We start from the raw sequence: 56,221 nt of genomic DNA on the forward strand, positions 1-56,221 counted from the left end.
GCTGGGCGAGCGGGTCGGGGCGACGGTGGGCTACCGGATCCGGGGCGAGGCGAAGGTCTCGGCCGCGACGCGGATCGAGGTGGTGACCGAGGGCATCCTGACGCGGATGTTGCAGAACGATCCGGAGCTGGCGGGCATCGGCCTGGTGATCTTCGACGAGTTCCACGAGCGCAGCCTGAACGCCGACCTCGGCCTGGCGCTGTGCCTGGAGGTGCGCGGCGCGCTGCGCGAGGATCTGAAGCTGCTGGTCATGTCGGCGACGCTGGATGCGGGCCCGGTCGCGGCGCTGATGGGAGAGGCGCCGGTCGTGACCTCGGAAGGGCGGGCCTTCCCGGTCGCGACGCGCTGGCTGCCGCGTGCGCCGGATGCGTCGCTGCGGCTGGAGGCGGTGGTCGCGGGCGCGGTGCGGGCGGCGCTGGCGGAGACGGAAGGCGGCGTGCTGGTCTTCCTGCCGGGCGAGGGCGAGATCCGGCGGGTCGAGGCCCTGTTGCGCGACCTGCCCGGCGTGGCGCTGCGGCCGCTATACGGCGCGATGGACTTTGCGGCGCAGCGCGCGGCCCTGGCCCCGGCGGAAGGGCGCAAGGTGGTGCTGGCCACCGCGATCGCCGAGACCTCGCTGACCTTGCCGGACATCCGCGTGGTGGTGGATGCGGGCCGGGCGCGGCGGGCGCGGTTCGATCCGAACTCGGGCATGTCGCGGCTGGTCACGGAGCGGGTGACGAAGGCCGAGGCCGAGCAGCGCCGGGGCCGGGCCGGGCGGGTGGCCGAAGGGGTCTGCTACCGGCTGTGGACGAAGGGCGAGGAGGGCGGGCTGGCGAATTTCCCCCCCGCCGAGATCGAGGTGGCGGATCTGGCGGGGCTGGCGCTGGAGCTGGCGCTGTGGGGCGGGGCTGACCTGCCCTTCCTGACGCCGCCGCCGGCGGGACCGCTGGCCGAGGCGCGGGCGCTGCTCATGGGCCTGGGCGCGCTGGACGCGCAGGGCCGCATCACGGCGCATGGGCGGCAACTGGCCGGGCTGCCGCTGCATCCGCGGCTGGCGCATATGCTGGCCGTGGCGGGGCCGGAGGCGGCGACTTTGGCCGCGCTGCTGGCGGAACGCGATCCCCTGCGCGGCGCGGGGCCGGATCTGGCGCTGCGGCTGCAGGCGATTGCGCGGCCCGGCCCCGAGGCGGACTGGGGCGTGGTGGAGCGGATCCGGGCCGAGGCGAAGCGGCTGGCGGCGGCGGCGCGGGGGCTGGGTGCGGCAGACCCCCCTCCCCCATCCCCTTCCGACCAGGAGGGGAGCCGCAATTCGGGCGGCCATTCGCTGGCCGAGATGGCGGCGCTGGCCTATCCCGACCGGATCGGGCTGCGGCGGAAGGGCGAGGCGCCGCGCTGGGTGCTGTCGGGCGGCAAGGGCGCGGCGATGGCGGCCGGGCTGGCCCTCTCCGGGGCACGGCTGATCGTGGCGACCGACCTGGACGGCGATGCGCGCGAGGCGAGCGTGCGGCAGGCGGTGGCGATCTCCGAGGCGGAGGTCCGGGGGCTTTACGCCGGTCGCATCCGCTGGGAAACGGTCTGCGAATGGTCGAAGCGCGAGGGACGGGTCCTGACGCGGCGGCAGGAGCGGCTGGGGGCGCTGGTGCTGGACGACCGGCATTGGGAGGCGCCGCCCGAGGCGGTGGCGACGGCGGCGCTGGAGGGGCTGCGGCTCATCGGCCTGCCCTGGTCGCCCGCCGCGCGCCGGCTCAGGGCGCGGGCCCGGCTGGCGCGGGGCGAGGACTGGCCGGGGGTCGAGGACGCCGAGCTTCTGGCGACGGCGGAGGACTGGCTGCTGCCGCATCTGACCGGCGTCAGGACCGAGGCGGACCTTCGCGGCCTGGACCTGGTGCCGGCGCTGCAGGGCCTGCTCGGCTGGGACCGGCTGGCCGCGATGGAGCGTCTGGTCCCGGCCAGTTTCGAGACCCCGCTGGGGCGGAAGGTGCCGATCGACTATGACGGCGCGGTCCCGGCGATCGAGGTCCGCCTGCAGGAGATGTTCGGGGTGACGGCGCATCCGGTGGTGGGCGTCGAGCGCCTGCCCTTGCGGGTGACGCTGCTGTCCCCGGCGCGAGCCCCGGTGCAGGTGACGACCGACCTGCCGCGGTTCTGGGCGACCTCCTATGCCGATGTGCGCAAGGACATGCGCGGAGCCTATCCGCGCCACCCCTGGCCCGAGGATCCGACCGTGGCGGAACCGACGCTGCGGGCGAAACCGCGCGGCACGTGAGACAAATTTCTTGAGCAAGAAATTTGACAAATTCCTTGCTTAAGGAATTTGGCGCGCTTTCTTTCAACGCTGCAACAGCCGGTGATCGCCCGGACCTTCCCCCTGCCCCGCGTCCGGCCTATGACGGGCGCTAACAGTGCAGGGGCGGATCATGCGGACGGACAGGCAGGCGCGGCGGGCGCGGTGGGCGGTGGCGGCCATGTTCCTGGCGAACGGCTTCGTCATGGGGGCCTGGGCGCCGCAGATCCCGCTGCTGATGCCGCGCCATGGGGTGACGGAATCGGTCCTGGGCCTCTTGATCCTGGTCCTGGGCCTGGGCGCGGTCTCGGCGATGATCTTCGCGGGGCGGCTGATCTCGGCCCATGGCGGCCGGCGGGTGCTGGCCTGGTTCTCGCTGGCGCTGGTCCCGGTGCTGCCGATGGTGGTCTTTGCGCCGAACCTCTGGCTTCTGGCGCTGTCCATGGCGGTGTTCGGCGCGATTGCGGGCTGCATGGATGTGGCGATGAACGCCCAGGCGGTCGAGGTCGAGCGGCGGCTGCACAAGGCGATCATGTCCTCGAGCCACGGGTTCTGGAGCCTTGGCGGCTTCATCGGCGGTTCGGCCGGGAGCTATCTCATCGCCGTCCGGGGGTCGGAGGCGCAGTCGCTGGCGACGGTAGCGGTGGTGGCGCTGCTGGTCCTGGGGGCGATGCCCTTCCTGCTGCCCGACAGTCCCCGCATCCGGCTGGCCGAGGCGGTGGCGCGCGCCCCGGCGCAGCCGGCGCGGCTGTTCCCCAGGGATCTGCATGTCTGGCTTCTGGGGTTCCTCGCGCTGTTCTCGATGGTGCCGGAGGGCGCGGTGCTGGACTGGGCGGCGATCTATCTGCAGAAGGAGCTGGGGGCGGATGCCTTCGTCTCGGGCCTGGGCTTCGCCTTCTTCGCCGGGGCGATGGCGGCGATGCGTTTCCTGGGCGATACGGTGCGCAACCGCTTTGGCGCGGTGCGGACGCTGCGGCTGTCAGGGATGATCGGGGCGGCCGGCCTGATGGGCGGGGCGCTGGCGCCCCTGGACGGGATGGCGATCGCAAGCTTCGCGCTGGCGGGCCTCGGGGTGGCGAACATGGTGCCGATCCTGTTCTCGGCCGCGGGGAACCATCCGCGCCTGCCGGCGGCCAGCGCGATCTCGATCGTGACCATGGTGGGCTACTCGGGCATCCTGGTCGCGCCATCCTCGATCGGTTTCCTGGCCGAGCATCTGGGCTTTCGGCCGACCTACGCCGGGCTCTCGGTCCTGCTGCTGCTGGTGGCCTTCCTCGCCGCGCGGGCGGCGGATGCGGATGCGGCGCGGATCCCGCCCGAGGCGCGGGCCGCCTGAGACGGGGCGGCGGACGTCCCCGGCCGGGGGCGCCGGCAGGTCAGGGCGCGCCCATGTAGTCGCGCTTGCCAAGCTCGACCCCGTTCGCGCGCAGGATGTCGTAGGCGGTGGTCAGGTGGAAGAAGAACTGCGGCAGGGCGTAGAAGGACAGGAATTCGTCGCCCTTGAGCATCATGTCGCGGCCCCCGGCCTTGAAATGCACCTCGCGCGTGTCGGCATGGGCGAAGTCGGCGGGCTGGAAGCCGCCCATGTAGCCGCGCGCGGCGGCGATGCGGCCTTTCAGCTCGGCGAAGCTGGCCTCGTGGTCGGGGAAGGATTTCGGTTCCTGCCCCGCCAGCCGGGCCGTGCCGCGCGCGGCGAAGTCGCAGGCAAGCTGGACCTGGCGGGTCAGCGGGAACATGTCGGGAAAGAGCCGGGCGGCGAGGATGACCTCGGGCTTGATCCTGCGGGCCTCGCAATGCGCCTCGGCCTTGTCGAGGATCACGGCGAGGGTCGCGAGGAAACGGTCGAATACGGCGACGGAGCGGCGGTGCATGGCGGCCTCCTTTGCCGGAAAGGGTCCGGTGCCGCGCCCGCCTTGTCAAGCCGCAGCCTTGGCCGGGCGCCGGAATTCGCAGTCGAATTCCGGGCCGATTTCCGTTCGGAAATCGCGGGCCTAAAGTCCGAGGCACCAGCGCATGACGGCCTTTTGCGCATGCAGCCGGTTCTCGGCCTCGTCGAAGATCACCGAATGCGGACCGTCCATCACCGCGCTGGTCGCCTCGTCGTTGCGATGCGCGGGCAGGCAGTGCATGAACAGCGCATCGGGCCGGGCGCGGGACATCAGCTGCTCGTTCACCTGATAGGGGCGCAGCTGGTTGTGGCGGCGTTCCTTGGCCGATTCCGGGTCATGCATCGAGACCCAGGTGTCGGTCACCACCAGGTCGGCCCCTTCGACCGCGGTGAAGGGGTCGCGCTGGATGGTGACCTTCGAGCCCTTCTCGCGGGCGAAGGCGACGAACTTGTCCTCCGGGTCCAGCGTCTCGGGCCCGGTGAAGGTGAAGTCGAAGCCGAACTGCCCGGCGGCGTGCAGGAAGGAGGCGGCGACGTTGTTGCCGTCGCCGCACCAGACCACCTTCTTGCCCGCGATCGGGCCGCGATGTTCCTCATAGGTCATCACGTCGGCCATGATCTGGCAGGGATGGGTGCGGTTGGTCAGGCCGTTGATCACCGGGACGGTGGCGTGTTCGGCCATTTCCAGCAGCGTCGCCTCCTCGAAGGTGCGGATCATGATCAGGTCGACGTAGCGGCTGAGGACGCGCGCGGTGTCGGCGATGGTCTCGCCATGGCCGAGCTGCATCTCCTTGCCGGAGAGCACCATGGTCTCGCCGCCCATCTGGCGGACGCCGACGTCGAAGCTGACGCGGGTGCGGGTCGAGGGTTTCTCGAAGATCAGCGCGACCATGCGGCCCTGAAGCGGCGTCTCGTCGTCGGGTTGGCCCTTGGGGCGGCCGTTGCGGGCGGTCTTCATCGCCTGGGCGCTGTCGATCATGGAACGCAGGTCGGCCGGGCTGGTCTTGTGGATGTCGAGGAAGTGGTTCATGGCGTTTCGCTTTTTGGCTGGTAGCCGGGGGTTTCACACCCCCGGACCCCCGTGGAGTATTTGGAAAAAGAGCAAATCAGGCGGTCGGTTCAAGGGTTGCGGCGGCCTGGTCGAGGCGGGTGAGGGCCTCGGCGATGTCTTCGTCGGGGATGTTGAGCGCGGGCAGGAGGCGCAGCACGTTGTCGGCGGCGGCTACCGTCAGCACGCCGGCATCGTAGCCGGCCTTCACCACCTCCGCCGGGGCGGGCTTGCATTTCAGGCCGAGCATCAGACCCTCGCCCCGGACGGAGTCGAAGACGGCCGGGTGGCGCGCGACCAGGCTTTCCAGGCCCTGGCGCAGCAGGGCGCCCTTGCGGGCGACCTCGGCCAGGAAGGCGGGATCGGCGATGAGTTCGACGACCTTGGCCCCCACCGCGCAGCCCAGGGGGTTGCCGCCGTAGGTGGAGCCGTGGCTGCCCGCCGTCATGCCGGAGGCGGCGCGTTCGGTGGCGAGGACCGCGCCCAGGGGGAAGCCGCCGCCGATGCCCTTGGCGACCATCATGATGTCGGGCGTCACCCCCGCCCATTCATGCGCGAAGAGCCGCCCGGTGCGGCCCATGCCGCATTGCACCTCGTCGAAGATCAGGAGCGTGCCGGTCGCGTCGCAGAGGTCGCGCAGCAGCTTCAGCTCGGCGTCGGGGACGGGGCGGATGCCGCCCTCGCCCTGGATCGGCTCGATGATCACGGCGCAGGTCTCGTCGGTGATCGCCGCGCGCAGCCCTTCGCTGTCGCCCCATTTCAGGTGGACGAAGCCGGGCATCAGCGGGCCGAAGCCCTTGACCATCTTCTCGGAGCCTGCCGCCGCGATGGCGCCGGTCGAGCGGCCGTGGAAGGCACCCTCGAAGGCGACGATTCCGGTGCGCTCGGGGTGGCCGGCGTCGTGATGGAACTTGCGGGCCATCTTGATCGCGAGTTCGGCCGCCTCGGTGCCGGAGTTGGTGAAGAAGACGGTGTCGGCGAAGGTCCGGTCGGTCAGGAGTTGCGCCAGCCGTTCCTGTTCCGGGATCGTGTAGACGTTGGACACATGCCAGAGCTTCTGCGCCTGCTCGGTCAGGGCCCGGACCAGCGCCGGATGGGCATGGCCGAGCGCGTTCACCGCGATCCCCGAGCCGAGGTCGAGATATCGCCGCCCGTCCTCGGCGGTCAGCCAGCTGCCCTCGCCCTTCACGAAGGCGAGGGGGGCGCGGTTGTAGGTCGGCAGGACGGGTGGGATCATGGCAAAGGTCCTTGAACGGATATGGCCAATGGGTGCCCGAGGGCAGTGGCCGAGTCAACGGAGGGAAGGAATGCGCCGGGGGGCGCGGGGGAGGGAAGGAATGCGCCGGGATCGGCGCGGGGGACGGCGGAAGGCTGCGGGGCGTCAGACGCGGTTGCGTCGGCGCAGGGTGGCAGCGTATCGGGTCCGGGCGGTCATGGCGCCGGCATAGCGGGACGGATCCGCGCGGTAAAGCGGAATTTCACCGGGTTCTGGCCGGGAGGGGCGCCTTTCCCCGGCGGCGTCCGGGTTCAGCCGCCCTTGCGGCCCCTGCCCCGGCGCGGATAGTATGGGCCGGTCAATGACCAGCCGGAGAGCAAGATGTCCTGGACCGACGAGCGCGTCGAGACGCTCAAGCGCATGTGGGGCGAGGGCCAGTCGGCCAGCCAGATCGCCAAGGAGCTTGGCGGCGTGACCCGCAACGCGGTCATCGGCAAGGTGCACCGGCTGGGCCTGTCGAACCGCGTCGGCGGCAAGGAGGAGGAAGAGGAGGCGCAGGCCACCCCCGCCCCGGCCGCTGCCGCGCCCCGGCCGGAACCCGTGGCGCGGCCCGAGCCCGCCGCCCCCCGGGCCGAGGCGCCGCGCCCGGCCCCTGCCTCGCCCGCCGCCCCGGCCGCGCCGGTGTCGAATGTCACGCCGCTGCCGATCCGCAAGGCCATCGTCCCGGCCGGCCAGCCGCTGCCGCCGCAGCCGAGCCTGAACGAGATCAGCCCCGAGGCGCTGGCCTCGGTGCGCGAGGTCGAGAAGCGGGCGCGGAAACTGACGCTGATGGAACTGACCGAGCGGACCTGCAAATGGCCGATCGGCGATCCGGCGACGGACGACTTCTGGTTCTGCGGCCTGCCCAGCCTGCCCGGCAAGCCCTATTGCGAGGCCCATGTCGGCGTGGCCTTCCAGCCGATGAGCGCAAGGCGCGACCGGCGGCGCTGAGACATCAGTCGCCGCGCAGGATCTCCTCCAGCGCCTTGCGGGCCTGGTCTTCCAGCGCATCGGTCGCCCCGCGGATCGCGGCGTCGCCGGGGCTTTCCTGCGGGGCGATCTCGACGCCGAGTTCGTCCTTCAGGCGCCGCTCGAGTTCCGCCTTCGCCGCTGCTTCCGCCGCCTCGGCCGCGGCCTTCGCCCGTTCGGCGGCGGCCTTCGCCTCGGCCTCCATCTTCTCGCGGGCGATGCTTTCCAGGTCGAGCCGGAAGCGCGGGCTGGCCCAGGGGCCGGTGATCAGGAGCGGCACCATCACGCCGCCGGTCCCGTCCTCGGCCGCAAGCGCGGTCGGGCGGATGCGGTAATCCAGGGTGCGGGCGCCAAGGCCGATCTCGCCCGCGCCCGAGGCGGTGAGATAGGGGGCGACCAGTTTCAGGTCGCGGTTGGTCGCCACGCCGCCGGCCATGGTGAAGGTCCCGGCCAGGCCGTCGAAGATCGTCTTCTGCCCCTCGCCGACATAGCCGGTGTCCAGCGTGCGCAGCATGCCGCCGATGTCGAGGCCGCGAAGCTCGCCCTTGCCCAGTTCCAGCGCGCCCTCGCCTTCCAGGCTGGCCATGATCGCGGCGATGGAATTGCCGACGCCGAGGAACTTCAACTCCAGATTGCCGGTCGAGAGCAGGCGGTCATAGCCCGCGAGGTCGGACAGCAGCGGCTGGGTCTGGATCCCGGCCAGGGCCAGCCTGCCGCCGACCGAGAGGCCGCCGCGGCCGTTGACCACGAAATCGCCGGTGACCGAGCCGCCATAGGCCTCCATCTGCCGGATGTCGAACACCGCCCGCGCCCGGTCGACGGTGATCACCGCGCGGGTCGCGCCGAGGGTCAGGACGCCGAGGTCGATCGAGGGCGCGGAAAGCGCGATCTCGGCATCCATCGCGGCCAGGGCGCTGACGTCGATCGCGGCCTCGGGCCAGCCGGCGGCCTGCATCCCGCCCGCGTCGCCATCGCCCATGCCGCCCCCGGGGGCGATGCGGATCGGGGCGGCGGTCAGTTCGGCCGAAAGCTTGGGCCGCGCCTCGCCGGGGCGGAGGTCGAGGTCGCCGGTCAGGCGATTGTCATCGGCCAGGATCTCGGCCCCGCGCAGGAAGGCGGTGCCGGTGTCGTCCAGCGTCAGCTTGCCCGCGACGGTCAGCGCCTTCTGCCCGAGGCCGGGCGCGGGGGCGGCAAGCGCGGTGCCCAGAAGCCCGCCCAGCGCCGGCAGGTCGGCGAGGTCGGCCCGCAGCGCGCCTTCGGCGACCAGGGGGGCGATCCCGCCGCGCCCGTCGAAGTCGAGCCGCGAGCCGCCGGCCGCGAGGGCGAGCCGGAGCGGCACCACGCGCCCGATGGCGAAGGTCGAGAACACCCCGCCGGAAAGGTCGAGCGCCACCTTCTGCCCGCCGGACAACCCGGTCGCGGTGAGGGTGAAGGGCCCCGAGACCTCGGGGATCGAGAGCCGCCCCTCGACGGCATCCAGCGCGATCACCCGGCCCGACTGCCGGTCGTCGAAGCGGATGCTGCCGCCGGTGATCCGGCCCTCGTCCAGGGTGAAGGCGGGGGCGGCGGCGGGGACGGTGCCGTCGCCCTGCGCCTGGAACACCCAGTTCGCCTGGCCCTCGGGGCTGCGTTCCAGGTTCAGTTGCGGCCGCTCGGCGGAAAGGCCGAGGATGCGGACCTCGCCGCCGAGGAGGGCGCCGAAATTGACGTCGATCGACAGGCTTTCGGCGGTGAAGAGCGGCGCCTCGCCCTGCGCCCAGTCGGCGTTGGCGATGCTGACCGGGCCGGTCGTGACGCCGAGATTGGGCCAGAAGCGCGGCCGGACCTCGCCCTGCAGCACGAGCTTGCGCCCGGTGAGGCTTTCGAATTGCGCGGCGGCGGCGGCGGCCACGCGCTCGGACGGCACCATGGCCGTGAGGCCCAGCGCCAGAAGGACCAGAACCGCCAGTCCCAGTCCGACACGGATGATCCAGCGCATGCCCGCCCTCCGGATTTTCTTGCTTTGGTCCAGAATAGGCCCCGCCGCGCCGGATTGCCAAGCAGCGGCCGGGCGCGTGGCATCAAATGGCCGAGAGCGTCAGAACCCCAGCGCGCGGGCGGCCGCCTCGATCCAGTCGCGGGCGAAGGCGTCGAAACGGGCGTCGGGCTGGCGCTTCTCCAGCGTCGGGGCCAGCGGGTCCGGGGCGCTGACCGGGGCGCCGCTGAGTTCCTCCAGCACGGCATGGCCGCAGAAGGGGACATGGACCTCGGAATAGCCGCCCTCATGCACCAGAACCAGGCGGCCAGCGCAGAGCGCAGCGGCCGCCTGCATCAGCTGGCGGGTCATCAGGCGGAAGGTCTCGGCGGTGCAGAGCATCCGGCCCAGGGGATCGACGGCCGAGGCATCGAAGCCGCAGGCGACCACGATGACCTCGGGGCGGAAGCGGTGCAGGGCGGGCAGGACCACCCGCTCCATCGCGTGCAGATAGGCCTGGTGGCCGCAACCGGGCGGCAGCGGCAGGTTGAGGTTGGCGCCGGGGGCGTTCGGGCCGCCCCGCGCCTCGACCCCGCCAGTGTCGAGCGGGTAGTTGTGTTCCTGATGCAGGCTGATCGTCAGGACCTCCGGGTCGTCCCAGAAGATCGCCTCGGTCCCGTTGCCGTGATGGACGTCCCAGTCCACCACCGCGACCCGGCGCGCCAGCCCCTCGGCCTGGGCCGCGCGGATCGCCACGGCGATATTGTTCAGCAGGCAGAAGCCGTTGGGGAAATCCGTGGTGCAATGATGCCCCGGCGGGCGGGACAGCGCATAGGCATTGGACGCCTCGCCGGTCAGGACGGCGCGCAGGGCGGCGGTCGCGAGGCCGGCCGAAAGCGCGGCGATCTGATAGCCGCCCTTGCCGAAGGGGGTGCGCAGGCCAAGCTCGCCCCCGCCCGCGTCGGAGAGCGCCCGGAAGGCCGCGAGATAGCTTTCGGGATGGACGCGGAGGAGGTCGGCCTCGGTCGCGGGATCGGCGCTGCGGCTGGCGAGATGGCGGGCAAGGCCGGTGACCTCGACCAGGTTCTTCAGCCGGCGCTTGGTCTCGGGGTTCTCGGGCAGGCCGCCGGCCAGGGGCTGCACGAGGCCCCCGACCGGAAGGGTGAAGGCGTAGTTGCCGCCGCTGTGCCAGAAGCAGCGTTCGTCGGTGAAGAAGGCGGTGGTCATGGTCGGTCTCCCTTTGCGGGCAGCCTATGGGGCATCGCAGCCGCTGACCAGAGGGGCGCGCGGGTGCGGCCGGGGCCAAAATCCTTCGAAGGATTTTGCAAAAGTTTTCGAAAACTTTTGCCCTTGCCCCGAGGCTGCGTCCGGTGGATCACCGCCCTATGTCCGAGCTTTCGCATCTGGCCCTGCCCGGCGCGACCTTCGCCGTCCGCGTCACCCCCAACGCCCGCCGCGCCGGGCTGGAACTGGCCGGCGAGGTCATCCGCATCGCGGTGACCGAGGTGCCCGAGGCCGGCCGCGCGACCGAGGCCGCCCGGGTGGCGCTGGCGCGCGCCCTTGGCGTGGCGAAGTCGCGGCTGACGCTCTTGCGGGGGGCCACGGCGCGGGACAAGCTGTTCCGGCTGGACTAGTCCGGCTTCCGCTCCAGCCGGTAGCTGCCCTCGGGCAGGTTCAGCGCGGCGGCGAGGTCGCGGACCTGGCTGAGCGACAGGGTGATCCGCAGCACCTCCTCGGTGCGGGGGTCAAGCTGTTCCAGGGTCACGCAATCCTCGAAGGCGGCGATGGTCACATCCTCGATCAGCGGCAGTTCCTCGCCATCGTCGACGAGGGTGATCACGGTGGCGTCGAATTCGTGCTCGATGGTGAACATGGCTGGAAGGCTAGCGCCATGGGCCCCGTCCGGCAAGGCATGACAGCTGCGTGAGGCGGGCTTTCCCCCGCCGGGCGATTTGCTACCCTGCCGCCGTCCCCGCCCCCCCGTCCCCGACCGAGGTTTTCCGATGCGCCTGTCCCTGATTGCCGCCCTGCTGGTTTCGCTGGGCGGCTGCGTGCCGACCTATTCGCCGCCCCCCGCCGTCGCGATGGCCGCGCCCCCTGCCCCGCGTCTTGCCGCCGAGGATGCGGCGCGGAGCTTCCTGACGGTGGTGGCGCGGGTCGAGCCGGTGGCCGAGGCGCAGTGCCGGGCGCGCGGCGTGGCGGGGAATTGCGACTTCCGCATCGTGGTGGACGACCGGCCGGGCCAGCCGCCGAATGCCTTCCAGACGCTCGACCGCTTCGGCCGGCCGGTGATCGGCTTCACGCTGGCGCTGATCGGCGATGCGCGCAACGCGGACGAACTGGCCTTCGTCCTGGGCCATGAGGCGGCGCATCATGTCGCGGGCCATATCCCGCGCCGCAAGGACCAGGCGCTTTCCGGCGCGCTTCTGGCCGGGGTGCTGGCCCAGGCCAGCGGGCTGACGCCGGACGAGGTGCGCGCGGCGCAGGACCTGGGGGCCGAGGTCGCGGCGCGGGGCTATTCCCGCGACTTCGAGCTGGAGGCCGATGCGATGGGGGCCGAGATTGCGCTTCTCGCCGGCTACGATCCGCTGCGCGGCACCGGCTTCTTCGACCGGCTGCCCGATCCCGGCGACCGCTTCCTCGGCTCGCATCCGCCGAACGCCGAGCGCAAGGCGATGGTGCTGGCGACGGTGCGCCGCTTGCGCGGCAATTGATCTGCGTCAAGGCAGGGCCGGGTCTTCCGGCGCATCCTGCTGCCAGATGGAGGGGGCGGGGATGATCGGGTATCCGGAAGCACCGAAAGCCTGGTGGCTGACAAGGGGAATGGCGCGCATCTCGGGCGTGAACCTGCCGCGCGCGGTGGTCGAGGGCTGGCTGCAGCGCGACGAGCTGGAGGACCTGGTCACCCGCTGCGCCGCCTGCCGCCGGAGCGCCGATTGCGAGGCCTGGCTGGCCTGTTCGGGGAATGCGAGTTCGATGCCCGGCTTCTGCCCGAACAAGGCCCGGATCGAGGCCCTCGTCTCATGAATTTCCTGCGCGTTTTCCCGGGCTTCTTCCCTTGGCCCCGCGCATGACCTGCGGCGCCTGACCACCTCCCGGTCGGGCGCCGCCCTTTCGCTTTGGGGCTGCATCCCGCCGCGCGCCGTGGCAGTATCGCCCGATGATCGTCCTGGAAGACATCCTGCGCGACCGCGGCTCGCGCTATGCGGCCTCGGCCGGCCCGGTGCGGGGCCGCGCCGGGATCGAGGCCTTTCTCACCAGCCTGCGGCAGAGGCGCAAGTTCGCCAAGGCGACCCATCACAGTTGGGCCGCGGTCCTGTCGGACGAGGGGCCGCTGAAGGGCGACGACGGCGAGGCGGGCGCCGGGGCGGTGATCCTGAAGATGCTGGAGCGCGAGGGCCTGGTCGATCACATCGTCGTGGTCACGCGCTGGTACGGCGGGGTGCATCTTGGCGGCGACCGCTTCGCCCATGTCGTGACCTCGACCCGCGCGGCGCTGGCGGCGCTGCGGGACCGTTCAATTCAAGAATTGGAATAATTCTCTTTGGCGCGGGCGGCCAAGGGTCTACCCTGTCGCCGCGGGCGGGAAGACCCGCATTTTCCAAAGGGACGGACATGAACATCTCGCGCGGATTTCTTCTGACGGGTGCGGTCTATCTTCTGATCGGCATTCTCTTCGGCTCTTACATGGGGGCCAGCGGCAACCACGAGCTTGCGCCGGTGCATGCACATATCAACCTGCTGGGCTTCACCCTGATGACGGTCTTCGGGCTGGGCTACCGGCTGATCCCGGCGCTGGCCGAGGGGCTGCTGCCCCGGCTGCATTTCTGGCTGCACCAGCTGGGGGGCCTCGGCCTATTGGCCGGGCTGTTCCTGATGATGAGCGGCAGCGTCCCGGCCGAGACGATCGGGCCGATGTTTCCGATCTTCGAGGGCGCGATCCTGGTGGGCGTGCTTCTGTGGCTGACCAACCTGCTGCGCCGGGCCTGACCGGAACCGGACGCCCGGCCCGCCGGGCGTCCGGGATCCAGCGTCCTGCCGCGATCCTTCCACGGTTATTCCATTGAACTGCCTGTCTTTCGCTTTAACATCGCCGGGATGTGAGGAACCCGTGGAGCGGATCGCCCAATGCCAGAGCTTCATCCCATCCTGCTGTGCGGCGGCTCCGGCACGCGGCTCTGGCCGCTGTCGCGCAAGAGCTTTCCCAAGCAGTTCGTGCCGCTGACCGGCGAGACGACGCTGTTCCAGGCGGCGGCGGCGCGGATGGCGGGGGTGCCGGGGGTCGCGGCGCCGGTCGTGGTCACCAATTCCGACTTCCGCTTCATCGTGACCGAGCAGCTGGCCCATGCCGGGGTCGACCCCGGCGCGGTGCTGATCGAGCCTTCGCCGCGCAACACCGCGCCGGCGATCCTGGCCGCGGCGCTGCATCTGCTGGCCCGCGACCCCGGGGCGCTGATGCTGGTCATGCCGACCGACCACGAGATCCCGGACCGCGAGGCCTTTCGCGCCGCCGTGGCCGCCGGGATGCCGCAGGCAGAGGCGGGCCGGATCGTCACCTTCGGCATCCGGCCCGACCGGCCCGAGACCGGCTATGGCTGGCTTGAACTCTCGGCCCGGCCCGAGAGCGGCCGGGCGCAGCCGCTGGTCCGCTTCGTCGAGAAGCCCTGCGCCGAACGCGCCGCCGCGATGCTGGCCGAGGGGCGCTATCTGTGGAACGCGGGCATCTTCCTGATGGCGGCCGCCACGCTGAAGGCCGCCTTCGAGGCGCATGCGCCCGAGCTTCTGGCCCCGGTGGCCGAAGCCGTGCAGGAGGCGCGGGCGGACCTGGGCTTCCTGCGCCTGGCCGCCGGCCCCTGGGAGAAGGCGCGCGACATCTCGGTCGATTTCGCGGTGATGGAACGGGCGGACAACCTGGACGTGGTGCCCTTCGACGGCGCCTGGTCCGACCTTGGCGACTGGAACGCGGTCTGGCGCGCGGCCGAGGTGGAGGGCCTGGCCACGCATGGCGCGGTCACCACGATGGATTGCTCGGGCAGCCTGATCTGGTCCGAGACCGAGGCCATGCATGTCATGGGGATCGGGCTGAGCGATACCGTGGTCGTCGCCATGCCCGATGCGGTGCTGGTCGCCGACCGCTCGCGCACGCAGGAGGTGAAGGAGGCGGTCGCGGCGCTGAAGCAAAGGGGCGCGCGCCAGGCCGAGATCTTTCCGCGCGACCATCGCCCCTGGGGCTGGTTCGAGACGCTGGCGCTTGGCGACCGTTTCCAGGTGAAGCGGATCGTCGTCCATCCCGGCGCGGCGCTGAGCCTGCAAAGCCATGTCCACCGGGCCGAGCATTGGGTCGTCGTCTCGGGCACCGCCAGGGTCACGATCGACGGCGAGGCGCGGCTGCTGACCGAGAACCAGTCGGTCTATGTGCCGCTGGGCGCCGTGCACCGGATGGAGAACCCCGGCCGCGTCCCGGTGGTGCTGATCGAGATCCAGACCGGCAGCTATTTGGGCGAGGATGACATCATCCGCTACGAGGACGTCTACGCCCGCGGCCAGGGCGCGAAGGGCTAGTCCAGCCGCCGGGTCGCCCCGTCGCCGAACTCCAGCACCTCGACGCCCGTCAGGCGGGCCGTGCCAAGCGGCCCGGTCACGCGCCAGACGTCACCCTCGGGCGTGACCTCGTACTCGGCTTCCGGGCCGGGCAGGATATAGCGATCCTCGCCCGCGCCGCCCGAGATGCCGTCCGCGCCGGGGCTGGCGGGGAAGCTGTCGTCGCCGCCGCGGCCGGCCAGGAAATCCTCCTCGTCGGTGCCCTCCATCCGGTCGTCGCCTTCGGTGCCGGCCAGGGTCACGCCCTGCAGATACTGCGGCCCGCCGCCCTCGCCCCACCAGGAGCCGCCCTCGGCCTGGCGCGCAAGGACGAAATCCGCCCTTGCGGTATGGTCGCCGGGATAGGCCAGAAGGCCCCAGGAGCCCCAGCGCGACGGCACGCCCATCTCGACATATTGCATGAACGGCCCCTGCCCGATCCCGCGCCAGCCGTCCCAGAGCTGGGCATAGAGCGCGCCCATCTCGGGGCTGCGCACGAAATCCGCCAGAAAGGCGCTTTGCCGCGCGGCCTCCTCCTCGGTCAGGCCCTCGACGGCGAAACTGTGGTGGACATGCTGGCCACCCTCGTAGAGCACCAGCCGCAGGCCGTGGCTTGCGGCCAGGTCGCGCTGCTGGCCAAGCCAGTCGAGGACGCCGGGGATCGAATCCTCGACCGCGCCGGCCTGCGAGATGCCCTGGAAGACCCAGGACCAGGCGCTGGCCCCCATCGTCTCGGCGCGGGTGATCAGCTCGGGGCGCAGCGCGGGATCGCTGACCAGGGCGCCGCCGAAATAGCTGGTCGCGGCCAGTTCCTCGAAGACCTGGTCCGGCGGCACGAAGGTCTGGGGCTCGCGCGCGGCCCAGTCCGGCGCGGTCACGAGAATGTCGCTGAGCCAGGGATTTGCGGCCTGGGTGGCCAGGACATTGACCAGCCGGGCCCCGGCCTCGTCGCCGAAGACCTCTTGCCAGATCAGGGCGACCTCCGTCGCGCGCCGGGCGTGAAAGCTGAAGATCGCGGGCCAGTCCTCGGCCACCTCGTCGCCCCAGGCGGCGATGGCCTGGTCGCGCAGCCAGTGGAACTGGGTGAAGGCCGCATTCCAGGTTTCGTTGGAATATTCGACATGCGCCTTGAGCCGCGGATCGAGATGGTCGCGCACATAGGTCGCGAAGGCCCGGACATAGGCGTCGTCGGCGGCATGGGGCATGGTGAACCAGGGATCGGCGCCGGCCTCGTTGGCCAGGCGCACCATCACCTCGACCGGCGCGCCCCGTTCGGTCCAGCTCGCCTCGTCGGGCCGGGGACGGGTCGCCCAGGTCAGGGCGGCCGCGCCGGAGTTGACCGAGATCCAGTCCGAAAACCGCAATTCGCGCCCGTCGGCGATGACCGCGAGCCAGTCGGGATCGAACATCGCCCCGGCGTCGAGGAGATCGGCCCGGTCCGCCCGGACGATCGACAGGGCGCGGACCGGATCGCCGGTGTCGAGCGCGGTGATGTCCAGCCAGACCTCGGCCCCGGTCCGGTTCTCGAAGACGATCCGGCCGGGGCCCGCATGGACCACCCGCGCCGAGCCGCCAAGCTGGATCGTGCCATGCCCCTGATAGGTCAGGATATAGAGACCCTTGCGCCCCTCGGTCCCGTAGGTGTCGCTCCAGGCCCAGATCGTGCGGATCCCGGCCATTCCGGGGGGAATCCGCAGCGGATAGCCCTGGGCGTCGAGATAGCCGCCGGCGACCAGCGCCTCATGCGACATGCTTTCCCATTCGTCGGGCGCGAAGGCGAAGAACGGCCGCATCAGGCGGGCGAGATCGAGAAAGGGCCTGGCGGTGCCCCAGTCGGTCAGCGCGTCCAGCCCCCAGGCCACGACCGGATCGGCCACGCCCCGCGCCTCGGCAAGGGCCGGGAGCGGGGCAAGACCGAGGGCGGCCGAGACCAGAGCGCAGCCAGCCGAACTGCAGGCGATGCCGACGTGACGCATGGCGCTTCCACCTTTCATCGGACCCTTTGCCGCACGCTACTCCGCCAAGGGGATTCGGGTCCAGTCGGGGCTGAAATCCGGTTCCCGGGAGGGAACCGAATCGGTTTTGCGGGCGGAATGCGATTCGTTTCGGGGGTTCGCCGCGGAGTCACGCCATCGGGATGGGGGGTAATGAAGGATTTACCGTTTCCGCAACACGGACAGTCGGAGCCGCCGCCCGCCCGGCCGGACCCATTGAAGAATATGGAGGAAATGTGTTCGGAATCCGGCAAATCGGGCGGTTGCGGCGGTTCTGGCGAGGCCTCCGGCAGGCCGGCGGCGGGGCCGGCCAGCACAACCACAGGATGTAAGTCCGTGAAAAGAAACCATTTTTGCGCGCGATCCGGGCACAAGGTAGGATTCTCCCGATTGCCGGCCCGCCGATCCCGATGGTAGGGTCACATACGAAAGTCGGTCCCCTATATGTCCTTACGGCGGCTCCGCTTTGAAAAAAGCTAATCGTTCGCGTTTTTGGTCGTTCGGAGAGTTGGCGGAATAACACCGCGTGGGAGTGTCAGAAGATGAATGTGCCCAGACCCGGCAGGGAAGTAGATTTCGGACGTTCCGGCTCGGTTCACCACAGAATGATCGGGGAGGCTTCCCCCGAGGGATTCTATCGCCGTTTCGGCAAGCGCCTGTTCGACATCTGCGTTGTCCTTCTGATGGTGCCCTTCGTCGTTCCGGTCCTTCTCGTCCTGATGCTGCTGGTCGCGCGGGATTTCCATTCGCCGCTCTATCGCCAGGACCGGGTGGGGCGCGGGGGCCGGGTCTTCACCTTCTGGAAGCTGCGGACGATGGTGCCGGACGCCAAGTCGCATCTGGAAAGCTACCTGTCCCAGAACGAGGAGGCCCGCAACGAGTGGGAGGAATACCAGAAGCTGACCTGCGATCCGCGGGTCACGCCGATCGGGAATCTCCTGCGGAAAAGCTCGCTGGACGAGTTGCCGCAGCTGTGGAACGTGCTGAAGGGCGACATGAGCCTGGTCGGGCCGCGCCCGATGATGCCCGAGCAGCGCCCGCTTTATCCGGGTCATGCCTATTACTCGCTGCTGCCGGGGGTGACGGGCCTGTGGCAGGTCTCGGACCGCAACGGCTCGACCTTTGCGCAACGGGCAGAGTTCGATGCGGTCTACGACATGGACGTCTCGCTGGCGACGGATGTCCGGGTGCTGTTCGCTACCGTGGGCGTTGTCCTGCGCGGAACCGGGAAGTGACGCGGGCCAGGAATTTGCGCGCGTCCCCTTGAGACCGGCGCCTTTCGCGGATCTCCAGCAGGGCAAGGCCCGCGAAGACCGCCAGGGCGCCGGTCAGCGGATAGGCAAGCAGCGCGATCCAGAGCGGGGCGGACAGCAGGACCAGCGCGATGGTTGCAGCCAGGGCTGCAACCGTCGCGATCAGAAGAATTCCCAGGACCATCCGTCTTTGCTCCCCTGAGCAGCCGTTCCTCGGCGCCGCTTGCGATGGGCCGATGGGTCGCTGGTATGGGACCAAATGCTACGTGAGTGCCAGAGGTTTCACATCACGCATCCGTGGCGCTTGGCGAGTCTCCGCCGAGCGGGGGGGCCGGGTGGCGGATGATGACCGGCCGGGGTGGCAGCGCGCTAGTGGCGGAGGGGGATCTGCTTGACCGGCGCCTCGGCATAGCTGGGAACGGCGGGGTGATCCTGCCCGGCCACCGCGGCGATGGCGCCGCCGACCAGCAGCGCAAGCGCGCCGGACAGGGCGTAAAGCAGGAAGAGAGCCCAGACCGGCAGCCCCAGCGCCATTCCCGCCATCACCGCAACCACGGCCGAAACCAGTGCAAGGATCAGCATTCTGGCGAGCATTTCCGGTATCCCTCGTGTTGTCCCGACCCCGTTTCGCAGAAATGTGTTACCGACTCGTGGCGAAAGTGAGGCAGGAAACGCTGCGATTGTGAAGTGAATCGCCGATTGCACATAAATCACAGGTTGCGCGCCCGACGGCCAGCTCCGCCCGCCGGCGCGGGCCTGTCGCGGCTGGCGGCGAGGTCCGTGACCAGGCCCCAGCTGCGCCGGGGCGGAGGAGCGGAGCGCACCGCCTCGCCTTCCGCGCGCGGGACATGGGCATGGCGCCCCAGAAGCGCCCCGCCGATCAGCCAGGTGACGGGCGTCAGCGTGGCATTGGCCAACAGGTCCAGCAGGTTCGCGGCCATCACCAGCGCCAGCCCCGCGGTCGCCGGACTCAGCCCGAGTTTCCGGCCATTGCGCGCCAGCAGCAGGATCGGCAGCGTCAGCAGTCCGAAGCTGGCGATATAGCCCAGCCAGCCGAAGCTGCCGATCGAGATGATCCAGGCCCCGTCGGTGACGCTGGTGCTCTGGCCGGATTCGGGGTTGTGGATCAGCGGCCTGCCCCAGGTGCCCCAACCCGCCAGGGGCCGCAGCGCCGCACGTTCCATCAGCGCCTCCTCGTTCGCCACGCGGAATTCGAACGAGTCGGCCCGATCGCCGCTGATGCTCCGCGCAAGGGCGATCACCCGGTCCACCGGCACCACCTGCGCTGCACGCAGCATCGGATAAAGCAGCACCGCCCCGGCGACGAGGGCCGCCAGAAAGAGCTGCCCCCGCACGCCCAGGAGGAGGATGGCAGGCAGGAAGGCAAGGACGATGAGGAAGGCCCCAAGGCTTTTGCACAGCAGCAGGATCACCAGGAGGTAGATCGCCGCGAACAGCCACTGGCCCGCGCGGGCGCCCTCGGCCAGCCGCTGCCGCCAGAGCGCAAGCGCGGCCAGGACCGACATCGCCACCAGGATCGCCAGCCACAGGCCATGGTGCAGGAAGACCACCGGCCGGAACCCGCCCGCCCGGACGTGCTGCAGGAAGTCATGCGGGAAGAAGCCATAGAGCATGTTGTTCAGCTGCGGGCTCATCCGCACCTCGAAGAGGATCGGCAGCGAATAGCAGAGCAGGGCCAGGACCAGCATCTTCAGCAGCGCCACATGGCTTTCGGGCGAGGCGAAGAGACGTTGCGCCAGCAGGAAGGGCAGGATCGAGATCGCCAGGGCTCCGATGACCGAGGCCGCATCGTAGATTCGCAGGCCGGGGATGACGAACCTGCCGACGATGACGGGATCCGCGTTGGTCAGCACCGTCAGGAACGGCGAGACCAGGAGCAGGACCAGAAGCGCGTTCGCCAGCCAGTGCCGCCGCGGCGCCGGGTCCGGGGCCCCGCGGGCGCGCCCGCCCGTCCGCGCCGCGCCGACGCCCAGCAAGAGCATCACCTCCGCGCCGAGGACCGGCACCCCGTCCTTGTCCACCACGGGCACGCCCGGCAGGTCGAGGCCCGCCTGAGTCGGCAGGACCAGATAGCCCGCAAGCACCGACCAGCCGAAGGCCTGGGCGGCGGGAAGCAGGCGAAAGAGGGCAAGGACCACGATCGGCCAGCCGAAAAGGACGACATAGGCAAGGGTGTTGGGCATCGTCTCGACAGTCGGGCGGGTCTGGCAGTTCCGCAGTCTCGCACCAAATCCACGCCCGCGTCCACCCCGACCCTGCCCCGCCCCCGCCGGCGATGAACCGGGGCCATTGCGCTGTCGCGGCCCGGGATTGTTTCCGGACCTGCGGGGGAATTCAGGAAGCGTTTGCAGGCATCTGCTTCCGGCGGCATGCTTGGCGGATATCCGGTCCGGCGTGAGTCGGGGCTTCACCGGGGGAAAGGGTATTTCGCGATGCCAACCGACGTCGCAGTCATCATTGTCAACTACGGCACGCCCCGGATGGCGATCACGGCGGCGGACAGCGTGCTGAGCCGCGCGCCCGACGGGTTGTCGGTCGAGATCCATATCGTCGACAACGCCTCGCCGGGCGATGACCGCGAGGTCCTGTCCGAAGCGGCCGCCCGCTGGGGCGAGGATGTCACGCTGCATTTCGAGGCGGTCAACCACGGCTTCGGTCGCGGCAACAACCTGGTGCTGCGCCAGCTGGCCGCCCGTCCCCAGCCGCCGGACAAGGTCTATCTGCTGAACCCCGACGCGCGGCTGGTCACCAATGCGGTGGCCGAGCTGGCGGCCTTTCTGGACGCCCATCCCAGGGCCGGGGTGGTGGGCAGCGGCATCGTGGACGAGACGACGCTGAAGCCCGTGGTCTGCGCCTTCCGCTTTCCCGGCCTGGTGTCCGAGTTCAGCAGCGCGCTGCATATCGGGCCGATCTGGCGGATGTTGAAACGCTGGCAGGTGCCCTTTCCGCCGGGCATTCCGCAGCAGGAGGTCGACTGGGTCTCGGGCGCCTCGATGATGGCGCGGCTCTCGGCGCTGGCCGAGGTGGGGTTCTTCGACTCCGACTTCTTCCTCTACTACGAGGAGGTGGACCTGATGCACCGGATGAAGCGGCGCGGCTGGGAGGTCTGGCACCTGCCCGAGGCCAAGGTCACCCATGTCGCCGGGGCCGCCACCGGGGTCAGCAGCGCCGATCCCGAACGCCCGCCCCTGCCCGGCTACTGGTTCGACAGCTGGCGCTTCTATTTCGAGAAGACGCATGGCCGCGCCGGTGCCCGCGTCGTGGCCCTGGCCCGCTGGATCGGGACGCTGCTGGGCGATCTGCAATGCCGGCTGCGGCGCAAGCCCGTGAAGGGTCCGCGGAACTTTGCCACCGACTTCCGCCAGCAGGTGCTGCGGCCATTGTTCGGCGCGGTGCTGCCCAGCCGCCCCTCGACCAGGTGAGCGACCCCCCGAAGGTCGCCGCCGTCCTGATCGGGCGCAACGAGGGCGCGCGGCTGCTGGCGGCGCTGGCCTCGATCCCCGGGGAGGTGTCGCCGGTGGTCTATGTCGATTCCGGCTCGACCGACGGATCGGTCGCGGCGGCCGAGGCGGCGGGGGCGCGGGTGGTGCGGCTGGACCTGTCGCGCCCCTTCACCGCGGCCCGCGCCCGGAACGAGGGTTTCGCCGCGCTGGGGGCCGAGGTGCCGGAATATGTGCAGTTCATGGATGGCGACTGCACGCTGGACCCCGGCTGGATCGGCGTCGCGCGCCGCTTTCTTGACGACCATCCGCAGGTCGCGGTGGCCTGCGGGCGGCGGCGGGAGCGGTTTCCCGAGGCCTCGGTCTACAACCGGCTTTGCGATGCCGAATGGAACACGCCGCCGGGCCGCGCGCTTGCCTGTGGCGGCGATGCGCTGATGCGTGGCGCGGCCTTCGCGGCGGCGGGCGGATACGATCCCGGCCTGATCGCGGGCGAGGAGCCCGAGCTTTGCCTGCGCCTGCGCGCCGCGGGCTGGGAGATCTGGCGGCTGGATGCCGAGATGACGCTGCATGACGCGGCGATGACCCGGTTCTCGCAATGGTGGCGGCGGACGCGCCGGGCCGGCCATGCCTTCGCCGAGGGGGCGGCGCTGCATGGCGCCCCGCCCGAACGGCATTTCCGGCGCGAGACCCGAAGCGCGCTGGCCTGGGGGCTGGGCCTGCCGGCGGCGATCCTTTTGGGCGCGGCGCTGGCCGGCCCCTGGGCGCTCGTCCTGCTGCTGGCCTGGCCGGCGCAGTTCCTGCGGCTGGCGCCCCGGCTGGGTCCGACGCGGGCGGCCTTCCTGATCCTGGGCAAGCTGCCCGAGGCCCTGGGCGCGATGGAATACTGGTGGGGCCGCCTGACCCGCACCCGGCGCGGGCTGATCGAATACAAATAGGCTCAGCCCGCCAGGGCCAGGATCGCGGCCCAGTTCCACCACAGCGCCAGCGCCATGCAGACTGCCCCCAGAACGGCGAAGGCCAGGTCGTGCAGCGGATCCCAGGCTCCGTGCCGCGCCACCAGCCAGACCAGCGCCGGATAGGCGGCGACCAATGCGAGGAACTGGCCGACCAGCGCCCAGAACAGCCCGCCCGCCTGCAGTCCGAGCAGAAGCCCGGCCCCGACCAGCGTCGCCTTCAGCGCCGTGACGATGAAGAACTTCTGCGAATCCCCCGCCGCCAACGCGGCATGGTCATAGGTCATGCCGATGATCACCGGGACCTGGATGCAGGCGACCAGCACCACGACCCCGCCCGCGTCATGATAGCGCGCATCGTAAAGCACCCCGACCAGCCAGGGGCCGAGCAGGGCCGCAAGCGTCGTCAACGCGATCAGCCCGCCGCTGACCAGAACCCGCATCCGGCGCAGCTTCAGGAAGTTGTCGCGCGACTGGCCGGGGGGACGCTCGCGGTAGATCGGGATGAGCATCCGCACGATCGCGACACCGCCCAGCATGGCCGGGAAGCTGCCCAGGAAGAAGCCGATGTTGTAGATGCCGAAGGCGTCCAGCGGCAGGAACTTGCCCAGGATCAGCTTGTCGCCCTGGGCCAGGAAGAAACCGAAGATCGAGCTGACGAAGATCCACTTGCCGAAATGCACCAGCTCGCTGACGGCGGTCCCCTCCCAGCGCAGGCGGTTGCGCTGGCCCGGCAGATAATGCGCCGCCAGCAGCACCTGCAGCGCCGCCGCAGCCAGGCTGCCCAGCACCAGCGCCCAGACCGAGCGCAGCCAGGCCGCAAGGGCCACCATCACGACCAGCGCCAGCACCTGCGCCACCAGATCCAGAAGTATCAGCCGCCCCAGCCGCAGATGCCGGTTCGCGGTCTCGCGCCGGGTCGGCATCAAGCCCTGGATCAGGAACTGGACCGAGGCCAGCGTCAGCATCCCGACCAGGAGAGGCTCGTCGTAGAAGGAGGCGAGCGGCCGGGCCAGCGCGCAGCAGGCAAGGAACAGCAGGAGGCCGCGCAGGATCTGCAGCGTCCAGGCGGTGTCCAGGAAGTCGGGTTCGTCGCCGCGCGGGCTGCGGGCGATGGCCGGTCCGGTGCCGACATCCGAGAACATCGACAGGCCGACCAGGAAGACGGTGACCAGCGCCATCAGGCCGAAGGCCTCGGGGAACAGAAGCCGGGTGAGGACGAGGTTGGAAAGCAGCCGCAAGAACTGCGACAGGCCGAAGCTGCCGACCGACAGGACCGCTCCGCGCAGGACCTTGGCGGTGAGGCTGGCGCCGCTGAAAAGGCCGGTGATCCGCACGCCCGGGGTCACGCCGCGCCCGTCACAGTTCCGGCGCGGCGGCCAGAGGGCGGGGGCAATGCGTCAAACTGGCCAGGGCTGCGCATTCTCACCGCGTTCATCGCAGGACCCCGCCCCGCGCGGCAGTCCGATCGCCGGCACGATACGCCGGTGCCGCTCTCCGCCGCAAGGCCCCGCGGCGACCGGCGGGGGGGCCTGCCACTCATCCGGCCGGAACGCCGCTGCGGGGGTAGGTCCGGGCGACCTCCCAGGCGATCCGCTTGAAATAGCGGGCCTGTTCGCGGCTGAGCGTGTCGCCGGGGACGGCCAGCCGGTCGGGCAGTTCGGCCGGATCGCGCTGGTAGATCACCGCGTAGACAAGGCAGGTGATCGCATAGCGTCCCAGGTCGTTCAGGTGGATGTCGTCGTCGAATACCTCGCCGATCGAGGCAAGGCCGGGGGCCGCGCCCGCCGCGATGTCGTCGTGAAGCCGCAGCATCAGGCGGTGGCCGGGGATCATGTAGACCGGCGGCATTCCCCGCGGCCGGTTGGCATTGGCGTCGTCCTGCATCCGCTCCCAGCGCGCGCCGTCCTGCTCCAGCCGGTCGCGGAAGGGGATCCCCGCCTGCTCCTGGCCGGGGCCGGGGTCCTGCAGCCCGGTCCATGTCGAATACAGCATGACCTCCGCGCCCTTGCCGCCGTTGCCGTGCGTCCAGGCATGCTCGACCCAGAGGCCCAGGTAATGCAGCGTATCGTCCCGGAAATACTCCTCGTTCGTGGTCAGCGGCACCGCCTCGGTGATCACCAGAAGCTCGAACTCGTCGATGTTCAGCTTTGCGTCGGGATAGTCGGTGGCATGGTCCCAGCGCCAGCGCATCGGCGAGCCGGGAATGGTGCGGGCGTGGATCGTCTCGTAGGGGTTCGTTCCGGGCCGGGTCGCCGTGGCCAGGATCAGCCGCCCCGGCCAGGGATGCGCGCCGTAGGTATCCGTCAGGCTGTGCCCGCTGTGGATCTGCCGCACGGTGAGCGGGCTGGCCTTGCGCGGCGGCAGGTCCTGCGCCACGGCCAGTCCCGTCAGGAGGAGAAGTCCCGCCAGCGCCTTGCCGGCCTGGATGAGATAGCTGCCCATTCGCGGTCCTCCCTTTGCCAATATCATCGTCCCCGCGTCCAGTCCCCGGAATGGCGCTGCAGGCGCACGGCGACATGGACGGCGAGATAGGCCGCCAGACCCGGCGGATCCGAAAGCGCGAGCCGGGCAAGGAGGGCCGGTGTCACCGGGGCCTTGCCCTCGTTCGCAAGCAGGCGGGGAAAGCGGTCGGCGATCTGCGCCACGCCGGCATCCTGCCTGCGCCGGACCCGGACCAGATTGGCGAAGCCCTCGACCATGGGCCAGTGGTAGCGCAGCGGCACCTCGTGGCGCTCGTCGGGGCGAAACTGCAGCCGCGCGAAGGTGTCGTCCGAGATGATCTCCGGCCAGGCCCCCCAGCGCGCCCGTCCCGGCCGGTTCAGCGCGAAGAGGCCGGCCCCGACGGCGCCCGACCGCACGAAGGGCAGGCGCGCCCAGATCCGGGCATAGGCGCGGGTGAAGCGGCTTCTTGCGGGCGCGATCGCGAGGCGGCCGGTGGCATAGCGCGGAACCGGCGTGTCCAGCACCTCGGCCAGCGCGGCCAGCAGGCCCTGGTCGCAGGTCACATCGGCGTCGAGATAGGCCAGCGCGCCTCCGCTGGCTGCGGTTTCGCCCGCCGCAAGGGCGCCAAGCTTGCCGCCTTGCGCCAGTTCCAGCACGACCAGCCGCCAGCCGCGCGCGGCGAAGGCGGGCGCGGCCGACCGGGCGCGACCGGCGGTGTCGTCGGTGCAGCCATTGGCCACCACGATCACCTCGACCGGGCCGCCCGCCGGCTCCGCCTGACCCGCCAGCGCCGCAAGGCAGGGGCCGATCCAGGCCTCCTCGTTGCGGGCGGCGATCAGGACGGTCAACGCCGGAACAGGGGAAGTCATCAGCGATCCTGGCTGAAGGATTTGCCCTGCGAGCATATGCCGGGCCGGTCGAAAGGCAAGCGGGCCGGGGAAAGCGGAAACAATGCGCATGATGCCATGGCGCAGCGGGTGAAGCTGGCGACAATGGCTGCGAGGCCGCCGGAATCGCTTCTGGCCGGCAGGAAGCCGTGCTAGCGTCGGGCCGAATTGAGCCATGAGTCCATATATTTGGCGCAGGGCCCAGGGATGCAACGACCGCCTGTCCCTGGCAGCGATCCTGCGCCGGACAGGAGTGATGATGAGCCGGAAGATCAGGGTCGGGTTGGCCGGCCTCGGCAAGATGGGGCTGTCGCATTTTGCCCTGGTGAACGCCCATCCCGATACCGAGACGGTGGCCTGCGACGCGACCGGGATGCTGGTCGACATGCTGTCGCGCAATATCCCGAACCGGCTTTACCGCGACTACGACCGGATGCTGGCGGAAGAGCAGCTGGACGCGGTGGTGATCAGCACGCCCTCGCGGCTGCATGGCGGCATGGTGCGCGCCGCGCTGGACCGCGGGATCCATGTCTTCTGCGAGAAACCCTTCTGCCTGGACTGGCGCGAATCCGAGGCGCTGGCCGATCTGGCCGAGGCCCGGGGGCTGGTGGGCCGGGTCGGCTATCACTACCGCCATGTCGGCGCCATGCGCGAGATGAAGCGGATCGTCGATGCCGGGGCCCTGGGCCGGATCACCCATGTCCTGGCCGAAGCCTATGGCCCGGTCGTCCTGCGCCCGAAAAAGCAGACCTGGCGCAGCCGCAAGTCCGAGGGCGGCGGCTGCCTTTACGACTATGCGGCCCACCCCCTCAACCTGCTGAACTGGCTGTTCGGCGCGCCCGAGCGCGTGTCGGGCAGCGTGCTGGGCAGCGTCTTCTCGGACGAGATCGACGACGAGGTCTTCGCGACGCTCTCCTTCCCCGGCGGCACGACGGCGCAGCTTTCGGTCAACTGGAGCGACGAGAGCCACCGCAAGATGTCGACCAAGCTGTCGCTGATCGGGACCAACGGGCGGATCAACGTCGACCGGCAGGAATGTCAGGTCTACCTGCGCGCGCCGGTGGCGGGCCTGCCGGACTATGGCAAGGGCTGGACGGTGCGCTATACCACCGAACTGACCGAGGACCCCTGGTTCTACCTGCGGGGCGAGGAATATTCGCACCAGATCGACGATTTCGTCCGCGCGGTCCGCGACGGCGCCGGGCGCACCGGGGAAAACGACTTCCGCTCGGCCGCGTTGACCGACCGGACCATCGCGATGATCCTGGCCGATGCCGCGGGCGAGACCGTCGCCGCCCCGGCCGCCGTGGCGCAGTCGCCGGCCGCGCGCCGCGGGCTGGGCTGGTTCATGCGCGGGCGGGAAGGCTGAGGGGGAACGGAATGGACAGGCTGCTTTTCGGCGACAACCAGTTCTTCGGCATCAACCACATGTCCGAGGAAAAGGCCCGCGCCCAGGCCATGCGCTTTCAGGATACCGACGCGATCATGGCGGTCCTCGACGCGGCCTATGACGCGGGCATCCGCACCTTCATGTGCACCACCCACGACCGGATCGCCGAGGTCTGCGACCGGATCCGTGCCGATCCTGCCCGCTATGCCGACTTCCAGTTCTATCCCTGCATGCCCTATGCCCACAAATACGCCAATGCGGTGACCGAACACGGGATGTTCGGCGCGCTGAGCCAGTTCATGCCCGAGGAGGGCCTGTTCCGCACCGCGCTGCGTGGGGGGGCGGCGCTGGCGGCGAAGGATGTCGAGGGCATCGCGAAGCTGCTGATCGACGTCGAGATGAAGATGTTCGCCGGGCTGAAGACGCCGGTGGTGCTGATCCAGAACGTCTTCACCGACCTCCTGCTCGGCATGGGCTACACCCGCGCCTTCCGGGTCTTCCACGACCATGTGCGCGACCGCTACGGCGCCGAGGCCGGGTTCATCACCATGAACCTGCCGATGCTGCACCGGGCGCTTCAGGCCGAGGGGATCGAGAATCCGATCATCTGCAGCAACATCAACAAGATCGGTTTCCGCATGTGCGGCGGGCCCGATCTCTATGCCGAGGTGCTGCGCAGCGGGCGGGTCCGGGCCATCGCCATGTCGGTCCTCGCCTCGGGCGCGATCCCGGCCGAGGAGGCGATCGAATGGGTCGCGAAGCTTCCCGGCGTCCAGTCGATCGTCTTCGGCGCCTCCGGCCGGGGCAATATCCTGAACACCCGCGACCTGGTGGCCCGCCACTTCCCGGCCGCGCCCCAGCCGGCGGAGGCCTGAGCCGTGGACAGCCGCATGAATACCGACCTGCCCCTCACCGCCGCGCCCGTGCCCGCCCGCAGGCTGCGCAGGGTGCCGGTGCTGAACGCCTTCGTCCATGACGTGACGATGGACGACGTGCTTGGCCTGCGCGAGGGGCTGTTGCTGACCCTGCATGTCGACATGCTGATGAAGCTGCAGAAGGACCGCGAATTCCACGACATCCTCGACCAGTTCGACATCGTGACCTGCGACAGCCAGATCCTGTATTTCGCGCTGAAGTTCCTTGGCACCCCGGTGCGCGAGCGGGTGTCGGGCTCGGACTATTTCCCGCTGTTCTACACCCGCTACCGCGACGATCCTTCGGTGACGGTGTTCCTGATGGGCGGCAAGCCGGGCATCGCGGACATCGCCGCCCGCAACATCAACGCCAAGGTCGGGCGCGACTTCGTGGTGGGGACCTCGGCGCCGCCCTTCGACTTCGACCGCGACCCGGCCGAGATCGAGCGGATGATCGAGGCGGTGAACGCCTCGGGGGCGACGGTGCTGCTGGTCGGCCTCGGCGGCGGGCGGCAGGAGAAGTTCATCATCCGCTACCGCGACCGCTTTCCCAAGGTGCGCCTGTTCCTGCCCCTGGGCGGGACGATCGACTATGAGGCCGGCACCTTCCGGCGCCCCCCGGCCTGGGTCACCAATGCGGGGCTGGAATGGCTTTACCGCCTGGTGAAGGAGCCGCGGCAGCGCTGGCACCGCTATGTCGTGCACGAACCCCCGGTGATCCCGCTGCTGATCCGGCAGAAGCTGGGACGCTACCGGAACCCGTTCGGCAAGGATTGAAACCGCCGGGAAGAACCGCGCAAGGCTGGATCAGCCCCTCCGCAGGCGCGAAAGCCCCTCGTCGAGGCGCACCCCGGCGCTGACGCCAAGCGCGGCCTCGGCGCGGGCGGGGTCGCCCAGGGAATGGCGGATGTCGCCCAGGCGCGGGGCGGCATGCAGGATCTCGGGCGTGCGGCCATGCAGCCGGGCCAGGGTTCCGACCAGATCCAGCAGGGTCGTCGGGCGGCCGGTGCAGACGTTGAACACCTGGCCCGCCAGCCCTGGGGCACGCTCCATCGCCGCCAGAAGGAAGCGGATCACATCCTCGACGAAGACGAAGTCGCGCGTCTGCTGCCCGTCGCCGAAGATCGTCACCGGCAGGCCGCGCGCCAGCCGGTCGTGAAAGATCGAGATCACCCCGGAATAGGCCGAGGCCGGGTCCTGCCGGGGCCCGTAGATGTTGAACGGCCGCAACCCCACCGTGGGCACGCCATGCACGCTCCAGGCGATGCGGCCATGCAGTTCCGAGCCGTATTTGTCCGCGCCATAGGCGGTCTGGGGCCGGGCATCGCGGCCCTCGTCGACCCGGCCCTCGCCCGCGTCGCCATAGATGGCGGCCGAGGAGATGTAGACGACGGGAAGCCGCCCGGCGCGGGCCACGGCCTCGAGCAGGATCACCGTGCCGGTCTGGTTGGTCAGGTGCCCGGCGTGCCAGTTCTCGTTGCACCAGGCGACCGAGGCCGCGCCCGCCAGGTGGTAGACGCCGGCGCAGCCCCGGATCGCCTGGGCCACCGCCTTGGGATCGGCGACGTCGCCCTCGACCAGGCGGGCCCCCGGCGGCAGGTTCTCGCGCTTGCCCGAGGACAGGTTGTCCAGCACCACCACGCGGTCCCCGCCGGCGATCAGCGCCTCGGCCAGGTGCGAGCCGACGAAGCCGCAGCCGCCGGTGATCAGGTATTCCGCCATCGCATTCTCTCAGATTCCGACCAGACGCAGGGCAAGTCGCGCCGCATCGTCGTACCGCCCAACCGGCACCCGTGGCAAGGCATGGAGGTCCGCCCCCGCCCGCCACAGCCCACCGTCCAGCGCCGCCGAAGTGCGGAACCCCGCCTCTGCCGCGGCGCGCCCCAGCGCCGCGTTCCGGTTGCCGTTCGGCCAGGCGAGATGCGCGACCTCCTGCCCGGTCCAGTCCTGCAGCAACCGGCGCGACCGGCGCAGGCTGTCTGAGGCCTCGGCTAGGGGGATCTGGTCCAGGAGATTGTGGCAATGGCTGTGCGCGCCGATGCTCACCCAGGGGCTGGCGGCCAGCGCGGCAAGCTCCTCTCGCGTCAGGGGGGCCAGCGGCGGGCGTCCGGGGGGCAGCGGATGGCCGGCCAGGATCCGGTCGGCCAGTTCCTCGCGCCGGTGGCGATCCACGCGCTTCAGCGTCTCGAGCAGGTCGCCCAGCACCGCCCAGCGCCCCGCCCCCGGCGCGGCCGGAAGCCGCCAGCGCCCGAGGCCCGGCAGGTCCACCTCATGCGCGCCGGTGCCAAGCGCGCCCATGATCCGGTCGAACCAGTAGGGCCGCCCGGTCTCGATCTGGCCGGTGGCGACATAGATCGTGACCGGCAGGCAGAGCGCGTCCAGCAGCGGCAACAGGTGGTGGAACAGGCCCGCCTCGCCATCGTCGAAGGTCAGCACCGCGCGCGGCCGCCCGACGGGATCGCGGCCCGGCCCGGCCGCCAAAACCGCGTCCAGGGGGACGATGTCGTAATGGCGCGCCAGCCAGGCGGCCTGGGCGCGGAAATCGGCGGTCCGCAGCACGGTCCAGGCATCCGGCCCGCCCCGGTCGGGGCCCAGGGTGTGGTAGCACAGGACACTGACCGGATCATCGCGCAGGACGCGCGCGCGCAGCACCGCCTGCACCGGCGCCAGGCCAAGCGCCGCATGCAGCGCCCGCTTCACGCGGGCTTTCACGCCCCGCCCCCGGCGAAAAGCCGACGCAGGCGGGCGGCCTCGGTATCGGCGAGATGCTGTTCGCGCACCCGCGCGATCCCGATGTGGCCCATCTCCTCCAGACGTTCGGCCGGGGTATCCAGCGCCTCGGCCATGGTCCGGGCCAGGCCCTCCGCATCGCCCGCCGGGACCAGCCAGCCGGTCCGGCCGTTCTCGATCAGTTCCGGGATCCCCGCGATATAGGTCGAGACCGCCGGGCGGCCCTGGGCAAGCGATTCCATCAGCACCACCGGCAGCCCCTCCATCAGGCTGGGCTGCACGACGATCGTGGCCGCGCCGATCAGGCGGCGCACCTCGTCGCTGCCGATCCAGCCGGTGATCCGCACCCGGTCCTGCAGGCCAAGCGCGCGGATCCGGCCCTCGATCAGGGCGCGCAACTCGCCGTCGCCCGCCAGGACCAGCCGCAGGTCGGGCCGGTCCAGCGCGGCGAAAGCCTCCAGCAGGATCAGATGGCCCTTCTCGGCGCTGAGCCGGCCGATGCAAAGCAGCGTCGGCCTTTCCGGCGGCGGCGGCGGCGCGCTGGCGAAAAAGCCTTCGTCCAGGCCGCAATGCACCAGGGTCAGCTTCGGCCAGTCCTGCGGCGGCAGCCAGCGCATCAGCTGCCCGCGGATATAATGCGACACCGTGACCACGAAACGCGCCGCCGCGACCTTGCGCGGCAGCGACCAGCCCAGGACATTGTCGACTTCATCCGCGCCATGCACGGTAAAGCTGTAGGGCGGCCCGCCCAGAAGGCGCGTCAGACAGGCGATGTCGGTGGAATTGGTGCCGAAATGCGCATGCAGATGGGTGGCCCCGGACCGCTCCAGCCAGAGGCTCAGCCGGCAGGCGAAGGCGAACCAGACTAGATGGTGCGGCAGCGAGCGGACCGAATGGCGCGACATCGCCCCCGCAGCCGCCAGCGCCCGGAAGGTCGCGCCGGGACGGCGAAGGAAGGTCCGCAGCACCGGCGCAAGCAGCGCCAAGAGCCCGCCCTGCAACAGATAGCGCGTGCGGCCGCGTTCGGCCTCGTCCGTCGGATCCGCCACTTCGGCATCCCAGCCCCGGATCGAGAAACGCAGGACGGTCACCCCCTGCCGCTCCAGCGCAAGGATCTCGCGCCGGATGAAGGTGTGGCTGACCTTGGGATACTGGTTCACCAGATAGGCGACTGTCCCCCCGGCGGGCGGCATGCCGGTCGCCGGTCCCACCCTGAAATGCGCTTCCATCCGAAACTCCTGCACAATCATCTGTATCTTTGGCCCGGCCCCGCGCCAGTCAATCGGGGATTTCCGGAAATTCTGTGGCACAATCGCCGTAACCCCCGGACCTTGCTGCACAACCCGCAAGGAGCATCTTCCCATCCGGCCGGCAAGTGTGCAGCATTGCGCATCTTTGAAGGGGAAGGCCATGACCAGGCTTCTGGCGATCTCGCCTGCGCCGGTGATCGTCAGGGAAACCACCGTGATCCTTGACGTCAAGTTCGCCGAAGGCATGGCGGCGCAGGCCGCGGCCTGGGACGGCCCGCTGGACAGCCTCCTGTGGGAGGGGGCCGGACAGATCCCCTATCCGGTCGAGGTCGAGCGTGGCGCCCTGCCCTGGGGTCTTCTCACCCTGCCCCAAGGCGCGCCGCTGCCGGCCGGGACGGGGCGCGGGCATGACCTGATCGTCGCCTCGGCCGACATGTCCGCGACGCTGGGGCTGGCCGGACCCGGACGGACGCCGGTGGTCTATACCATCGAATATACCCACCGCACCCGGCTGGACATCCTGGCGCTGGACCGCGGGATCGGCCCCCTGCGCCGCCTGCGCCACCGCCTCTGGCTCGAGCATCAGGAGCACCGGCGCCGGGCCGCCTTTCGCGCCGCCGCCGCGCTGCAGGCGAACGGCTATCCCGCCCGGCTGGCCTATGGCGGACTGACCAGCGACCTGCATCTCTATCTCGACAACCGGATGACCCGCGACCGTTTCGTGCAGAAGGACGAACAGCGCGCCCGGCTGGAACGGCTGGAGGGCGACGGGCCCCTGCGGCTGGTCCATTCCGGGCGGCTGGACCCGATGAAGGGTGCGCAGGACCTCGTGCCGCTGGCCGCCGCGCTGGCCGAAAGCGGCCTGCGGTTCGAATTCGACATCTTCGGCGACGGTTCGCTGCGCGGCGAAATCGAAGGCGGGATCGCCGCACGCGGTCTTGGCGACCGGGTGCGCCTGCATGGCAACGTCGACTTCGCCTCGGTGCTGGTCCCCTGGCAACGCCGCAATGCCGACCTTTTCGTCAGCTGCCACCGGCAGGGCGATCCCTCCTGCACCTATGTCGAAAGCATGGGCTGCGGCCTTCCCATTGCCGGTTACGCCAACGAGATGTGGGCCCCGCTGTGCCGCGAAAGCCGCGCGGGCTGGGCCGAACCCCTGGGCAATGTCGCCGCACTCGCCGCGCGGATCGCGGGGACGCCCCGGGCAGCGATCGCGCAGGCGTCCGGGGCGGCGGCCGAATTCGCGCGGCGGCATGATTTCGACACCGTCTTCCATGGCCGGATGGAGCATCTGGCCCGTGTCGCAGCGCGCCTGGGCCGGCCGAAGGACGCGCAGCTTCAGTATTCGTCGTAGCCATAGCCTTCCGTGCGGTCCAGGAAGCGGCACTTGTTCAGCACCACGCCCAGCACCTTGGTATAGTCCGCCAGTTCCCGCCCGGCGCGGTCGATCTCGGCCACGGTGCTTTCCTCGGCGGCGGCGATCATCAGCGCGCAGTCGACCTGGTCCATGAAGGCCAGCGTGTCGTCGATGACCAGCACCGGCGGCAGGTCGAACAGGATCACATCCGGCTTGAAGCGCGCCTCGATCGCGTCGATCGCCGCTGCGGCCTGGGCCGAGGACAGAAGCTCGGCCGGGTTGGCGACCGGGTCGGCATTCGCGCCCACGGCAAGGTTCGCCGAGAGCCGCAGCAGCCCCTTCTCGGGGTCTTCCCGGCCCGACAGGACATCGGCCAGCCGGGGCCTTCCCTCCAGCCCCAGCATCCGCACGATTGCCGGGCGGCGCAGGTCCATCTCCAGCACCAGGATGCGCAGCTCGGACTGGCGCGCCAGGCTGAAGGCGAGGTTGAGGCCCACGGTCGTCTTGCCGCAGCCGCTGCTGGGAGAGGTGATCGCCACCCGTTTCCAGCCCTGCGCGCGCAGATGCTTCATCAGGTTGGTGCGCATCAGGTCGAAGGGCGTGGCCCCGGTGCCGGGATGGTGCGAGATGATCCGCGAGGCCTCGAGCCGGGCCGGATCGAGGCGCACCTCGCGGAGCGCCGACCAGGCCGCCTCCCGCCCCGGATCGGCTGCGGGTTTCGGCTGTCCGGCCTCGGTCGGGGCTCTGCCCTGCCGGGTGGCGCGGGCCTTGGCGATGGCTTGCTGGATGCGTTCCACGGATCTTATCCCAGGGTTCCGGGCCGCAGACGCTCGGCCCATGAGGTCAGGCCGACCTTCTCGGCGGCGATGGCGAGAAGCTCGCTCAGCGGGATCAGATACAGATCCACCAGATAGAGCGCGAGCGGCAGGCCCAGCAGGATCACGGCGATGCCGGCCCCGATCCGCATCCGTTCCTGCACGGCATCGGCCCGGGTCTCCATGTAGGGGACCGTCCCGAAGGGCTTGATGTCCAGCGCCGCGACCAGTTCGGCCGGGCGCCGCACCGTCGCGTTCAAGAGTTCCAGCAGGAAGACCAGCGCCCCGGCCAGCACGACCCCCGCCCCGAAGCCCGCGGCCGCGATCAGCTTGCGGTTCGGGGCCGCCGGGCCCGACGGCGCGGCGGCATTCTCCAGCACGGTGATCCGCTGGCCCCGGGCGGTCTCCTCGATCCGGTCGCCCATCCGCGCATCGGCCAGGCTTTGCGTCGCCTGGTCATATTGCAGGCGCAGGTTGTCATAGTCGCTGCGCAGCTGGCCCAGCACGATGGCATTGGCCGGGGTCGCGTCGATCGAGGCGGCGATCTCGGCCAGTTCATGCTCCAGCAGGACCTTCTGCTCGGCCAGAAAGGCGATCTGGCCGTCGATATCGGCGACCTGCAGGTCGAAGGCGCTCATCTTGCCCGCGCCGGTGCCGCCGCCCAGCTGCTGGCGCACGGCCTCCTCCAGCGCCTCGACCTGAACCTGCAGGGCGCGCACCCGCGGGTTCTCGGGCGAGAACATGACCAGCGCCGAGGCCAGTTCCTGACGCAACTGCTCCAGCCGCGCCTGCTCGGGGGTCAGGGTGCCCAGCGACGGCCCGATCCGCCCGGTGCGGTCATAGACCTCGGCCAGACGCTGCCGCCGGTCGCGCAAACCGGCAAGCTCGCGGTCGACCTGCAACAGGCGCTCCTGCTGCGCGGACTGGCGGGTGCGGCGGTATTCCAGGCTTTCGGGCAGGGCCGCGCGGTTCTGCGACTCGAATTCCAGGATGCGGGCGTTCTGCTGCGCCATCTCCTCGCTCAGCCGCTTCACCTCCTGCTGGAAGAAGGCCAGCGTCCCGCCCGAGGCCGCGGTCCGCATCTCCACGTTCTGCTCGAGGATCTGGGCGACCAGCGCCTGCGTCACTTCCGCCGAATCCTCGGGGTTCGCCGCGTCGAACGAGACGGTCACCAGCCCGGTGCTTTGCTGGAACGGCGGCATCTCGATGCGGATCCGCCGCCGCATGTCCTCGACCATGACATCGGCCGGCATGGCGGAGGACTCGGCATAGATCCCGAAACGCTGCGCCAGGTCCAGCAGGTTCTCGCGCGTGAGCAGATGCTGCTGGATCGCGCCCAGGATCTCCTCGGCCGAGGAGCGCACGGTCGAGGCGGCCAGCTCGTCGGGGATCTGCGGGCTTTCCGCCAGAAGCCGCGCCTCGGCGCGATAGACCGGCGGCAGCGAGAAGGCCACGACGATCCCCGCCCCGGTCGCGGCGACGATGATCGCCAGGACCTGCGGCAGACGCCGGAGCAAGAGCAAGAACTGGAAGCGAAGATCAAATCCCATCGTCACGGATCACCCTCAATGCCTTGAATATCTACGGCAAAGAAAGTGCCGTCGTCCAGAACCTGCCGGACATGCGCCTCGGTCACCCGCTTGCGCCCGCAGGAGAATGCATAGACCATCGCCAGGTCGCAAAGCTGGTTGACCAGCCGCGGCACCCCGCCCGTCACCTGATGCACCAGGGTCACGGCCGCCTCGTCGAAGATCCGCCGCTTCATCCCGACGATCCGCAGCCGGTGGTCGATATAGCCGCGCACGGTGGCCCGGTCCATCATGCCCAGATGAAAGCTCGACGCGACGCGCTGCGCGAACTGGCGCATGTCGGGGCGATGCACGATCTCGCGCAGCTCGGGCTGGCCGACCAGGATCAGCTGCAAGAGCACGTCCTTGCCCGAGTTGATGTTGGTGAACATCCGCAGCTCCTCCAGCGCCTTGCGGCCCAGGTTCTGCGCCTCGTCGAAGATCAGCGCGACCCGGCGGCCGGCGGCATATTCCGCGATCAGGAGATCCTGGAAGCGCGAAAAGAGGTCGACATAGGTCTCGTCGGGGCCCGCAGGCTCGCCCAGGGAGAGCAGCACCCAGCGCAGAAGCTCGGCCCGCGAGCCGTTCGGGTTCGACACCAGGCCGACCCGCACCCCCTCGTCCAGCGAGCGCAGGAGATGGTGCAGAAGCGTCGTCTTGCCCGAGCCGACCTCGCCGGTGATCAGCGTGATCGGCGCCTGGGTCATGAGGCCGTATTCCAGCATCGCATAGGCGCGGCGGTGGGCGGGGGTCCAGAACAGCGCATCGGGGTCGGGCGCCAGCGCGAAGGGCCGCGCGGTCAGGCCGAAATGCCGGTCATAGACGCCGGGCGTCCCGGCCTTGGCGGGGGGCGGCGCGGCAGGCGGCGGGGCGGGCGGCGGGGCGGGGATGCGCGTCTCGGCCCGGAGGGCGACCTCGCCATTCCGCCCTTGCGCGCCAGAATTCTTTCTCCGCCACATCGTCACGCCCATACCGGCCCGGCACCCCGGACCATCACCGTCCTGCGACAGGAAAACGGCGGTTATGTGTCCGCCGCAACCTCGTCCCTGCCCCATTCCGGGCGACCTTGCCCGGCAGATCGGCCGGAGTCGAGAGCGGATCCGGGCACCCCTCACCCTCTGGTTGCGCGCCCCGAAAGCCCCGCATCTTCCGGCCGTTCCAACAGGTCGGACGGGCGGGATCTTCGGTGCCGCAGACCGGAGTTCCGGGCGCGAAGACCGTCACCGCAATCGGCATCTCGGCCCTCATGGCGCCACCCCCGTCAGGGGGGTCGAGCGCGCCACGGTCCAGGCCACCTCCTGCATCAGGCGGGCAAGTTCCGGGTCGGGCGCGGCGGCGGGGGTGCCGTCGGCCCGCAGCAGCGCATGCGGCAGGCCGACCGGGCTTTTGTGATAAAGCACCGCATAATGCACCAAGGCGACGAACTGGTTGCCGAGGTCGTTCAGGTGGATCTGGTCCGAGAACAGGTCCTTGCGGTCCCGCAGGCCGCCGACCCCGCCCCGCGCCTCGACCTCGCGCACCAGCGCGGCCAGGCCCTGCCCCACCGGGATCAGGTGGATGCGCGCGCCCTGCGGCAGCCGCCCCAGCGCCGGGCGCAGCACACCGTCCAGCCAGTAGCGCGAGAGGTCGGCGTCGATGCGCGCAAGCCAGCCTTCGGGATCGTCCAGTTCGTGCCAGGTCTCGTAGAGATAGATCCGCACCCCCGGCCGCGCCGTCCGGGCCGCCTCGGCGAAGGCCGCCAGAAAGCGCGGGCTGTCGTGATAGCGGATCGCGTCGCGGATCTCGACCGACTCGGTCAGCACGATCGCGTCGTAGTCGCCACTCGCCACCGCCGCGCGCGCGTCGCGGTAGCGGGGATGGGCGTTCTCGGCCTGAAAGCCGTTGACCGGGATCTCGCCCCAATGCGAGCGAAGCGGCGCGCCCCAGCCAAGCTGGCTGTCGTAGCGGTGGCCCTCGCCTGCCAGCTGCGCCAGCATCGCCGGCATGTCGCGGTTCACCAGGCTGTGGCCGATATGGAAGACGGCCAGCGGGGCCTGGGGCGGGGCGAGCGGTTCGCCGTAAAGCGCGGTCATCGTGGCGGCATCGGGACCGGGGGGGGCGCTGCGCCACCAGAAGGCCGCCGCCCCGGCGAGTGCCGCCAGCGCCAGTGCGATCACCCGCGCCTTCCTCACGTCGCCACTCCGGCCAGGACCAGCCCGCCCGCCCGCAGGATCCGGCCGCGCAGCCGGTGTCCTTCCGGCAGCGGCCCGACCTCCTGCCGCAGCCGGGCGACAAAGCCCTCCTCCTCCAGCGTGACCCGCACCGCATCGAAGCCGATCACCTGGCCGGTCAGCGGATATTGCGCCTTGTAGACCGCCTCCTTCGCCGCAAAGACCAGCCGCACGGCGCGGCCACGGTCGCCCGCGGGCAGCGCCGCCAGTTCCACCGGATCGCAGATCAGCGGCCAGAGATCGGGCTCCAGGCCCGCATCCGCCTCGACATCCAGGCCCAGCGGAGCGCCCCGGCGCACCGCCGCGACCGCGACGCCTTCCGCATGGGCGATGGACCCGGCCAGCCCCTCGGGCCAGCAGGGCGCGCGGTCCGGGCCGGCAGGGATCGCCACCGCCGGATGCCCCAGCGCCGCCAGCGCCCGCCGCGCGGCCAGACGGCCCGCCGCGAACTCGGCGACCCGCGCGGGCACCGCCCCCGCCACCGCCGCCGCCTCGCCGGGCAGCGGCGCGCCTGGCCCGATCCCGACCAGCGCGACCGCAACGCCCGGCGGGAACAGCCGCGCCAGCGCAGCCTCGGCCGCCGCCTGCCGGAGCACGGCTGTCACTGCGCCTGCGCCCGCTCGCGCACCGCGCGCATGGCGCGGCGGCGGGCCATGGCGTCGCCGCGGTCGGGCGCCTCGGCCGGCGGAGCCGCCGCTGCCGCGCGCGGGGCCGCAACGCCGCCGCCCAGATGCGCCGCCAGCGCCGAGAGGACCGGGAAGCGGAAGATGTCGGTGATCGCCAGTTTCTCGGCCTTCAGCCGGGCGCGCAGCTCGCGATGGGCCTGCACCGCCAGCAGCGAATGCCCGCCGAGGCTGAAGAAGTTGTCCGACCGCCCGACGCTGGGCAGGCCGAGGACCCTGCTCCAGACCGCCGCGATCTCTGCCTCCAGATCATCCGCCGGCGGCGTCTCTGCCGCCGCCACCGCCACCCGCGCCAAGGGTGCGGGCAGCGCCTTGCGGTCGATCTTGCCGTTCGGCGTCAGCGGGAAGGCGTCCAGCGCCAGGACATGCGCGGGCACCATCACCTCGGGCAGGCTTCCGGCCAGGCGGGCGCGCAGCGCGGCCTCGTCCACCGGGCCGTCGTGGGTGACATAGGCCACCAGCCGCACGTCGCCCGGCTGATCCTCGCGCGCAAGGGCCACCGCCTGCCGGATGCCCGGCGCGGCTTCCAGCGCGGTCTCGATCTCGCTCAACTCGATCCGGTGACCGCGGATCTTCACCTGGTGGTCGGCCCGGCCCAGGTAGTCGAGCCGCCCGTCCGGCCGCCGCCGCACCAGATCGCCGGTGCGATACATCCGGCCCCGCCCCGCGAAAGGATCGGGAAGGAAGCGTTCGGCGGTCAGGTCCTCGCGGCCGAAATAGCCCGCCGCGACCCCCTCGCCGCCGATCCAGAGTTCCCCCTCCATCCCGTCCGGCAGGGGCCGGGCCTCGGCGTCCAGCACGTAAAGCGCGGTATTGGCGATCGGCCGCCCGACGTTCACCGTGCCCTCCTCTCCCGTCGTCGCCTCGACCGAGGACCAGATCGTCGTCTCGGTCGGCCCATACATGTTCAGGACCGGCCCGCCGGTCACCCCGGCCAGGTCCGCCGCCAGACGGCCCGGCAGCGCCTCGCCCCCGACCAGCATCCGCCGCAGCCCCGACAGCGCGGCGCGCGCGCCCTCGTCCTCGGCCAGGACCCGCGCCAGCGAGGGCGTGCATTGCAGATGCGTGACGCCATGCGAGCGGATCAGCCCGGCCAGCGAGCCGTCCCCTGCCTGGTCGTTCGCCCGCGCCCGCACCTCGGCCAGATGCGTCAGCCCGGGCATCACCTGCGCATAGGGGATGCCATAGTCGATCAGGCAGGCGATCTCGTCGATGCCCAGCGCCTCGACCTCGGCCACCCGGGCCAGCGCATCCGCGACCGTGCCGAACAGGCCCGAATCCTCGAAATATCGCTGGAAGGCAAAGTCCAGGATCGCCTCCAGCTCCTCCGGCTCCAGCGCGCCCAGGTCGATCTGCGCCGGATTCGTCATCCCCTGCGGCTTCTTGAACGCCGGGAAGGCCCAGGCATATTGCCTGATCAACCCGGCCGCCGAGCGCAGGTAGTCCTTCATCGGCTCGCGCGCGATCTCGCGCGCCGTCTCGCGGTCTCTGGCCAGGAAGCTGTGCAGCATCAGCGTGACCTTGAAGGCCTGGGGATCATGCCCCGCCTCGGCCAAGGCCGCGCGGTAGATCGTCACCTTCTCGCCCACCTCGGCCAGCGACTGGCCCAGAAGATGGGTCAGCACATGCGCCCCAAGCCGGCCCGCCTCGCGCCAGGTCTCGGGGTTGCCGGCGGTCGTGATCCAGATCGGCAGCTCTTTCGAGACCGGCCGGGGCTGCGTCAGCACGGCGAAGGGCGTGCCGTCGGCCGTGGGGAACTCCACCGCCTCGCCGCGCCACAGCCGGCGCAGCGTCGCGATCGTGTCCAGCATCGCCTGCCGGTTGGCGGGGGGCGTGTTCTCGGGGCGCAGGACGAAATCGTCCGGCTGCCAGCCCGAGGCGATGGCCAGCCCGGCCCTTCCGCCTGTCAGGTTGTCGATCACCGCCCATTCCTCGGCGATCCGCGCCGGGTGATGCAGGGGGGCGACGCAGGACCCGGCGCGCACCCCGATGTTGCGCGTCACCGCCGCCACCGCCGCGCCGGTGACGGACGGGTTCGGATAGGGGCCGCCGAAAGCGTGGAAGTGGCGTTCGGGCGTCCAGACCGCCGAAAAACCGTTGGCATCGGCGAATTTCGCGCCTTCCAGCAGCAGGTCATACTTGGCCGGCCCGGCGCTGTCGTCATTGCCCCAGTAGAACAGGCTGAACTCCATCCCCCGGCCGGAATGGACCGCCCCGCCGCCCGAGGGGCTGAGCCGTGCCGCGTCGTCGGCCACGACCACGGTGAAACCGCGCGCCAGGGTCCAGAACAGCTCCAGCACCGAGATGTCGAAGGACATCGAGGTGACGGCCAGCCAGGTGCCGGGGTCGGTGCCGATCACCTCGTCCATGCCGGCGAAGAAGTTCAGCACGTTGCGATGGGTGACCATCACCCCCTTCGGCCGCCCGGTCGAACCCGAGGTATAGATCAGATAGGCCAGATCTTCCGGCCCCGGCCCGCCTTCCGGCGGCGTCGCGGGCGCGTTCGCCAGCCGCGCGTCGGCATCCAGCAGCAGCTGCTCCGGCCCCGCGGGCAGGAGGTCGGCCACCGCCGCCTCGGTCACGATCACCGGGCAACCCGAATCCCCGGCGTAAAGCGCCAGCCTCTCGGCCGGATAGGCGGGGTCCATCGGCACATAGGCGCCCCCGGCCATCTGGATGCCCAGGGCCCCGGCCACCATCTCCGCCCCCCGGCGGCAGGCAAGGCCGACCGGCGTGCCGCGCCCCACGCCCATCCCGCGCAGGACATGGGCGATCCGGGCGGCGCGCCCGGCCAGGGCGGCATAGGTCAGGCGCTGGTTCCCGGCGATCACCGCCGGGTGCTGCGGCCGGGCCGCCGCCATGGCCAGGACCGCCGCCGGGATCGTGCCCGCGCGGTCATATTCCCGCGCCGTGGCCGCCAGCGCGCCCTGCAGCCGCGCCTCCTCCTCGGGCGTCAGGGCGGTCAGCCGGTCAAGGTCGGCCCCCGCCGCCATCGCCTGCGCCAGCCGCCCGATGCGACCGGCCAGCGCCTCGGCCGCCCCGGAGGGAAGCCGCGCCGCATCGTACCAGAGCGCCGCCGCCCCCAGCGCCAGCGTCGCCGCCGATCCCTCGACCGGCGCGTCGCCCTCCGACAGCGCCAGCGGCGGCGGGGTCAGCGCCGCAAGGCCGGGCTCGCGCAGCGCCAGGTCGGCCGCGAGGCCCCCCGCCGCCCGCGCAGGGGCAAGGTCCGCCTCCACCGCCGCCAGCGCCGCGTCGAGCGGCCCGGAGGCCGCAAGCCGCAGCGGAACCCAGGCCAGGACATAGCCCGGCGCGGGCGAGGCACCGGCGGAAAAGGCGATGTCGCCCGCCACCCGCCCCGACGCCCGCAGGCAAGCCAGCGCCGCCTGTGCCACCCCCGCCCCGCCCAGCGCGACCGGCAGCGAGCGCCAGTCCGGCGCAGCCCCGCCGGGCCCGCCCAGCGCCACCGGATCGGCCCCCAGCAGCAGCGAGCGGAACCGCGCCTCGCCCTCGGCCACCCGGCCCAGCACCGCCGTCAGCCGTGCGGCCTCCTCGGCGGCGGGCGAGTCCAGATGCGCCACGCCCAGCGATTTCGGGCAGACCGGGGCGCCATCCATCCCGGACAGCCCCGCGAGACGCAGCGCGCCGGTGCCGCAGGCCACCACCAGCCCGGAGTCATCCGCCGCCAGCACCGCCCCCGGCAGACCCAGGCCCGGCACCACCTCGGCCCGGCCCACCGCCAGCACCCGGCCCCCGGCCAGGATCTTCGGCACCGCCAGCGGGTTGCGATAGCCGCCATGGTCCAGCCCATGCACCAGCCGCGCCACCGCCTCGGCCGGCCGGGCGAAATCCAGCCGCCCCGCCGCCGCCGGGCGATCCGCCCGCCGATAAAGATGGCGCGGCCCCGCACCCTGCGGCTGGCGCGGCTGGCCGCCGTTCTCCAGCGCGGCGATCAGCTGCGGAAAGCTCTCCAGCGCCGCCGCGAAGCACCGCGCGTTCAGGGTGAAGGCGGTCTCGTCCGGGGCAATCGCGATGCTGCGCGCGACCAGGACCTCGCCCTCGTCGATGCCCTGGGTCATCAGGTGCCAGGTGACGGCATGCCCGGTCTCGCCGTTCAGGATCGCCCAGACCGGCGCGTTCAGCCCCGCATAGCCCGGCAGCGGCCCGTCGTGGAAGTTGATCCCGCCCATCCGCGCCCGGGCCAGCACCGCCTGCGGCACCAGCGACAGGTTGGCGATCGACAGCACCCAGTCCACCGCCAGATCCGCCAGCCGCTCCGCCAGCCCCGCCCCCGGTGCCAGGACGCGCAGGCCCCGCGCCGAGGCCCAGTCGGCCACCCGCGCCTCGCGCGTGACGACGGCGGCAAGCGCATGCCCGCGCTCGAGCCAGAGGTTGCCGCATTCCGCGGTCAGGCTTTCATTGCCGATCAGGATTGCCGAAAGGGTCATGGTTCACTCCAGTCATTCAGCAGCAAGCTTGTGGTCGTCTGCGATCGGACGCGCGGCTTCGGCCCGGGCCATGGCCTCGCGCATCCGGTTGGCCAGCACCCGGACATTCGGCTCCAGCACCATGGAATCGTGGTCGCCCGGCACCTCGACCACCTCGAGGCCGGGGGCGAAGCGGGTCCACTGGTTGTCGGCGAAGACATATTCCTTGGCACTGCTGATCCAGTTCCCGCCGCTCACCTTCCAGCGCCGGTCGAGGGGCGGGCGGTAGAGGATGACACGGCCCTCGGCCCAGGGCTCCAGCCGGTAGACGCCCACCGCGCGGCGGAAGGCGGCCTCGATCGCCGCATTGTGGAACGAGGGCACCGTCGGGTCGGGCTCGCCCGCCGCCAGCGCCTTTTGCGCGCGCGCCCATTCCCTGCGCCGGCGCAGCCAGTCCAGCAGGAAGCGCGGCCCGTGCTGGCGGAACTCGGCCAGCTTGATCGCGGCCCGGTCGGCCCGGCTGGGCACCGGCGGCACCGGCATCGGCGTGTCCAGAAGCGCGACCAGCGCCACCTCCTCGCCCGCCGCGCGCAGCTGGCGGCCCATTTCCCAGGCGGTCAGGCCGCCGCCGGAGAAACCGCCCAGCAGATAGGGCCCCGAGGGCTGGATCTGCCGGAGTTCGGCGATGCAGTCGGCCGCCGCCGCCTCCAGCGTCTCGTGCGGGGCGGCGTCGCCGAACAGCCCGCGCGCCTGCAACCCGTAGAACGGCCGCTCCTTGCCCAGAAGATGCGCCAGATGCCGCAGGTTCAGCACGTTGCCGAACATGCCCGCGACCAGGAAGAACGGCGTCCGCGTCCCCGTCCCGCCGCCATGCATGGCGACCAGATGGGTGAAGTCGGGCCCGGCGGGGTCGGCCTTTGCCGCCGGATCCGCCGATTTCTCCGCCTCGGGGCCGATGCGTTCGGCGATCAGCGCCGCGACGCGGGCGATGGTCGGCGCCTCGAACAGGACCGAGATCGGAAAGTCCAGCTGCCACTCCTTGCGGATCTTGGCGAACAGCCGCACCGCGATCAGCGAATGGCCCCCGAGGGCGAAGAAGTCATCCTCGACCCCCACCTCCTCGACGCCCAAGAGCCCTGACCAGAACCCGGCCAGGGTGCGCTCGACCTCGGTCCGGGGGGCGACATAGGCGGTTTCCAGCGTCGGGCGGGCAAAGCCGGGCCCCTCGTCGCCGGGGCCCTGGTCCCCGACCTCGGCCTGGCGCAGCAGCGCCGGCAGGTCCAGCGACGAGACCAGCACCTGCGGCGTCTCGACCTTCAGCGCGCGCAGGAAGGCCTCGGCCCCCTCGGCCGGGCGGATGCCATCCTCCAGCGCCTGCTTCAGCCGCGCCTCGGCGGGCGAGAGGGTGCGCCCCGCCTCGTCATCCGCGACCACCTCGCCGGGGGTGGCGGGGGCGGGGCGGGCCAGCACTTCCGCCGCCGCAACCGCGCGGAAGCTGATCCCCCGGACCTCGACCAGCACCCGGCCGGCCGGGTCGGTCAGCGTCACGTCGAAGCTGGCGCTCCCCGCGCCGGGCGCGCCCTGCAAACGCACCCAGCTGCGGATTTCGGCCGGGAGGGGCGCGAAGACCTGCACCGTGCCCGAGGTCACGGGCACCCAGATCTCGCCCTTCGCCACCTCGGGCAGCAGCGCCAGCCCCCAGCCGGTGCCGATGTCGTAAAGCGCCGGATGCAGCGCCGTGGCGGCGGTATCTGCGGTCGCATGGGCCGCAAGCGCCAGCGTCGCCAGCCCCTCGCCCTGCCCCAGCGCCGTCTGCCGCAGCACCTGCCAGCGCGGCCCGAAGGCCAGGCGATCCTCCTGCGCGCTTGGCAGGGCACCGCCGTCGCGCGCCTGCCGCCGGTCGGGGCAGCGCGCCGCGATGGCGGCCAGGTCCAGTCTCTCCGGCGACACCGCCGCCAGCGGCGCAAGCTCGGCCTCGACCGCCAGCGCCCAGCCCATGGTCTCGCGCGTCCGCGCCTCCAGCCGCCAGGGGCCCCTGTCGCGGGTCAGCGTCACCCGCAGGTCGCGCGGGGCGTCGCCCTCCAGCCGGATCGGACGGAACACCGTCAGCCCGGAAAGGGTGAAGGCCGCGCCCTGCCCCAGCGCCGCCAGCGCCTCGGCCGCGATCTCGGGCCAGGCGGCCCCCGGCAGGATCGCGGTGCCGTCCTTCAGCCGGTGGTCGTCCATCACCCATTGCGCATTGGAGAGCGTGGTGGAGAACCGGCTCCCCTCGCCCTCGCGCGCCATGCGTTGCAGGATCGGCAGACCGGGCAGCGGGGTTTCGCTGCCCCGGCCCTCGCTGCGCCGGGCGGCGGCGTCGGCGGCCATGCCGATCCCCGACCAGATCCCCCAGTCGATCGCCGTCACCTTCGTCCGCCCGCCCGAGCGCGACCGGGCATAGGCGTTCAGATATTCGTTCGCCGCCACATAATCGGCCTGGCCCGCCGGCGCGATCACGGTGGAGGTCGAGGAGAACAGCACCAGCCGCGCGATGCTGCCATCTGGCAGCAGGCCGTCCAGCAGCCTCGTGCCATGCACCTTCGGCGACAGCACCGCCTCGGCCGCGCCGGGATCCTTGCCCAGCAGCGGCGCATCGTCGACCGTGCCCGCGGCCTGGACGACCCCGTGGATCGGCCCCAGCTCGGCCCGCACCCGGTCGAGCGCCGCGCGCATCTCCTCGGGGTTGCAGACGTCGGCCGCCAGCGGCAGGACCGTTCCCAGCCGCGCCAGACGCTCCAGCACCCCGGCGCGCTGGCCATCCGGGCCCGGCAGGCTGCGCCCGATCAGCGCGACCTTTGCCCCATGTTCGCGCATCAGCCGTTCGGCCAGCGTGACCCCGATGCCGCCGAACCCGCCAACCAGCACCCAGACGGAACCCTCGGGCACCTCGGCCCGCTCGGCCAGCGGCGCGGGGGCCAGGCGCTGCTCGTAGCGCCGCGCGCCGCGCAGCGCCGCGACCGCGTTCGCCGGGGTGGCAAGCATCTCCTCCAGCACCAGTCCCAGCGTCTCGGGCGGAAGGGGACGGCGGCCTTCGGGCAAGGCGACGTCGACCAGCGCGGCGGTGAGCCCCGACAGCTCGCGCGGCATCACCCGCACCGGGCCCGCGACCGCGGCCTTTTCCGGCCAGGGCAGCGCCTCGTCGCGGACCTGCGCCGCGCCCGAGGTGAAGACCGTCAGATGCGGCAGGGGGGAAAGCCCGATCTCGCCCATCGCCTGGCCAAGGAAGAACAGGCTCCAGAAGCCCCGTTCCAGGTTGCGGTGAAAGAAGCTCGACCCCGGCCGGAAGGTCTCGGCATCCGTCACCAGCCAGAAATGCGCGATCCGCTGCGGGGCAAGGCCGCGCTGCGCCAGATCGGCCAGCAGCGCGTCATAGCCCTCGCGGCCATGCTCGGGGGCCAGCGTATAGCTGTCCTCGCCGGTCCGGGCAAAGGCGTCGCCGGCATGGGCGGTGATCACCCGATGCCCGCCCTTGCGCAGTCGCTGCACCGCAGCCCGCGCCAGCCCCGCCTCGTCGGAAAAGACCAGCCAGGTCAGCGGCGGCCCAAGATCGGCCTCGACATCGACCGGACAATCGGCCGGCACCGGGCGCCAGGCCAGGCGATAGCCGAAGGACTCGACGCTGCCATGCCGCTCCGCCGCGGTCCCGGCCTCGGGCAGCTGGGCGGGCTTGCCCGGCTCGACGAAATAGCGCGCGCGCTGGAAGGGGTAGGTCGGCAGCGGCACGCGCCGGCGCCGCGCCTCGCCCCAAAGCTGCGACCAGTCGGGCGCGGCCCCCACCGCCCAGAGACGGCCCAGAGTGGCGATGAAATGGCGGTCGTCCGAGACCCTGTCCTCGGGATGGCGCAGGCTGGCCGGAACCGGCTGGCCGCCCATCACCCCGTTGGCCTGCGCCAGCGTCGCCAGCGCCCGGCCGGGACCCACCTCCAGATAGACCCGGTCGGCCTTCTCGCGCAGGGTCCGGATCCCGTCGGCAAAACGCACCGTCCCGCGCAGATGCGCGACCCAGTAATCCGGGCTCGTCGCCTCGGCATCGGTCAGCACCCTGCCCGAGCGGTTCGAGATGATGGGGATCCGGGGCGCGGACAGCACCATCCCCCGCAGATGCGCCCGGAACCGCTCCAGGATCGGCTCCAGCATCTTCGAATGGGCGGCGATGTTTATGGCGATGCGCGTGCTTTCGATCCCGGCCGCCTCCAGCCGCGCCGCCAGGTCCTTCAGCGCCGCATCCGGGCCGGAAACCACCGTCAGCTCCGGCGCATTGATCGAGGCGATGTCCAGATCGCCCAGCCAGGGGCCGAGGTCCGCTTCGGACAGCGGCACCGACAGCATCCCGCCCGCGGGCACCGTGTCGAAGAGTTGCCCGCGCAGATGGACCAGGCCGATCACGCCCTCCAGCGTCATCACGCCGGCAAGATGGGCGGCGGCATTCTCGCCCATCGAATGGCCGATCAACGCCGAGGGCCGCACCCCCCAGCTTTCCCAAAGCCGCGCCAGCGCGATCTCGACGATCAGGATCAGCGGCAACTGCAGCGAGGGCAGGCGCAGCGTCTCGGCCGCCCTGGCCTCCTCTCCCGGCTCCGGCAGCCAGAGCGCCCGGATGTCGCGGCCGCCCAGCCCCGCCAGCACGTCCAGCCCCCGGTCCATCCATTCGGCAAAGACCGGCTCGGTCTCGTAAAGGTCACGGGCCATGCCGGGATATTGCGCGCCGCCGCCGGGGAACATGAAGACCACGTCCGGCGCCTCGCCCACCCGGCGCTGGGTGAAGACCCGGCGCGGATCGCCCGCTTCCAGCTGCGCCGCCGCCTCGTCATGGCTTGCGGCCACCAGCACCCGGCGATGCTCGAAGGCGCGGCGGCCCTCCTTCAGGGTAAAGGCCACGTCGGCCAGGGGCTGCTCGGGATGGGCGCGCAGATGCGCCGCCAGCCGGGCCGAAGCCTCGTTCAGCGCGGCCGGCGAGCGGGCCGAGAGCGCGAGCAGCTGGAACGGCCAGTCGCTCTCGCCGCTGGCGGCCGCTTCGGGCGCCTCCTCCAGCACCACATGCGCATTGGTGCCGCCCACTCCCAGCGAGTTCACCCCCGCCCGGCGCGGCCCCTTGCGGCGCGGCCAGTCCGCCAGACGGTCGTTGACCCGGAACGGGCTGGTCTCGAAGTCGATCGCGGGATTCGGCACCTCGAAGTTCAGGCTGGGCGGCATCTGCCCGTGCTGCAACGCCAGCGTGGTCTTGATCAGGCTCGCGACGCCCGCGGCGGTGTCCAGATGGCCGATATTGGTCTTGACGCTGCCGATCCGGGCGAAATTCCGGTCCTGCGTCGTGCGGCGGAAGGCCTGGGTCAGCGCCGCGACCTCGATCGGGTCGCCCAGATAGGTGCCGGTGCCATGGCACTCGACATAGTCGATCGTGTCGGCGGGCACATCCGCCAGCGCCAGCGCCTCGGCCACGCAAGCCGCCTGCCCCTCGACCGAGGGTGCCAGATAGCCCGCCTTGGCCGCGCCGTCATTGTTGACCGCGCTGCCCCGGATCACCGCCCGGACGTGGTCGCCATCCGCCAGCGCATCCGCCAGCCGCCGCAGCACCACCGTCCCCGCGCCCGAGCCGAAGACCGTGCCCTGCCCGCGCCGGTCGAAGGCATGGCAGACCCCGTCCGGCGACAGGACCTCGCCCTCCTTGTAGAGATAGCCGCGCTTCTGCGGCAGCTCGATCGTCACGCCGCCCGCCAGCGCCATGTCGCATTCGCCGCCCAGCAGCGACTGCACCGCCGTATGGACCGCCACCAGCGAGGTGGAACAGGCGGTCTGGATCGAGAGCGATGGCCCCTTCAGGTCAAGGACATGGCTGACCCGGGTGGACAGGAAATCCTTGTCGTTGCCGGTATGGCGCAGAAGGAACATCCCCGTGCTCTCCACCAGGCCGGGGTTCGAGCAGAGGTTGAAGTAGAAATAGCTGCCCATCCCGCAGCCGGCAAAGACGCCGATCCGGCCCCGGAACACCTCGGGCGGGTGTCCGGCATCCTCCAGCGCCTCCCAGGCCACCTCCAGGAACTGCCGGTGCTGCGGATCCAGGATCGCGGCTTCCTTCGGCGAAAACCCGAAGAACTCGGCGTCGAACTGGTCGAATCCCTCCAGCGGAGCGGCAAAGGGGACATAGGACGGGTTCTTCAGCACGGCCGGGCTTTCCCCGGCGGCGGTCAGTTCCTCCGGCGTCAGCCGGCGCACGGCAGACCGGCCCTCGCGCAGCATCTCCCAGTACTGCCCGATGTCCGCCGCCCCCGGCAGGTGGGCAGCCATTCCCACGATGGCGATCAGGTTCTCGCCAGCGCCACCCTCGTTTCCGACCCATTCCATACTCAAGACCGCCCGACGCAAACAGGGATTACTGAAAATTCTTGTCCTGCAAAGCCTTGCACCCTTCGCCCCCCTTTCCGCCCCGCCATCGGGCGGCGCTTGCCGGGGAATGCGACCGGCGCCGGCCTCGCGCAGGTTCTGTAGCGCCTACCCTAAGTCCTGCGGTGCCTCCGGGGCAAGCCGGGCGGGGCCGCCCGTCGGGAATCCCCACCCCGAAAGGAAACAAAAAGGGCCAAAGGATCGCATTTGGCCCCGAGTGCCGAAAAATCGCCATTCACCCTTTGCGACGCTTGCACGAATCCGTATGGTTCCCACCATCCAATCGCGTGCTTGGCACGACTCACCGACGAAGGATTAGGCAAGATGAGATTTGTGCTGGCGCTGATTGCGGCCCTTATGGTCATCCCGTTCCTGGCCGACCCCGGCCTGGCCCAGGATTATCGCCTTCGCCCCGGCGACACCGTCCAGGTCGAGGTGCTTGAGGACACCACCCTCAACCGCTCTGCCATGGTCCTGCCGGACGGCCAGATCTCGCTGCCCCTGACCGGCTCGGTCCGCGCCGCCGGGCGCACGCTGGCGCAGATCCAGGCCGATCTCGCCGCCCGCCTTGCCCCGAACTTCGCCGAACCGCCCACCGTCTTCGTGACCCTCGCCACCCTGGCCGAGCGGGTGGCCGCCCCGGCGCGCACCATCGACATCTTCATCCTCGGCGCCGCCAACACGCCCGGCCGCGTCGAGGTCCCCCCCGGCACCACGGTCCTCCAGGCAATAGCCGCCGCCGGCGGGCTCTCGCCCTTTGCCGCGACCAAGCGGCTGCAACTGCGGCGCATCGACAAGTCCGGCAGCGAAAAGATCTACCGGATCGACTTCGACGCCATCGAGCGCGGCGCCTCGAATACCACCCGCCTCGTCGATGGCGACGTGATCGTCGTCCCGCAACGCCGCCTGTTCGAGTAAGCGCCCCCATGCAACGAAGATTTCCGCTTGGCGGCGCAATCGGTCTTGGCGCCGCCCTGATGGCATCGACCGCCACCGCACAGGATGCGGAGGGTGGATTGCGGCTGGTCTTCGGGATCGAGGAGCGCCTTGAATACGGCCGCAATCTTGCGCTCGCGGTCCCGGCCGAAGGCTCGACCGCCAGTGCCGCGACCACGCTCAGCTTCGGCCTCTACTCCTCCACGCCGCTCGACCGGCTGGAGTTCACCGCCTCGGCCGCGCTGCTGGTCGAGAACGCGCCGGACACCGACGGGACCGTGACCGAATTCGCCCGCCCCCGGCTGGGCTTTTCCTACACGCGCGAGGTTCCGAACGCGGTCTTCGGCATCGACCTCAGCTATATCCGCGACGACGTCGACAGCCTGGCCGAGGATCTGGAGGATGCCGATGCCACCGGAACCGAGACCGACTATGGCGTCGCCCTGCGGTTCGAGACCGGCCGCACCACGCCGGCCAGCTTCTTCGTCACGGCGGCCCATGAGGTCACCGAATACGAGGACACCACCGATCCCGACCTGATCGACACGACGACGACCAGCCTGGAAGCCGGCACCCGCCTGCGCTTCTCCGAGGTGCTGACCGGCACCGTCTCGCTGGAATTTTCCCGCGAGGACGAGGACGGCGCGCCCGACACGACCGACACGCTGACCGCCGCCTTCGGACTGGAGCATGCGCTGGCGAACGGCAGCGCCTCGCTGGATCTGACGCACAGCACCGAGGACGGCGGCGAGGACCGCACCACGATCACCCTCGGCCGCACGCTGGAACTGCCCGCCGGCACGCTCGCGGCGCGGCTCGGGCTCAGCCGGTCCGACCTGGGCGGCACCGATCTCGTCGGCGGCCTTGACTGGAGCCAACGGCTTCCGGACGGCGGGGTGACGGTCAGCCTGGAACGGTCCACCAGCTATGATTCGGACGATGGCGAGACGACCGTCGACACCGCCCTTTCGGTCGAGTGGACGCATGAGATCAACGCGCTGTCCTCTCTCGCCGCCGATGCCTCCTGGGCGCTCAGCGACGCCGCCTCCGAGCGGATCGAGGAAACCGGGCTTGGCGTCACCTACCGCACCGCGCTAACCCGCGACTGGGAGCTTGCCAGCGGCCTGCGCTACATCTGGCGCGATGATGCCGACGGGCATGCCGAATCGCCGATGGTCTTCGTTTCGCTCGGCCGCAGCTTCACCCTGCGCCCCTGACGGGCCGGGAACCAAACGGCCGCCTCTCTGGTTGACGGGGAACCCGCAACGAAAGAGGCACCGAAATGCAAGACGCACCCTTTGCCGACCGCGCCGCCGCCTCGGGCGGCGCGCGCGACAGCACCCCTTCGTCCATGGTGTCCAGCGCCGATGTCAACGGCACCGAGGTCTACAGCCCCTCTGGCGACCATCTGGGCCAGATCGACCACCTGATGATCGACAAGGTCTCGGGCCAGATCGCCTATGCGGTGATGACCTTCGGCGGTTTCCTGGGTCTCGGCGCCGGTGAACACCCGGTGCCGTGGAAGAAGCTCACCTATGACACCAATCTCGGCGGTTTCGTCACCGACATCACGCAAGAGCAGCTGACCGGCGCGCCCTCCTGGAGCAGGACCTGGTTCGACGATCCCGACTACCATCGCCGCAGCTACGACTATTACGGCGTCCCGCCCTACTGGCTGTGACCTGTGGCCTCCGGCCCCTGGGGCCGGGGGCTACCGCCGCCGCCCCCAGAGATCATATTCCCCGGCCTCGTCCACCTCGACCTCGACGATGTCGCCGGGCGCAAGTTCCTCGAAGCCCTCGTCGATGAAGAGATTGCCGTCGATCTCGGGCGCGTCGGCCTTGGTGCGGCAGGTGGCGCCTTCGTCGTCCACCTCGTCGACGATCACCTCTAGCACTTTTCCAACTTTTTCACCCAGTTTCGCCGCCGAAATCGCCTGGGCTTTTTCCATGAAGCGATCAAACCGCTCCTGCTTCACCTCGGCGGGCACATGGTCGGGCAGGTCGTTCGATCGCGCGCCGGCGACGTTCTCATACTGGAAGCAGCCGACGCGATCCAGTTGCGCCTCGTCCAGCCAGTCCAGCAGCGTCTGGAACTCGGCCTCGGTCTCGCCGGGATAGCCGACGATGAAGGTCGAGCGCAGCATCAGCTCCGGGCAGACCGCGCGCCAGGCGGCGATCTCGTCCAGCGTCTTCGCCGCCGCCGCAGGCCGCGCCATGCGTTTCAGCGTGTCGGGATGGGCATGCTGGAAGGGAATGTCGAGATAGGGCAGCACCAGTCCCTCCGCCATCAGCGGGATCAGCTCGCGCACATGCGGATAGGGATAGACGTAATGCAGCCGCACCCAGGCACCCAGTTTCCCCAGTTCGCGCGCGAGGTCGGTGATATGCGCCCGCACCTCGCCACCCTTCCAGGGGCTCAGGTCATGCTTGCGATCCACCCCATAGGCGCTGGTGTCCTGACTGATCACCAGCAGCTCCTTCACCCCGGCCTCGACCAGCTTTTCCGCCTCGCGCAGGATCGCATGGGCCGGGCGGCTGACCAGGCGGCCGCGCATGTCGGGGATGATGCAGAACTTGCACTTGTGGTTGCAACCCTCGGAAATCTTTAGATAAGAATAGTGCCTGGGGGTCAGCGACACGCCCGTCGCGGGCAGAAGGTCGATGAAGGGATCGGGCGAAGGCGGCACCGCGCCATGCACCGCGTCCAGCACCGCCTCGTATTGGTGCGGCCCGGTCACCGCCAGCACCTTCGGATGCGCGCCGGTGATGTATTCCGGCTCGGCCCCCAGGCAGCCGGTCACGATCACCCGGCCGTTTTCCTGCAGGGCCTCGCCGATCGCCTCCAGGCTTTCCGCCTTGGCCGAATCCAGGAAGCCGCAGGTGTTCACGATCACCGCATCCGCGCCCTTGTAGTCGGGCGAAATCGCATAGCCCTCGGCCCGCAGGCGGGTCAGGATGCGCTCGCTGTCGACCAGCGCCTTGGGGCAGCCAAGGCTGACCATGCCGATGGTCGGCTGGCCGTCGCGGCGGGTGTCGGGGACCAGCGCGCGGGCAAGGTCGGGGCGGAGGATCGGCGGGTTTTCGGACATGCGCCGCTATACCCCGAGCGCGGGCCCGAGAAAAGCCCGCCCTCTGGCATCCGGGTCCCGCCCCGGCTAGCTTGCACGCAACCGTGAGAAGGATCCCAGATGCCCGCCCGCAACGACGCCGCCCTCGCCTTCCTGTCCGCCCGCCGCTCGCGCCCGGCCAAGCTCTTCACCCTCCCCGTCCCCGACCGTGACCAGCTGGTCGAGATCCTGACCGCCGCCACCCGCGTCCCGGACCATGGCAAGCTGCAACCCTGGCGGCTGGTCGTCCTGCGCGGCGCGGCCTTCGCCCGGCTTGCCGACCTGGCCGAGGCCCGCGCGCGCGCGCTTGGCGGCGATGACGAGAAGATCGCCAAGGGGCGCGGGCAATATGACCTCGGCAAGCTTGCGGTGGTGGTGATCGCCTCGCCGAAACCCCTGCCCAAGATCCCGCCGGTCGAGCAGCTCCTGTCGGCCGGCGCGCTGTGCATGAACATCCTCAATGCGGCCGAGGCCGCGGGCTGGGGCGCGAACTGGCTGACCGGCTGGCCCGCGCATGACCCGGAATTCGCCGCCCGCGCCTTCGGCTGCCAGGGGGACGAGACGGTGGCCGGGATCGTCCATATCGGCACCCCGCCCGAAGATGGGCCCGACCGCCCGCGCCCCGAGCTTGCCAGCCTGGTGACCTGGGTGGAGGCGTGATCCTCGGCGCCTTCCTCCGCGCCCTGGGCCAGATCGGCGACCGCCGCTTCCGCCGGGTGCTGCTGCTCGGCGTCCTTCTGGCGCTGGCGCTGCTGGTCGCGGCCTATGCGGGCTTCCTGCAGCTGGTCTGGTGGCTCTCCCCCGACAGCATCGAGATTCCCTTCGTCGGTCCCGTCACCGGGATCGACACGCTCCTCGGCTGGGCCTCGATCCTGGTGATGCTGGGGCTTTCGGTCTTCCTTATGGTTCCCGTCGCCTCGGCCTTCACCGGGCTGTTCCTGGAAGACGTGGCCGATGCGGTCGAGGACCGGCACTACCCCCATCTCCCCCCCGCCACCGCCCTGCCCTGGGCCGAGGGCCTGCGCCAGTCGGTCAACTTCCTGGGCGTCGTCATCGCGGTGAACCTGCTGGCCCTCTTCCTTTACCCCCTCGCCGGCCCCGCGATCCCGCTGGTGTTCTGGGCGATCAACGGCTTCCTGCTCGGCCGCGAATACTTCACCCTCGTCGCACTCCGCCGCCTGCCCCCGGCCGAGGCAAAGGCGATGCGGCGGCGCAACGGGTTGCGGCTCTGGCTGGCGGGCACGCTGATGGCCGCGCCGCTGTCGGTGCCGGTGCTGAACCTGGTGATCCCGGTGCTGGGCGTCGCCACCTTCACCCATCTCTTCCACCGCCTCGCCGCCGCCGGGCGCTGACGCGGGCTTGACTTGGCCGCCCGGTCAAGGTGTATCGGCGCGATGGAATTCTGCCCCTTGGAAAGGGATCGACTATGCACGCCTATCGCAGCCACACCTGCGCCGCGCTGAACAAGGCCCATGTGGGCGAAACCGTCCGCCTCTCCGGCTGGGTCCACCGGGTGCGCGATCATGGCGGCGTGCTGTTCATCGACCTGCGCGACCATTACGGGATCACACAGCTGCTCTGTGACGGCGACAGCCCCGCCTTCGCCGCGCTGGAAAAGGTGCGCGCCGAATGGGTGGTCCGGGTCGACGGAAAGGTCAAGGCGCGGGATGCGTCGCTGGTGAACGCCAAGATCCCGACCGGCGAGATCGAGGTCTATGTGACCGAGGTCGAGGTCCTGGGCGCCTCGGACGAGTTGCCGCTGCCGGTCTTCGGCGACACCGAATATCCCGAGGAAACCCGCCTGACCTACCGCTTCCTCGACCTGCGGCGCGAGTCGATGCACCAGAACATGATGCTGCGCTCGAACGTGGTGCGCTGGCTGCGCAACGCGATGTGGGACCAGGGCTTCACCGAGTTCCAGACCCCGATCATCACCGCCTCCTCGCCCGAGGGCGCGCGCGACTTCCTGGTGCCCAGCCGCCTGCATCCGGGCAAGTTCTACGCCCTGCCGCAGGCGCCGCAGCAGTTCAAGCAGCTGATCCAGGTCGCGGGCTTCGACCGCTATTTCCAGATCGCGCCCTGCTTCCGGGACGAGGACCCGCGCGCCGACCGTTCGCCGACCGACTTCTACCAGCTCGACATCGAGATGAGCTTCGTCACCCAGGACGACATCTTCGCCGCCGTCCAGCCCGTGCTGCAAGGCTTGTTCGAGGCCTTCGGCAAGGGCCGCAAGGTCCATGCCGACTGGCCGCGCATCGCCTATCGCGACTCGCTCAAGTGGTATGGCTCGGACAAGCCCGACCTGCGCAACCCGATCCGGATGCAGGACGTCAGCACGCATTTCCGCGGCTCGGGCTTTGCGATCTTCGCCAGACTGCTGGAGCAGGACGGCAACGAGGTCCGCGCCATTCCCGCGCCGAAGGGGCCCTCGGGCGAGCCGGTGGGGCGCAAGTTCTGCG

General features: G+C 70.7%; 46 protein-coding genes (2 of these 46 only partly in view). 22 read left to right on the forward strand and 24 right to left on the reverse strand.

The annotated features are described in order from the left end of the window. Together hrpB and ACE3UA_RS00795 are read left to right on the forward strand one after the other, a co-directional pair. Positions 1-2,248, forward strand: the 3' portion of a protein-coding gene (gene hrpB, locus ACE3UA_RS00790; RefSeq protein WP_374641508.1) for an ATP-dependent helicase HrpB. The gene continues 212 nt to the left of window position 1, outside the view; only the last 2,248 of its 2,460 coding nucleotides appear in the window; its start codon lies off the left edge, out of view; the stop codon is at positions 2,246-2,248. A gap of 151 nt (positions 2,249-2,399) precedes the next feature. After that, positions 2,400-3,602, forward strand: coding sequence for an MFS transporter (locus ACE3UA_RS00795; protein WP_374641510.1), 1,203 nt, complete (start codon positions 2,400-2,402; stop codon positions 3,600-3,602). Positions 3,603-3,642: 40 nt separating this feature from the next. Here ACE3UA_RS00795 and ACE3UA_RS00800 read toward each other — a convergent pair whose 3' ends face one another. The 3 genes from ACE3UA_RS00800 to ACE3UA_RS00810 all read right to left on the reverse strand — a co-directional run bounded on the left by ACE3UA_RS00800 (position 3,643) and on the right by ACE3UA_RS00810 (position 6,439). After that, positions 3,643-4,137: a DUF1993 family protein gene (locus ACE3UA_RS00800; RefSeq protein ID WP_374641512.1), complete on the reverse strand. Its 495-nt coding sequence runs from the start codon at positions 4,135-4,137 to the stop codon at positions 3,643-3,645. Positions 4,138-4,257: 120 nt separating this feature from the next. Then, positions 4,258-5,184: an ornithine carbamoyltransferase gene (gene argF / locus ACE3UA_RS00805; protein ID WP_374641514.1), complete on the reverse strand. Its 927-nt coding sequence runs from the start codon at positions 5,182-5,184 to the stop codon at positions 4,258-4,260. Positions 5,185-5,260: 76 nt separating this feature from the next. Beyond that, a complete protein-coding gene (locus ACE3UA_RS00810; protein ID WP_374641516.1) occupies positions 5,261-6,439 on the reverse strand; it encodes an aspartate aminotransferase family protein in 1,179 nt (392 codons plus the stop codon). Positions 6,440-6,799: 360 nt separating this feature from the next. Between ACE3UA_RS00810 and ACE3UA_RS00815 the strand changes: the two genes are divergently transcribed. After that, on the forward strand, positions 6,800-7,408 hold the full coding sequence (locus tag ACE3UA_RS00815; RefSeq protein ID WP_374641518.1) for a GcrA family cell cycle regulator: 609 nt from the start codon (positions 6,800-6,802) through the stop codon (positions 7,406-7,408). A 4-nt stretch (positions 7,409-7,412) separates the two neighbouring features. Here ACE3UA_RS00815 and ACE3UA_RS00820 read toward each other — a convergent pair whose 3' ends face one another. Together ACE3UA_RS00820 and ACE3UA_RS00825 are read right to left on the reverse strand one after the other, a co-directional pair. Further along, positions 7,413-9,404 (reverse strand): AsmA family protein, encoded by a 1,992-nt coding sequence (locus tag ACE3UA_RS00820; protein WP_374641520.1) that lies wholly within the window; start codon positions 9,402-9,404, stop codon positions 7,413-7,415. 99 nt (positions 9,405-9,503) lie between these two features. Then, positions 9,504-10,607, reverse strand: a complete 1,104-nt coding sequence (locus ACE3UA_RS00825; RefSeq protein ID WP_374641522.1) for a class II histone deacetylase — start codon at positions 10,605-10,607, stop codon at positions 9,504-9,506. Positions 10,608-10,765: 158 nt separating this feature from the next. On the opposite strand from ACE3UA_RS00825, the gene ACE3UA_RS00830 reads away from it, so the two are divergent. Further along, complete coding sequence (locus ACE3UA_RS00830; protein ID WP_374641524.1) at positions 10,766-11,014, forward strand: DUF167 domain-containing protein; 249 nt, start codon at positions 10,766-10,768, stop codon at positions 11,012-11,014. Here the strand turns inward: ACE3UA_RS00830 and ACE3UA_RS00835 are convergent. Next, a complete protein-coding gene (locus tag ACE3UA_RS00835; protein ID WP_374641526.1) occupies positions 11,011-11,253 on the reverse strand; it encodes a hypothetical protein in 243 nt (80 codons plus the stop codon). The two genes, ACE3UA_RS00830 and ACE3UA_RS00835, sit on opposite strands and share 4 nt — an antisense overlap. A gap of 130 nt (positions 11,254-11,383) precedes the next feature. On the opposite strand from ACE3UA_RS00835, the gene ACE3UA_RS00840 reads away from it, so the two are divergent. The 5 genes from ACE3UA_RS00840 to ACE3UA_RS00860 all read left to right on the forward strand — a co-directional run bounded on the left by ACE3UA_RS00840 (position 11,384) and on the right by ACE3UA_RS00860 (position 14,942). Next, complete coding sequence (locus ACE3UA_RS00840; protein ID WP_374641528.1) at positions 11,384-12,094, forward strand: M48 family metallopeptidase; 711 nt, start codon at positions 11,384-11,386, stop codon at positions 12,092-12,094. A gap of 61 nt (positions 12,095-12,155) precedes the next feature. Continuing rightward, positions 12,156-12,407, forward strand: a complete 252-nt coding sequence (locus tag ACE3UA_RS00845) for a DUF6455 family protein (protein ID WP_374641530.1) — start codon at positions 12,156-12,158, stop codon at positions 12,405-12,407. Positions 12,408-12,540: 133 nt separating this feature from the next. Next, entirely contained in the window at positions 12,541-12,918 is a 378-nt protein-coding gene (locus ACE3UA_RS00850; protein ID WP_374641532.1) for a YigZ family protein, read from the forward strand. Between the two features lie 77 nt (positions 12,919-12,995). Next, on the forward strand, positions 12,996-13,370 hold the full coding sequence (locus ACE3UA_RS00855) for a hypothetical protein (RefSeq protein ID WP_374641534.1): 375 nt from the start codon (positions 12,996-12,998) through the stop codon (positions 13,368-13,370). Between the two features lie 138 nt (positions 13,371-13,508). After that, entirely contained in the window at positions 13,509-14,942 is a 1,434-nt protein-coding gene (locus ACE3UA_RS00860) for a mannose-1-phosphate guanylyltransferase/mannose-6-phosphate isomerase (protein ID WP_374641536.1), read from the forward strand. Here ACE3UA_RS00860 and ACE3UA_RS00865 read toward each other — a convergent pair. Further along, on the reverse strand, positions 14,939-16,936 hold the full coding sequence (locus ACE3UA_RS00865) for a hypothetical protein (RefSeq protein WP_374641538.1): 1,998 nt from the start codon (positions 16,934-16,936) through the stop codon (positions 14,939-14,941). The genes ACE3UA_RS00860 and ACE3UA_RS00865 overlap by 4 nt on opposite strands. Before the next feature lie 623 nt (positions 16,937-17,559). On the opposite strand from ACE3UA_RS00865, the gene ACE3UA_RS00870 reads away from it, so the two are divergent. Further along, complete coding sequence (locus ACE3UA_RS00870) at positions 17,560-18,189, forward strand: sugar transferase (protein ID WP_374641540.1); 630 nt, start codon at positions 17,560-17,562, stop codon at positions 18,187-18,189. On the opposite strand, the gene ACE3UA_RS00875 is transcribed toward ACE3UA_RS00870, so the two are convergent. From ACE3UA_RS00875 to ACE3UA_RS00885, 3 genes are all read right to left on the reverse strand, one after another. Further along, the gene (locus ACE3UA_RS00875) at positions 18,152-18,391 is read right to left on the reverse strand and encodes a hypothetical protein (protein WP_374641542.1); all 240 of its coding nucleotides are present in this window, start codon (positions 18,389-18,391) and stop codon (positions 18,152-18,154) included. The two genes, ACE3UA_RS00870 and ACE3UA_RS00875, sit on opposite strands and share 38 nt — an antisense overlap. Before the next feature lie 185 nt (positions 18,392-18,576). Beyond that, the gene (locus ACE3UA_RS00880) at positions 18,577-18,801 is read right to left on the reverse strand and encodes a hypothetical protein (RefSeq protein WP_374641544.1); all 225 of its coding nucleotides are present in this window, start codon (positions 18,799-18,801) and stop codon (positions 18,577-18,579) included. A 116-nt stretch (positions 18,802-18,917) separates the two neighbouring features. Beyond that, a complete protein-coding gene (locus tag ACE3UA_RS00885) occupies positions 18,918-20,411 on the reverse strand; it encodes a hypothetical protein (RefSeq protein WP_374641546.1) in 1,494 nt (497 codons plus the stop codon). 249 nt (positions 20,412-20,660) lie between these two features. Between ACE3UA_RS00885 and ACE3UA_RS00890 the strand changes: the two genes are divergently transcribed. Continuing rightward, positions 20,661-21,650, forward strand: coding sequence for a glycosyltransferase family 2 protein (locus tag ACE3UA_RS00890; RefSeq protein ID WP_374641548.1), 990 nt, complete (start codon positions 20,661-20,663; stop codon positions 21,648-21,650). After that, positions 21,647-22,606 (forward strand): glycosyltransferase family 2 protein, encoded by a 960-nt coding sequence (locus tag ACE3UA_RS00895; RefSeq protein ID WP_374641550.1) that lies wholly within the window; start codon positions 21,647-21,649, stop codon positions 22,604-22,606. Before ACE3UA_RS00890 ends, ACE3UA_RS00895 begins: the two co-directional genes overlap by 4 nt. 2 nt (positions 22,607-22,608) lie before the next feature. On the opposite strand, the gene ACE3UA_RS00900 is transcribed toward ACE3UA_RS00895, so the two are convergent. The 3 genes from ACE3UA_RS00900 to ACE3UA_RS00910 form a co-directional block, all read right to left on the reverse strand. Continuing rightward, positions 22,609-23,973, reverse strand: coding sequence for an oligosaccharide flippase family protein (locus tag ACE3UA_RS00900; RefSeq protein ID WP_374641552.1), 1,365 nt, complete (start codon positions 23,971-23,973; stop codon positions 22,609-22,611). Positions 23,974-24,163: 190 nt separating this feature from the next. Next, entirely contained in the window at positions 24,164-25,069 is a 906-nt protein-coding gene (locus ACE3UA_RS00905; protein WP_374641554.1) for a hypothetical protein, read from the reverse strand. A 23-nt stretch (positions 25,070-25,092) separates the two neighbouring features. Further along, the gene (locus ACE3UA_RS00910) at positions 25,093-25,938 is read right to left on the reverse strand and encodes a glycosyltransferase family 2 protein (protein WP_374641556.1); all 846 of its coding nucleotides are present in this window, start codon (positions 25,936-25,938) and stop codon (positions 25,093-25,095) included. Positions 25,939-26,215: 277 nt separating this feature from the next. Here ACE3UA_RS00910 and ACE3UA_RS00915 point away from each other — a divergent pair, with 277 nt between their 5' ends. Genes ACE3UA_RS00915 through ACE3UA_RS00925 form a run of 3 tightly spaced genes read left to right on the forward strand, consistent with a single transcriptional unit; the run spans position 26,216 to position 29,037 of the window. Beyond that, positions 26,216-27,325 (forward strand): Gfo/Idh/MocA family protein, encoded by a 1,110-nt coding sequence (locus ACE3UA_RS00915; RefSeq protein ID WP_374641558.1) that lies wholly within the window; start codon positions 26,216-26,218, stop codon positions 27,323-27,325. A gap of 11 nt (positions 27,326-27,336) precedes the next feature. Next, positions 27,337-28,221, forward strand: coding sequence for a hypothetical protein (locus ACE3UA_RS00920; protein WP_374641560.1), 885 nt, complete (start codon positions 27,337-27,339; stop codon positions 28,219-28,221). Positions 28,222-28,236: 15 nt separating this feature from the next. After that, positions 28,237-29,037 (forward strand): WecB/TagA/CpsF family glycosyltransferase, encoded by an 801-nt coding sequence (locus ACE3UA_RS00925; protein WP_374641562.1) that lies wholly within the window; start codon positions 28,237-28,239, stop codon positions 29,035-29,037. Between the two features lie 30 nt (positions 29,038-29,067). Here ACE3UA_RS00925 and ACE3UA_RS00930 read toward each other — a convergent pair whose 3' ends face one another. The 3 genes from ACE3UA_RS00930 to ACE3UA_RS00940 are packed head-to-tail and all read right to left on the reverse strand — an operon-like array spanning position 29,068 to position 32,219. Then, positions 29,068-29,982, reverse strand: coding sequence for an NAD-dependent epimerase/dehydratase family protein (locus tag ACE3UA_RS00930; protein ID WP_374641564.1), 915 nt, complete (start codon positions 29,980-29,982; stop codon positions 29,068-29,070). A 9-nt stretch (positions 29,983-29,991) separates the two neighbouring features. Continuing rightward, a complete protein-coding gene (locus ACE3UA_RS00935) occupies positions 29,992-30,972 on the reverse strand; it encodes a polysaccharide deacetylase family protein (RefSeq protein WP_374641566.1) in 981 nt (326 codons plus the stop codon). After that, complete coding sequence (locus ACE3UA_RS00940; protein ID WP_374641568.1) at positions 30,969-32,219, reverse strand: glycosyltransferase family 4 protein; 1,251 nt, start codon at positions 32,217-32,219, stop codon at positions 30,969-30,971. The genes ACE3UA_RS00935 and ACE3UA_RS00940 overlap by 4 nt, the downstream gene beginning before the upstream one ends. 181 nt (positions 32,220-32,400) lie before the next feature. Between ACE3UA_RS00940 and ACE3UA_RS00945 the strand changes: the two genes are divergently transcribed. Next, positions 32,401-33,594, forward strand: a complete 1,194-nt coding sequence (locus ACE3UA_RS00945; RefSeq protein ID WP_374641570.1) for a glycosyltransferase — start codon at positions 32,401-32,403, stop codon at positions 33,592-33,594. Here ACE3UA_RS00945 and ACE3UA_RS00950 read toward each other — a convergent pair. From ACE3UA_RS00950 to ACE3UA_RS00980, 7 genes are all read right to left on the reverse strand, one after another. Beyond that, on the reverse strand, positions 33,579-34,394 hold the full coding sequence (locus ACE3UA_RS00950) for a CpsD/CapB family tyrosine-protein kinase (protein WP_374641572.1): 816 nt from the start codon (positions 34,392-34,394) through the stop codon (positions 33,579-33,581). The two genes, ACE3UA_RS00945 and ACE3UA_RS00950, sit on opposite strands and share 16 nt — an antisense overlap. Before the next feature lie 5 nt (positions 34,395-34,399). Next, positions 34,400-35,962 (reverse strand): GumC family protein, encoded by a 1,563-nt coding sequence (locus tag ACE3UA_RS00955; RefSeq protein WP_374641574.1) that lies wholly within the window; start codon positions 35,960-35,962, stop codon positions 34,400-34,402. 2 nt (positions 35,963-35,964) lie between these two features. After that, positions 35,965-36,939: an ExeA family protein gene (locus ACE3UA_RS00960; protein WP_374641576.1), complete on the reverse strand. Its 975-nt coding sequence runs from the start codon at positions 36,937-36,939 to the stop codon at positions 35,965-35,967. 285 nt (positions 36,940-37,224) lie between these two features. Next, complete coding sequence (locus tag ACE3UA_RS00965) at positions 37,225-38,151, reverse strand: hypothetical protein (RefSeq protein ID WP_374641578.1); 927 nt, start codon at positions 38,149-38,151, stop codon at positions 37,225-37,227. Beyond that, complete coding sequence (locus ACE3UA_RS00970; protein ID WP_374641580.1) at positions 38,148-38,795, reverse strand: 4'-phosphopantetheinyl transferase; 648 nt, start codon at positions 38,793-38,795, stop codon at positions 38,148-38,150. The genes ACE3UA_RS00965 and ACE3UA_RS00970 overlap by 4 nt, the downstream gene beginning before the upstream one ends. Further along, the gene (locus tag ACE3UA_RS00975) at positions 38,792-43,318 is read right to left on the reverse strand and encodes a MupA/Atu3671 family FMN-dependent luciferase-like monooxygenase (RefSeq protein WP_374641582.1); all 4,527 of its coding nucleotides are present in this window, start codon (positions 43,316-43,318) and stop codon (positions 38,792-38,794) included. The genes ACE3UA_RS00970 and ACE3UA_RS00975 overlap by 4 nt, the downstream gene beginning before the upstream one ends. Positions 43,319-43,330: 12 nt before the next feature. After that, the gene (locus ACE3UA_RS00980; RefSeq protein ID WP_374641584.1) at positions 43,331-49,678 is read right to left on the reverse strand and encodes an SDR family NAD(P)-dependent oxidoreductase; all 6,348 of its coding nucleotides are present in this window, start codon (positions 49,676-49,678) and stop codon (positions 43,331-43,333) included. Between the two features lie 363 nt (positions 49,679-50,041). Here ACE3UA_RS00980 and ACE3UA_RS00985 point away from each other — a divergent pair, with 363 nt between their 5' ends. From ACE3UA_RS00985 to ACE3UA_RS00995, 3 genes are all read left to right on the forward strand, one after another. After that, positions 50,042-50,635, forward strand: a complete 594-nt coding sequence (locus tag ACE3UA_RS00985) for a polysaccharide biosynthesis/export family protein (RefSeq protein ID WP_374641586.1) — start codon at positions 50,042-50,044, stop codon at positions 50,633-50,635. Positions 50,636-50,694: 59 nt separating this feature from the next. Then, positions 50,695-51,870: a hypothetical protein gene (locus tag ACE3UA_RS00990; RefSeq protein WP_374641588.1), complete on the forward strand. Its 1,176-nt coding sequence runs from the start codon at positions 50,695-50,697 to the stop codon at positions 51,868-51,870. Positions 51,871-51,935: 65 nt separating this feature from the next. Next, positions 51,936-52,334: a PRC-barrel domain-containing protein gene (locus ACE3UA_RS00995; RefSeq protein ID WP_374641590.1), complete on the forward strand. Its 399-nt coding sequence runs from the start codon at positions 51,936-51,938 to the stop codon at positions 52,332-52,334. A 30-nt stretch (positions 52,335-52,364) separates the two neighbouring features. On the opposite strand, the gene rimO is transcribed toward ACE3UA_RS00995, so the two are convergent. Further along, positions 52,365-53,744: a 30S ribosomal protein S12 methylthiotransferase RimO gene (gene rimO / locus ACE3UA_RS01000; RefSeq protein ID WP_374641592.1), complete on the reverse strand. Its 1,380-nt coding sequence runs from the start codon at positions 53,742-53,744 to the stop codon at positions 52,365-52,367. Positions 53,745-53,843: 99 nt separating this feature from the next. On the opposite strand from rimO, the gene ACE3UA_RS01005 reads away from it, so the two are divergent. The 3 genes from ACE3UA_RS01005 to aspS form a co-directional block, all read left to right on the forward strand. Continuing rightward, the gene (locus tag ACE3UA_RS01005; RefSeq protein ID WP_374641594.1) at positions 53,844-54,422 is read left to right on the forward strand and encodes a nitroreductase; all 579 of its coding nucleotides are present in this window, start codon (positions 53,844-53,846) and stop codon (positions 54,420-54,422) included. Then, positions 54,422-55,114 (forward strand): EI24 domain-containing protein, encoded by a 693-nt coding sequence (locus tag ACE3UA_RS01010; protein ID WP_374641923.1) that lies wholly within the window; start codon positions 54,422-54,424, stop codon positions 55,112-55,114. Before ACE3UA_RS01005 ends, ACE3UA_RS01010 begins: the two co-directional genes overlap by 1 nt. A gap of 74 nt (positions 55,115-55,188) precedes the next feature. Next, positions 55,189-56,221, forward strand: the 5' portion of a protein-coding gene (gene aspS / locus ACE3UA_RS01015) for an aspartate--tRNA ligase (protein WP_374641596.1). It continues 764 nt past the right edge of the window; only the first 1,033 of its 1,797 coding nucleotides appear in the window; it begins with the start codon at positions 55,189-55,191; its stop codon lies off the right edge, out of view.

Origin of the sequence: Tabrizicola sp. (assembly GCF_041919135.1) — a bacterium.
GTDB lineage: Bacteria > Pseudomonadota > Alphaproteobacteria > Rhodobacterales > Rhodobacteraceae > Tabrizicola.

Excerpts from the sequence above, each read along its gene's own strand:
- ACE3UA_RS00880 (WP_374641544.1), bottom strand. The coding sequence starts at position 18,801 with ATGCTCGCCAGAATGCTGATCCTTGCACTGGTTTCGGCCGTGGTTGCG.
- ACE3UA_RS00850 (WP_374641532.1), top strand. The coding sequence starts at position 12,541 with ATGATCGTCCTGGAAGACATCCTGCGCGACCGCGGCTCGCGCTATGCG.
- ACE3UA_RS00905 (WP_374641554.1), bottom strand. The coding sequence starts at position 25,069 with ATGGGCAGCTATCTCATCCAGGCCGGCAAGGCGCTGGCGGGACTTCTC.
- ACE3UA_RS00975 (WP_374641582.1), bottom strand. The coding sequence starts at position 43,318 with ATGACCCTTTCGGCAATCCTGATCGGCAATGAAAGCCTGACCGCGGAA.
- ACE3UA_RS00875 (WP_374641542.1), bottom strand. The coding sequence starts at position 18,391 with ATGGTCCTGGGAATTCTTCTGATCGCGACGGTTGCAGCCCTGGCTGCA.
- ACE3UA_RS00945 (WP_374641570.1), top strand. The coding sequence starts at position 32,401 with ATGACCAGGCTTCTGGCGATCTCGCCTGCGCCGGTGATCGTCAGGGAA.
- ACE3UA_RS00835 (WP_374641526.1), bottom strand. The coding sequence starts at position 11,253 with ATGTTCACCATCGAGCACGAATTCGACGCCACCGTGATCACCCTCGTC.
- ACE3UA_RS00995 (WP_374641590.1), top strand. The coding sequence starts at position 51,936 with ATGCAAGACGCACCCTTTGCCGACCGCGCCGCCGCCTCGGGCGGCGCG.
- ACE3UA_RS00810 (WP_374641516.1), bottom strand. The coding sequence starts at position 6,439 with ATGATCCCACCCGTCCTGCCGACCTACAACCGCGCCCCCCTCGCCTTC.
- ACE3UA_RS00915 (WP_374641558.1), top strand. The coding sequence starts at position 26,216 with ATGAGCCGGAAGATCAGGGTCGGGTTGGCCGGCCTCGGCAAGATGGGG.
- ACE3UA_RS00855 (WP_374641534.1), top strand. The coding sequence starts at position 12,996 with ATGAACATCTCGCGCGGATTTCTTCTGACGGGTGCGGTCTATCTTCTG.
- ACE3UA_RS00910 (WP_374641556.1), bottom strand. The coding sequence starts at position 25,938 with ATGACTTCCCCTGTTCCGGCGTTGACCGTCCTGATCGCCGCCCGCAAC.
- ACE3UA_RS00955 (WP_374641574.1), bottom strand. The coding sequence starts at position 35,962 with ATGGGATTTGATCTTCGCTTCCAGTTCTTGCTCTTGCTCCGGCGTCTG.
- ACE3UA_RS00870 (WP_374641540.1), top strand. The coding sequence starts at position 17,560 with ATGATCGGGGAGGCTTCCCCCGAGGGATTCTATCGCCGTTTCGGCAAG.
- ACE3UA_RS00815 (WP_374641518.1), top strand. The coding sequence starts at position 6,800 with ATGTCCTGGACCGACGAGCGCGTCGAGACGCTCAAGCGCATGTGGGGC.
- ACE3UA_RS00985 (WP_374641586.1), top strand. The coding sequence starts at position 50,042 with ATGAGATTTGTGCTGGCGCTGATTGCGGCCCTTATGGTCATCCCGTTC.
- rimO (WP_374641592.1), bottom strand. The coding sequence starts at position 53,744 with ATGTCCGAAAACCCGCCGATCCTCCGCCCCGACCTTGCCCGCGCGCTG.
- ACE3UA_RS00795 (WP_374641510.1), top strand. The coding sequence starts at position 2,400 with ATGCGGACGGACAGGCAGGCGCGGCGGGCGCGGTGGGCGGTGGCGGCC.
- ACE3UA_RS00980 (WP_374641584.1), bottom strand. The coding sequence starts at position 49,678 with ATGGAATGGGTCGGAAACGAGGGTGGCGCTGGCGAGAACCTGATCGCC.
- ACE3UA_RS00885 (WP_374641546.1), bottom strand. The coding sequence starts at position 20,411 with ATGCCCAACACCCTTGCCTATGTCGTCCTTTTCGGCTGGCCGATCGTG.
- ACE3UA_RS01005 (WP_374641594.1), top strand. The coding sequence starts at position 53,844 with ATGCCCGCCCGCAACGACGCCGCCCTCGCCTTCCTGTCCGCCCGCCGC.
- ACE3UA_RS00820 (WP_374641520.1), bottom strand. The coding sequence starts at position 9,404 with ATGCGCTGGATCATCCGTGTCGGACTGGGACTGGCGGTTCTGGTCCTT.
- ACE3UA_RS00860 (WP_374641536.1), top strand. The coding sequence starts at position 13,509 with ATGCCAGAGCTTCATCCCATCCTGCTGTGCGGCGGCTCCGGCACGCGG.
- ACE3UA_RS00830 (WP_374641524.1), top strand. The coding sequence starts at position 10,766 with ATGTCCGAGCTTTCGCATCTGGCCCTGCCCGGCGCGACCTTCGCCGTC.
- ACE3UA_RS00825 (WP_374641522.1), bottom strand. The coding sequence starts at position 10,607 with ATGACCACCGCCTTCTTCACCGACGAACGCTGCTTCTGGCACAGCGGC.
- ACE3UA_RS00840 (WP_374641528.1), top strand. The coding sequence starts at position 11,384 with ATGCGCCTGTCCCTGATTGCCGCCCTGCTGGTTTCGCTGGGCGGCTGC.
- argF (WP_374641514.1), bottom strand. The coding sequence starts at position 5,184 with ATGAACCACTTCCTCGACATCCACAAGACCAGCCCGGCCGACCTGCGT.
- ACE3UA_RS00990 (WP_374641588.1), top strand. The coding sequence starts at position 50,695 with ATGGCATCGACCGCCACCGCACAGGATGCGGAGGGTGGATTGCGGCTG.
- ACE3UA_RS00920 (WP_374641560.1), top strand. The coding sequence starts at position 27,337 with ATGGACAGGCTGCTTTTCGGCGACAACCAGTTCTTCGGCATCAACCAC.
- ACE3UA_RS00800 (WP_374641512.1), bottom strand. The coding sequence starts at position 4,137 with ATGCACCGCCGCTCCGTCGCCGTATTCGACCGTTTCCTCGCGACCCTC.
- ACE3UA_RS00930 (WP_374641564.1), bottom strand. The coding sequence starts at position 29,982 with ATGGCGGAATACCTGATCACCGGCGGCTGCGGCTTCGTCGGCTCGCAC.
- ACE3UA_RS00940 (WP_374641568.1), bottom strand. The coding sequence starts at position 32,219 with ATGGAAGCGCATTTCAGGGTGGGACCGGCGACCGGCATGCCGCCCGCC.
- ACE3UA_RS00890 (WP_374641548.1), top strand. The coding sequence starts at position 20,661 with ATGCCAACCGACGTCGCAGTCATCATTGTCAACTACGGCACGCCCCGG.
- ACE3UA_RS00845 (WP_374641530.1), top strand. The coding sequence starts at position 12,156 with ATGATCGGGTATCCGGAAGCACCGAAAGCCTGGTGGCTGACAAGGGGA.
- ACE3UA_RS00960 (WP_374641576.1), bottom strand. The coding sequence starts at position 36,939 with ATGTGGCGGAGAAAGAATTCTGGCGCGCAAGGGCGGAATGGCGAGGTC.
- ACE3UA_RS00925 (WP_374641562.1), top strand. The coding sequence starts at position 28,237 with ATGAATACCGACCTGCCCCTCACCGCCGCGCCCGTGCCCGCCCGCAGG.
- ACE3UA_RS00865 (WP_374641538.1), bottom strand. The coding sequence starts at position 16,936 with ATGCGTCACGTCGGCATCGCCTGCAGTTCGGCTGGCTGCGCTCTGGTC.